A 57,671-nucleotide genomic window follows, 5' to 3' on the forward strand; every position below is an offset into this window, starting at 1 on the left:
ATGGACGACATCTGGGGGCAGGCATGCGCGGAACTCGAAAAGAGCATCGGCGCCAACAACTTCAACCACTGGATCAAGCCGCTGCGCCTGACTGCCCTTGAGGACGGGGTGGCGCGGTTCGCCAGCCCGACGCGGTTCGTGTCGGACTGGGTCAACCGCCATTTCGCCGGCGACATCATGGGTCAGCTGAACCGCGTCGGGCCGGCCGAAATCGAACGGCTGCGATTCGAGGTCAGCCCCCAGAACGGCGCCGCGCCGCGTCCGCGCAAGCAAGCGCAGCAGGATGCGGATGCCGCGGATGCGCCGTCGGCACGCCCCGCCGCGGCCGCGCAGGCGGCGGGACGGCCGGATCTGTGCGCGCCGCTGGACCCGCGCTATACATTCGCCAATTTCGTCGTCGGCAAGCCGAACGAGCTGGCCCACGCCGCCGCCCGCCGCGTGGCCGAGGGCGGGCCGGTCGGCTTCAACCCGCTGTTCCTGTATGGCGGCGTCGGCCTGGGCAAGACCCATCTGATGCATGCGATCGCGCATGATTACCGGTCGCGCCACCCGCAGGCGCAGGTGCTGTATCTGTCGGCCGAGCAGTTCATGTACCGCTTCGTGCAGGCGCTGCGCGAAAGCACGATCATGGATTTCAAGGGCATGTTCCGCACCGTGCACATGCTGATGGTGGACGACGTCCAGTTCATCGCCGGCAAGGAAAGCACGCAAGAGGAGTTCTTTCACACCTTCAACGCACTGGTCGATCAGGGCAAGCAGATCGTCATTTCAGCCGACCGCGCCCCGGCCGAGATCAAGGGGCTTGAAGAGCGCATCAAGTCGCGCCTGTCCTGCGGCCTGATCGTGGATCTTCACCCCACCACCTACGAGCTGCGCCTGGGCATCCTGCAATCCAAGACCGCCGCCTTCCGCGACAAGCATCCCGAGGTGCGGATCGGCGACGGCGTGCTGGAATTCCTGGCGCACCGCATCAGCACCAATGTCCGCGTGCTGGAAGGCGCGTTGCAGCGCCTGTTCGCCCATGCCAGCCTGCTGCGCCGCGAAATCACGCTGGAGGTGGCGCAGGAATGTCTGGCCGACATCCTGCGCACCAACGACCGCAAGATCAGCATCGACGACATCCAGCGCAAGGTGGCCGAACATTACAACATCCGCCTGGCCGACATGATCGGGCCGAAACGGTCGCGCAACGTTGCCCGGCCGCGCCAGATCGCGATGTATCTGTCGAAACAGCTGACCAGTCGCAGCCTGCCCGATATCGGCCGCCGCTTTGGCGGGCGCGATCACACCACGATCATGCACGGCGTGCGCAAGATCGACGAGCTGGTGACCGAGGATCACGGCCTGGCCGAAGACGTGGCCCTGCTGAAACGTCTTCTGGAAGCCTGACCGCGACCCCGAACGAAATCCTTGTGACCGCCTTGCCGGGCGGTTACAAAACATGTCCGATGGAAACGGCCCCAAGGCCGACAGGGACAGGGAAAAGCGATGAAATTCTCGATCGAGCGCGCCGTTCTGGTCAAAGCCGTCTCGCAGGCCCAATCGGTGGTCGAGCGTCGCAACACCATTCCCATCCTTGCCAACGTGCTGATCGAGGCCGGCGCGGACGATGTCAGCTTTCGCGCCACCGATCTGGACACCGAGGTGGTGGACCGCGCCGCCGCCCAGGTGGAACGGCCCGGCGCCACCACCGTCAGCGCCGTCATGCTGAACGAGATCGCCCGCAAGCTGCCCGACGGGGCGCTGGTCGCCATCACCTCGGACGACGCGGCGGGGCGGCTGAACGTGCAGGCGGGGCGGTCGAATTTCAGCCTCGCGACCCTGCCGCGCGAGGATTTCCCGGTCATGGCCTCGACCGAATACAGCGTGAATTTCAGCGCGCCGGCCAAGGTTCTGCGGCGGCTGTTCGACAAGTCGAAATTCGCCATCTCGACCGAGGAGACGCGCTATTACCTCAACGGCGTCTATCTGCACGTGGCCCAGTCCGAGGAGGGGCCGGCCCTGCGCTGCGTGGCGACCGACGGGCACCGGCTGGCCCGGATCGACGCGCCCCTTCCCGATGGCGCGGCCGAGATGCCGGGCGTGATCGTGCCGCGCAAGACCGTGGCCGAGTTGCGCAAGCTGCTGGATGACGACGACGCCGATATCGCCGTGTCGGTCAGCGACACCAAGGTGCGCTTTGCCACGCCCACGATCACCCTGACCTCGAAGGTGATCGACGGCACCTTCCCCGATTACAGCCGGGTGATCCCGGCCAACAATTCCCGCAAGCTCGAGGTGGACGCGGCGGATTTCGCCCGCGCCGTGGACCGCGTGGCGACCGTCAGCAGCGAACGGTCGCGCGCGGTCAAGCTGGCGCTGGACGCCGACAAGCTGGTCCTGTCCGTAAACGCCCCCGACGCCGGCGCGGCCGAGGAAGAGCTGATCGTGGCCTATGCCGACGATCCGCTGGAGATCGGGTTCAACGCGAAATACCTGCAGGAAATCGCCAGTCAGGTCGATCGCGACAACGCGGTGTTCCTGTTCAACGGCTCGGGCGATGCGGCGCTGATCCGCGAGGGCAGCGATCACAGCGCCGTCTATGTCGTCATGCCGATGCGCGTGTGACGCTGACGCGGCTTTCGCTGGCGCAGTTCCGGTCCTGGCCGCGGCTGGACCTGGACCTGGACCGGCAACCCGTGGCGATCTTCGGCGCGAACGGATCGGGCAAGACCAACATCCTCGAGGCGGTGTCGATGCTGGCGCCGGGGCGCGGGCTGCGCGGCGCGCCGCCGGCCGAACAGGCGCGTCAGGGCAAGGATGCAGGCTGGCGCATCCGGGCGCAGATCGGCGACCGCGCGGTGGAAACCTCAGCCGCGCCCGGCGCGCGCCGCAGCGTTGCCGTCGATGACAAGCCGGCCGTGCAGACCGCCCTGGGCCGGCTGATCCGCATCGTCTGGCTGGTGCCGGCGATGGATCGGCTGTGGACCGATCCGCCCGAAACCCGGCGCCGGTTTCTGGACCGCGTGACATTAAGCCTTGTGCCCGATCACGCCGATGTCGCGCTGACCTATGACAAGGCCATGCGCGAACGAAACCGCCTGCTGCGCGACCAGATCGGCGATGCCGGATGGTATCGCGCGCTGGAATCGCAGATGGCCGAGGCGGGGGCGGCGCTGACGCGCAATCGGCATGAGGCGCTGGACCGGATCATGGCCGCGCAGGACGAGGCCGCGACCGGCTTTCCGGCCGCGCGGCTGGTCCTGCTGCCGGGCGAGGGGCAGGCCGACGATCCCGACGCGGCCAGCATCGCCGACCGGCTGGCCGCGATGCGGCCCCGCGATCTGGCCGCCGGTCGCAGCCTGACCGGCCCCCACCGCGCCGATCTGGGCGCAAGCTGGGGGCCGCAGGACATGCAGGCCGCCCTGTCCTCGACCGGCGAACAGAAGGCGCTGTTGCTGTCGCTGATCCTGGCCAATGCGCGCGCGCTGTCGGACCAGCCGGTCGTGTTGCTGCTGGACGAGGTGGCAGCGCATCTGGACGCCGACCGGCGCGCGCAGCTTTACGACCAGATATGCCTGCTGCCCGCCCAGACGATGCTGACCGGCACCGGATCTGACCTGTTCGACGCGTTCAAGGACCGCGTCCGGCTGCTGGAGATCACGAAGCATGACGGCGCTTCGCGCCTGCGCGATGGTGCGCCATGACCCTGACGCCCGAATCGGTGTGGCTTTACGCCGGGGCCATGGTCGCGATCTGGCTGACGCCGGGTCCGGTCTGGGTGGCGATCATCGCGCGGGCGCTGGCCTCGGGGTTTCGCGGCGTCTGGCCCCTGGGGCTGGGCGTGGCCATCGGCGACGCGATCTGGCCGCTGATCGCCATGTTCGGCCTGTCGGTCGTGCTGGGCCAGCATGCGGCGCTGATGATCGCGCTGCGCTGGATCGCGGCAGCGGTCTTTGTGGGCATGGGGCTGATGCTGCTGCGGCAGGCGAAACACCCCGTCGAACGCGACAGCAGGCTGACGCGGCGGGGACGATGGGCCGGGTTTTCGGCCGGCCTTCTGGCCATCGCCGGCAACCCCAAGGCGGCGCTGTTCTATGTGGGCGTGCTGCCCGGCTTCTTCGACATCGCCCGCATCCGCACCCCCGACGTGCTGGTCATCGTCGCCATGTCGGCCACGATCCCGTTCCTGCTGAACCTGGGCATGGGCGCGGCGGTGGCCGCCGCCCGCACCCGCATCGCCACGCCCACCGGGCTGCGCCGGATGAACCTTGTCTCGGGCGGGCTGCTGATCGCGGTCGGCTGCGTCCTGGCCGCCGAGCGGATCGTGAACGGCTAAAGCAGCCATTCGATGGGCAGCACGTTCAGCACATAGACGGCGATCCGGTCGCGCAGCCCCAGACCGGGCTCGTGCGCGATCAGGTGCGTCTGCCCGTCCGGCCCTTCGGAGCGCCAGATCATCGCCCCGTCCTGCGTCAGCACCGGCTGAAAGCTGCGCGGGATGAGCCGGTCGGTCATCGACCGGGCGCCGGTGGCGGCCAGACGGTCGCTGTCGATCAGAAACCCCATCTCGCAGTTCAGCAGGGCCGAGCGCGGATCGAAGTTGAACGAGCCGATGAAGATCCGCGAATCGTCCACCGAAAACGTCTTGGCATGCAGCGACCCGCCCGACAGGCCCGACGATCCCAGCTCGGCCCGGCCCTGCGGCACGTCCGGCAACGGTTTCAGCTCGAACAGCTTGACCCCGGCCTCAAGCATTTCTCGGCGATACTTGACGTAACCGGCATGAACCATCGGGACATCCGTCGCCTGCCACGAATTCGTCAGGATACGCACCTCGGCCCCGCTTTGCGCCAGCTCGGCAAAGAACCGGGCACCGGTCCGCCCCGGCACGAAATAGGCCGAAATCAGGTCCAGATTGCGGTCCACCTTGCGCAGGATCTGGCCCAGACGCGCGATCATCAGCCCGCTGCGTTCGACGCGCCCGACGCCCTTGGCCGGATCGTCGGCAATCACCTGCACGTCGGTCCATTCAAGCACGGCCTGTCCCTGGCGCAGGCGTTCCGCCGCGGTGCCCTCAAGCTCGGACGCGGCGGGCAGGTTCGCCATCGCCCGGTCCAGCGCGCCGATATCGCCTTGCCCGGCAACGACCTGTTCCAGCGCCAGAACCGGCTGGCTGTTCCAGTATTCGTCGAACACCTCGACCGTGTCGGCGACCACCTTGCCGACGCCCAGAACGTCCAGATCCAGATAGCCCGGCACATCGCCCACGGCGAAATATTCATCGCCGATATTGCGCCCGCCCACGATCGCGGCCGCGCCGTCCACGATGAACGCCTTGTTGTGCATCCGGCGGTTCATGCGCAGCGGATACAGCACATAGCCCAGCCATTTCGGCCGGCGCACGGTCGAGGGGTTGAACAGCCGCACGTTGAAGGTCGGCATGGCATTCAGCGCCGCCAGCACCGGGTCCATCGCGTCGATGCCGTTATCGTCCAGCAGCAGGCGCACCCGCACCCCGCGCTGCGCCGCGCGCCGCAGCGCATCCAGCAGCAGCATTCCCGACACATCGTCGTGCCAGATGTAATACATCGCGTCGATGCTGCGTTCGGCGGCGTCGGCCAGACGCAACCGGCTGCGCAGCGCGGCGCGCCCGTCGGACAGCTTCATGACGCCGCTTTCGCCGGGATGCTGGCCCCGCGCCTCTTCCGCGCGCTGTCCCAGTTGCGTCGTCGCATCCGCCGACAGCGCCTGTTCGGGCACCCTGTCGGCCGTGTCGGGCACCGAAAACAGCAGCCGGCCGGCCAGCCACGCCAGGATCAGGACCAGCAGACCCGCCACAAGCCATTTCAGCCATGTCATCGCACGCTCCTGCCACCGGGTATCCGCAATCTTTCACGCCGGGCGGGGGTTACGCAAGAAAACCGGCAATCACGACCCGTCGCCCGGAAAAATCGTGTCTTTGCCGTGACTTTGCCGCCGCGACGGCATATATCGACACAGGAACGACAGGAACGATTTCACATGACCGACGCAGCCCCGCATCCCGCCGAATACGGCGCCGATTCCATCAAGGTTCTCAAGGGACTGGAGGCGGTGCGCAAACGGCCTGGCATGTATATCGGCGACACCGACGACGGCAGCGGCCTGCACCACATGGTCTATGAGGTGGTCGATAACGGCATCGACGAGGCGCTGGCCGGTCATGCCGACTATGTGAAGGTCAAGATCCACGCCGACAGCAGCGTGTCGGTGCGCGACAATGGCCGCGGAATCCCCGTGGACATGCACAGATCCGAAGGCGTCAGCGCGGCCGAGGTCATCATGACCCAACTGCATGCCGGGGGGAAGTTCGACCAGAACAGCTACAAGGTCTCGGGCGGGTTGCACGGGGTCGGCGTGTCGGTCGTGAACGCGCTGTCGGACTGGCTGGAACTGCGCATCTGGCGCAATGGCAAGGAACATTTCGTCCGGTTCGAACACGGCGACACGGTCGAGCCGCTGCGCGTCGTGGGCGATGCGGGCGGCGAAACCGGGACCGAGGTGCGCTTTCTTGCCTCGTCCAGGGAAACCAGCCCCAACGGCACGTTCAGCAATCTGGACTATCACTTCAAGACGCTGGAAAACCGGCTGCGCGAGCTGGCCTTCCTGAACAGCGGCGTCCGCATCATCCTTGAGGATGCGCGCCACGCCGAGGTGCAGACGACCGAACTGTTCTACGAAGGCGGGGTGCGCGAGTTCGTCAAGTACCTCGACCGCTCGAAAACCCCGGTCATGGCCGAGCCGATCTTCATCACCGGCGAAAAGAACGGCATCGGGGTCGAGGTGGCGATGTGGTGGAACGACAGCTATCACGAATCGGTTCTGCCCTTCACCAACAACATCCCGCAGCGCGACGGCGGCACCCACATGGCCGGGTTTCGCGGCGCGCTGACGCGGGTGATCCAGAAATACGCCCAGGACAGCGGCATCGCCAAGCGCGAGAAGGTCGATTTCACCGGCGACGACGCGCGCGAAGGGCTGACCTGCGTGCTGTCGGTTAAGGTGCCCGATCCGAAATTCTCAAGCCAGACCAAGGACAAGCTGGTCAGCTCCGAGGTGCGTCCGGCGGTCGAGGGGCTGGTGGGCGAGAAACTGTCCGAATGGTTCGAGGAAAACCCGCCCGAAGCCCGCCAGATCGTCGGCAAGATCGTCGAGGCGGCGCTGGCGCGCGAGGCGGCGCGCAAGGCGCGCGAACTGACCCGGCGCAAGACGGCGATGGATGTGGCGTCCCTGCCCGGCAAGCTGGCCGACTGTCAGGAAAAGGACCCGGCGCTGTCGGAACTGTTCATCGTCGAGGGTGACAGCGCCGGCGGATCGGCCAAGCAGGGCCGGTCGCGCAAGAATCAGGCGGTGCTGCCCTTGCGCGGCAAGATCCTGAACGTGGAACGGGCGCGGTTCGACCGGATGCTGGGCAGCGACCAGATCGGCACGCTGATCACCGCGCTTGGCACCGGGATCGGCCGCGACGAGTTCGACCTGAACAAGCTGCGCTATCACAAGATCATCATCATGACCGACGCCGACGTGGACGGCGCCCATATCCGCACGCTGCTGCTGACATTCTTCTTCCGCCAGATGCCGGAACTGATCGAGGGCGGGCATCTGTATATCGCGCAGCCGCCGCTGTACAAGGTCGGGCGCGGCCGGTCCGAGGTCTATCTGAAGAACGAGGCCGCGCTGGAGGATTACCTGGTCCAGCAGGGGATCGAGGGGGCGGCGCTGCGCCTTGGATCGGGCGAGGATATCAGCGGCAACGACCTGGCCCGCGTGGTGGAGGAAGGGCGGGTCGTGCGCCGCATCCTGCGCGCCTATCCGACGCATTATCCGCCCCATATCATCGAACAGGCCGCGATTGCGGGCGCGCTGGTGCCGGGACGGATCGACGCCGACGCGCAGGGCGTGGCCGACGACATCGCCGCCCGGCTGGACATGATCGCGGCGGAATACGAACGCGGCTGGATCGGCCGGCCGACGCAGGATGGCGGCATCAGCCTGTCGCGGACCCTGCGCGGGGTCGAGGAGGTGCGCGTTCTGGACGGCCAGATGCTGCGCAGCGCCGAAAGCCGGCGGCTGGCCGAGATGACGCAGGCGTTGCAGGATATCTATGCCCGACCCGCGCGGCTGATCCGCAAGGATCGCGACCAGCCGATCCACGGCCCGCTGAGCCTGCTGACCGCCATCTTCATGGAGGGCGAAAAGGGTCTGTCGCTGCAACGCTACAAGGGTCTGGGCGAGATGAATCCCGACCAGCTGTGGGAAACCACGCTGGACCCGGCCGCGCGCACGCTGATGCAGGTGCGGATCGAGGACGTGTCCGAAGCCGAGGATCTGTTCACCAAGCTGATGGGCGACGTGGTCGAACCGCGCCGCGAATTCATCCAACAGAACGCGCTCAGCGTCGCCAATCTGGACATCTGACCGCGCAGGCGCGCCGGCCCTAGCGCGGCGGCGGAATCGCGCGGGACCAACCCGTCGCGCCCGCCTGTCGGCCCAGCCCGTCCAGGCCGGTCACCCGCCAGCGCGTGACCGGACGCGGCAACAGCATTGCCGACAGCGTGGTCTGGGCTTCGACGACTGTGCCGTCGCCGCCCGCCGGCACATATTCCAGCAGATAGCGCTGCGGCGGCGGGCCCTGCACCCCACGGCGCCAGTGCAGCGAGATGCGCCCGGACGCAAAGACCGTGTGCCGGTGGGGAACGGGCGCGGAGGTTGGCCCGGCGTCGATCGGCAATTCGGCCAGTTCCGCCTGCCGGGCCTCGGCGCCGCCCACATCCATCGCCACGCTGTACCACGCCTGCGCCCGTGGCAGATCGCGCGCGACGCCCTGCCCCAGTTCGAACAGCTGGCCCAGGAAATAGGCGGCGCGCGCGTTGCCCTGCAGCGCGGCCAGTTCGTAATCCACGACCGCGTCCCCGATCTGCGCCTGCTCGGCCGCCAGCGCGCGCGACAGCAACTGCGCCGGATCGGGTTCTGGCGTGACGGAGACAGGCGGCGGCAGCGACGGCGCGGCAGGCTGTGGCGCGGGTTGGGGCGCGGGTTCGGGCGCGGGCGCAGTGTCGGCGCTCGTGTCCAACGCGGCCTCGACCGCCGTGGCGGCCACCGTTGGCGCGAGGGCTTCCCCGTCAGCCGGCAGGGGGCGCGGCCACAGAACATAGCTGCCGATGGCTGCGGCGGACAGCCCCGCGATCAGCAGCAGCACCGTCGGCCCGCCGCGGCGGTCCGGGTTGCGCGACAGGATCGCCGTCGCCGGATCGGCACGCAGCGTTCCGTCCGCCGCGACTGCAGCGGCAGCGGCAGCGAGTCGCGGCGGCGGGTCCTTGGCGGGCGTTTTGTCCGGGTTCTTCCTGTCCCAGCTTGGCCGCGTGACCGGCAGGCCGATCTCGGCGGTGCCCGGGTCCAGCACGCTGGCCCGCAGCAACTCGACATCGACGCAATCGCGCCCGTCCCGCGCCGCCTCGTAAAGGGCGCGTTCGGCGAAATGGTCCACAAAGCGCGGCGCGCCCTCCGACAGGTCGAACAGCATCCGCAAGGCATCGCGGTCGAAGGGCAGCTCCGCATCGCCGGAATAGCCCGCTGCGGACAGCCGCTGCCGCAGATAGGCCGGGATCTCGTCCGGGGTCAGCGGGTGCAGGCGGATGTTGTGCGGATCCGGTTCGCCATCAATCTGCGCCGACGCCAGCATGGCGGGCAGGCTGTCGTCCCCGACCAGAACCAGGCCGGCACCGGGACGCGCGGACGCGATGCAGGCGACCCGCTCGCACAGCGTTGCCGTCATGGCCTGCGCGTCGTCGACGATCAGAAGCCGATCTTGCGGCCCATCCGACGCCATCGCGTCCAATGCCTGCGCCAGATCGCCGGGCCGATTGGCGGTGTGACAGACCGGGCCCTTCCGCGTCGCTGCTGCATGGCGTTCCGCGAATGACTGGATCAGCGCCGTCTTGCCGGTGCCGGGCGCGGCGGTCAGCAGGATCAGCGGCAATCCCCACGCCACCGCCCGGTCAAGCTGGGCCAGCGCCGCGCGGCATCCGGCGGACAGATACAGATCGCCCGTGGCCGCCGGCGCACGGAATGCGCGGCTCAGCTGCGGCGGAATGGCGGTTTTCGTTTCGCAAGCCTCGGGCTGTACCACGGCGAACCCTTTACGCATTGCACTGAACAAACCGGCCCCGACACCATCTTCGCACTCATCGTCCCGCGCCGAACGCCCGGGTCACAGCGGATATCCGAACCGGCGCGCGGTCTGCCAGAAACGGCTGTTCAGCTCGGCCAGCCGGACAAGCGTGTCGTCGATCTCGGCGATGGCATCGGTGTCGATGGGGTTCATCTGGCCCACGCGGATGCCGCTTTTGCGGTCGGCGATGCGCATCAGGATCGTGCTGGTGCTGCCGTTTTCGGGGTCGAACGCATAGATGCAGTGGTTATAGCGGTTGCGCAGCCCGGACAGGCGCGACATCTCTCGGCCCAGGGCCAGGACGGCGTCGCGTTCCTCGGGCTTGACGCGTGGCATCTTTGCCAGACGCTCGACCAGGTCCAGCCGGGCGCGCGCGGTGTTCAGCGTCAGAAAGATGATGACGGCCGTTTCCTTGTCGCACCCGGCCAGACCCGCGATGAAGTGGATCAGCAGGCTTTCGGTATTGGTCCAGCTGTAGTTCAGCTTTCCGATCTTCAGCAGGAAGTCGTTGAACTCGTCCGACCTAGCGCTGTCTTGGATCTGCATGGGCCAATACCCTGTCGGCCAGGTTCGACAGATACCAGTTGGCGGCACCTGTGCGGTTCGGGACACCCAGCTTGATGAAGATGTTGTGGCTGTGCAGCTTGACCGTGTGGATGGACAACCCAAGCGTGTCGGCGATGGTCTTGTTCTGCGCGCCCTCGGCGATCATCGGCAGGATCTCAAGCTCGCGGGGGGTCAGCCGCTCGCCGCCGCGCGAATCGGGTTCGGGCGTCTCGGCCACCGGATCGGCCTGCGGCTGGACCGCTCGCCCCGATCCCCGCGAAGCCGATTCGACGGGCACATAGTGATAGCCGGACAGCAGCAGTCGCAGGATCGAAAACCAGATATCGACCTGCGCATCCATTCGCAGCGCGCTGACCGGCGCGTGGCGCGGAACGGCGTTCAGCCGGTCGATCACGCTGGCCCCGCTGCAGGCCACGGCAGTCTGCGTGTCGGGCAGGCGGCGCTGAAAAATCTCGATCATGTTTTCCAGATTTTCAACGTCTTCATGGATAATGACGACACGCGGCGCCGTTTCATGCGCAAGCACGATATTCGCATCGGTCACACGCTCGAAATGAATATCGCCAAAATCGTGTTTCAACAGTTTCAATAATCTGTCCGAGAATTGAAACGAGGACCCGACGAATACCACAACCGGCAAATCAGCGCCGTCGGCCGGCCCTGCGCCGTTATACATCACAGTCATTTCAGTAACCCCCCAAGAAAACCAAAGGCAATTGAATTGCCCTAACCGTTTATATGCGCCAAAGCGCTACTCCCCCCTAGCGGATACAGGCTAGCCTTCCTGCGCCGGCATTTCCAGTTTTTTCGTGACCACAGGCTGAATTAACAGGTGCAACCCGCGCGCCATAACTTGCGGCCATATCAGGATTTATTGCAGATTCCGCAATCCATTCTGCCTATGCGTGTGACCCTGACCGAAGGGACTAATACCCATGGCGCGCGACCTGATCCTATGGGCGTGACGCATTGTCCGGATATGCGGATTTCTTTCCGGATGCGACTGTAAGGTTGCGGAAACCGGGTTTCGCGGCCTGCCAGACAAATAGGGCTTATTCGCGAACCTGGCGTAACGACATATCGGAAACGGAACGGAAAGGAGGTGCCGGACCAGCATTCCTCGAACCGCATCGCGGCTGGACAGCCCGGTGCTTTCATCAAGCGACGACCACATGCAGACGGCTTTCATCCCGCTTTTGACATGACTGGCGGAGGGCGGTCTGCCTCAATCGAAGTGAGGAAGACATGACGACCAGAAACAACAATTTTCTCTTCGACATCGAAGAGGTTGGCGGCACATCCGACACGGATGCCGACACCGCAAGCATCCTGCAGGTAGATCCCGGCGACGATGACGGCGACATGGACAACGGGTCCGGCAGCTCGGATTCGGACGCCGAGGCGATCTCCGGCAGCGACAGCACCAGCAGCAGCGATTCGGACAGCAGCAGCGGCAGCGATGCCACCAGCGGCAGCGACAGCACCAGCGATTCGGGCAGCGACAGCAGCAGCACCAGCAATTCGTCCGGCAACAGCAACAGCAACAGCAACGGCCATTCGTCCAGCAGCAGCAATGCCGACAGCGATGTGGACGTCGATGTCGATGTCGACGTCGATGTGGCGGTCGGCCTTGATGCCATGCCGACGGATGACGATTTCGCCGATTTCGACCTGACCGACAGCACCATCGAGGATCTGCTGATCGCGGACGGCAATGTCAATTACAACCCGGGCCACGACATCACCACGGGCGACATGCTGACCGGCGCGCGCTTTGGCGCGGGCAACGACGCGGGCTTCGTCAATGCCCAGTCGATCGGGCTGGAAGACAACGACTATCTGGAAAATCCGTCGGTTTCCAACAATGCCGACTTCGCCCAGGACGCGCATGCCGAAGGCGGCGAGGCGAATGCCGCCGAAGGGATCGCGGTTGACACCAATGGCGGCATCGGCGGCAGCGGCGCTGAAAGTGCCGGCGGCGATGCGACCGGCGGACATGCGGCTGGCGGCGACGCCCATGCCGACACCACGGGCGGCGATTCGGGCGACACCGACACGACCGGCGGGATCAGCGGGAATGCCGGCGGTGCCGGTGCCACCGGTCACAACGTGGACGCGGGCGATGTCGATTCCAGCGCAACCGGGGACGGAGGCGACAGCGGCGACAACGATGCCGACAACGATTCCGATTCCAGCGCCGACACCGATTCGGACGTGCATGGCGAAGGCGGGGCCGGCGGCAGCGTCGCGTCCAGCAATTCGGGCGATCTGTCGGGCGAGGCCGCGGCCGAATCCTATGACGAGGGCGGCGACAGCGGCGATGCCGATGGCCGGTCCTCGGTCGAGGGCGACAACCAGGCCCGCGCGCGCACCGACAATGACGGCGGCGACAACGGCGACACCGACTCGTCGTCGGCCACCGACACCGCTGCGCAGTCCGGCTCCAGCGTGACCGCCGCAGGCGGCAGCGGCGGCGATATCGACGGCGACGTCGATGCCACCAGCGACGCCGATAGCGACGGTGACGCGGACGGAACCGGCGGCGACAGCGGCGACGTTGACGGCAATGTCGCGGTCGAAGGCAGCGCCCAGACCGACAGCGACGCCGACGGCAATGGCGGCGATGGCGGCGATGCCGACAGCGACGGCGACACCTCGGCCAGCGCCGAGACCGACGGCTATGCCGAAGGCAGCGGCGGCGATTCGGGCGAGGTGAACGCGGACGGAAACGGCGAAAGCGCCAATTCCAACGCCTCGGACGCCTATGGCGAAGGCGGCGATTCGGGCGATGCCGATGCCTCGGCCGATGTGTCGGGCGATGCGCAGAACGACGTCGATAACGATGCCAGCGCCAGCAGCGACAGCGATGCCGATGGCACCGGCGGCGACAGCGGCGATGTCGATGTGGCGGCCGATGGCTATGGCGAGGCGAATGCCGACTCGCAGGCCGATGGCACGGGCGGCAGCGGCCACATCGGATCGGGCACCCATGCCAGCGGTGACGGCAACGGTCTTGGCGCTGCCCTGGCGGGCGGTCACGGATCGGGCAGCACCGATGACGATGCCTCCTCGACCGGCGGCGATGCCGGTGGCTGGGCCGACGCGGATTCGAGTGCGAATGCCGGCGGCCTGGGCAGCGGCACGGCCACGGCCGACGGCGATGCCGATGGCAGCGGCGGCAGCGGCGGCGCAGGCTCCAGCACGGCCGGTCCGGGCACGGCCAACGGCACCGGAACCGGCACTGCGAACGGCACCGGAACCGGATCGGGCAGCGGCACGGCCTCGTCGGCCAATACCGGCGGCAACGGCGCTGCGGGGTCGGGCGCGACCGGGCCGAATACCGGCACGGGCAGCGGCACCGGCAGCGGAACGGGCATGTCGGGTGCGGCGGCCGAGGGCACGGCATCGACCGATGACGACGCCAACGGCACCGCGAACGGCACCGGCTCTGCCAATGGCAGCGGCACGGGCTCGGCGAACGGCGCTTCGGGCGGGACGGGGGCGGGTTCGGCCGATAACGGCACGAACACCAACACCGGCACCGGCACCGGCACCGGCATGGGCACGTCCGGCATGGCCGGCGACGGCAGCGGCAGGACCGATGACGACGCCGATGGCACGGCCACCGGAACCAACAGCGCGGAATCCGGCGCTGGCGGCGAAGGCGGCGCACGGACCGATGACGATGCCAGCGCGGACGGCACCGGACGCAATGACGGCGATTCGGGCGATGGCGGGGCGGGCAGCGGCCGCGCCGACAACGACGCCGACAGCGCCGCCAATGCCCGCACCGACTCGGATTCCGGGGCAGGTGCGGCCGGAACCGCCAGCAGCGACGATGACGCGGCAGCCGATGGCACCTCGTCCTCGACGGCCACGGGCGGCGCCGGCGGCGCGGCGGACGGCACTGCCAGCGGCATGGCCAGCAGCGCCGACACCGCGACAAGCAGCGCCGACAGCGGCAATGGCGGCGATGCCGGATCGGACACCGATTCGACCGTGAACGGCACCAACAGCGGCTATGCGGACGGTGAGGGTGGCTATGGCGGCCTGTCCGACCTGGCTGCCGAGGCGCTGGCCCAGTCCACGTCCGATGTCGACAGCACGCAAAGTTCGGGTGCGGCCGGCGCGGGCGATGCCAACAGCGAAGCGACCAGCAACGGCGCGGCGACCGGCATGACCTCGGCCACGGGCGGTCTGTCCGGCGATGTCGAAACGACGGCCATGGGCGGCGCCGGCGGCGCGGCCATGGGCGGCGAGACGATCGGCGGTGCCGGATCGAATGGCGGCGTCTGGGGCGGTGACGGCGGCTCGGCTGCCAACGGTGCCGGCGGCGCCGGCGGCGACGCGGGAAGCTGGGGTTCGGGCAATGGCGACGATGGCTTCGTCACCGGCGAATCCTATGCCTCGGCGGCAGCCGCGGTCGACCAGGCGGCGTTCAACATGAACGTGGTCATGGGCGCCAACGTGCTGGGCAACACCGTGGACATGAATGTCGTCGGCGGCTCGTTCAGCTCGACCTATGTCGGCGAAGACGAAGGCTGACAGCACTGAACCACGGGCGGGGCCGGATCATCCGGCCTCGTCCATTTTTCGTCCGCACGCCCCTGCACGGGGTTGCGGCACGCAACAGGCAAGGACGGTAGGACCATGACGCTGGACCCGGCCACGCAGGCGATAAGCCGTTTTGCAGGGCTGCTGGATTTGATCGTCGATGGCGACCGCCTGCGGCAGGACCTGCTGGAATTCCAAAGAGCGCGCGATCCCGACACCGGGGATGAGGGCATCCCCGGCATCAGCGTCAAGCTGCTGATCGGCCACAGCATCCCCGATTACGACCCCGGCCTTGCCTATCGCGTCACGCCGATTCCGGCGAAGGATGTGGGCGGATTGGTCGATTACGCCTATTCCGCCCCGCACCTGCCGCTGTCCTTCGGTGCGACCGTTGTTGAGGGCGTTCCCGAAACGCCGGTCGCCGCGGTGCCGATGCCGACCGTCTCGGCCCCGCCTGCGGGCGCGACCTTCTTTGCGGTCGGGCCGGGCAGCGTCGTCGCGGTGACGCTGCAATTCATCGGGCTGAACGACGACGATTTCCTGTCCAACGGGCTGGGCGGCGACTTTGTCGATCCGGCCGAGTTGCACGCGGCGCTGGACCTGACCCATACCGCAGCCGATGCGCTTTCCGGGTTCGACGTGCCCGACATGCCCGCGATGTCGGGCTGGATGTCGTTCACCGATGCCGTGCTGACGCAGTTCGATGCCGCATCCACGCTGGCCGATGCCGCCCCGCCTTCCATCCAGATCCATGTCCTTCGCGCCGAGGCCGCATCGGGCAGCATCGTCAACGGCGTGGCAATGGACGAGGTGCCGGTCTGGACCGACCTGCTGCCCGCCTATCTTCGCCCCGACGACGACGCGGAAACCGAGGGTCCGGACGCCTCCGGCGACGAAACCGGCGGCACGGTGATCCGCACCACATCCGGCATGGACGGCGAGGCCGAGACGAGCCATCCGGCCGCGCATGATTTTTCCCGCGACTTTCCGGGGCGCGACGACGATCCCTCGCCCGATGCCGGCCACCATGTCGTCACCGGCGCCAACACCGCGATCAACCAGGTCGGCGTCGCCTCGCAATGGATCGACGCCTCGGTGATCGTAGTGCGCGGCGACGTGGCCAAGGTCCACGCCATCAGTCAGGTCAACGTGCTGGTCGAACATGACAGCATCGACGGCCAGCCCGTCACGCAGGAATCGACCGGCGTCAACATCGCCCAGATCCTGCGCAGCCCGTCGCCCGCCGACAGCAGCGGGGCCGGCGGCGATGCGTCCCTGCCCGAGGACTGGAACCTGTTCCGGATCGAGGCGACGCTGTATCAGGTGAACTGGGTCAAGCAGGTCAACTACATCACCGATTTCGACCGGGCCGAGGTGACGTTCTCGGCGCAGACGACCATGCTTGTCATGGGCGAGAACGAGGCCGTCAATTCGACCGTCCTGAACGAGCTTGGCTATCGTTTCGACGTGATCTTCGTGGCCGGCGACATGATCGACGCCACCATCGTCTCGCAAAAGAACGTCCTGCATGACAGCGACAGCGTCGCCACCCTTGGCGGGAACACGGCGGGAACTGATGTCTCGCTGGCCGACAATCTGCTGTTCAACCAGGCGACGATCCAGACCCACGGCATCGACAGCTTTGCCCAGATGACCGACGGTTTCGCCCGCGCCGCCGACGATCTGGCGGCGGGCCGGGATACGCTGGCAAGCAACCTGTCGCATGACCCGCTGATGGCCGGCAAGGACGAGGTCCTGGCGTTGCAGATCGACGGCGATCTGATCCGCATCAACGTGTTCGAACAGGAAAACATCGTCGGCGACGCCGATCAGATGCTGGCCGACATGGCCAGCCTGCAGGCGGATTTCCAGGCGGAGGCGGCGCTGATCGCCGGCTCGAACGCGCTGGTGAACACCGCCACGGTCACCGAATACGGCATCGATTCCACCATCATGGCGGGCGGCAATGTCTATGACGACGCGCTGATCCATCAGGCGGAATGGTTCGACAACGACGCCCCGGCGGACGGCGTGCGGATGGCCGAACTGACCAACGATGCCGTCGCGGCCTTCCTGAACGACGAGATGGCCAGAATGGACGACGCCATGGAGGCGATCGCGCCGACGGCCGATTACGACAGCGGCGCCAGCGTCGATGTGATGCAAGGCGTGCTTGCCTGAGTTTTTTTTGTGTGACGCGAGGAGTGACGAGTTGAAAGATCTGGGAACCGAGACCCGCGGCGATCCGACGATCGAGGCCGATCCGCCGCATCCGAAACTGCGCATCGACCGCGACATCAAGCCCGGCCGCCCCATCGACCGGACCCCGTCGCAGCCGCTTGGCAAGACCATCGACGGCGATCTGGCGCCGATCAAGCCGCGCCCGCCGGGCGACGGCGGCGGCAATGGCGGCGGCGGCAAGGGCAACGGGCCGCATTTCCATCGCCGGCTTGGCCCCGAGAATTTCGACGAAAGCCTGCGCAAGGGCATTTCGGTCGTCCGCACCAACCTGTCCTTCGTGATGCTGATGACGCTGGCGACGAATATCCTGATCCTCGCCATCCCGATCTATCTGTTCCAGATTTCGGACCGCGTCTTTACCAGCCGCTCGACCGATACGCTGATCATGCTGACGGTGGTGATCTGCGGCGCGGTCGTCCTGCAGGCGGTCTTCGACGCGATCCGCCGCTTCATGCTGATGCGCACGGCGGTCGAGGTCGCGGCCCAGCTTGGGGCGCCGATCCTCAGCGCGGCGGCTCATGCCTCGCTGCACAGTTCGGGACGCGAATACCAGACGCTTGGCGATCTGCAACAGGTGCGCGGGTTCATGACCTCGGGCACGCTGATCTCGTTTCTGGATGTGCCCTTCGCGCCGCTGTTCATCCTGGCGATCTATCTGGTCCATCCGCATCTGGGTGCCATCGTCGTCGTCTCGGCGCTGCTGCTGCTGGTCATCGCGATCATCAACCAGAAGCTGACGGCAAAGCCGTTCGCGCAGGCGAACATCGCCCAAAGCCGGGCGAACCTGCATCTGGATTCGATGTCGCGCAACAGCCAGGTGATCAACGCGCTGGCGATGATCCCCGAGGCGGTGTCGATCTGGGGCCGCGATACCGCCAGGTCGCTGACCGAACAGGTGCGCGCGCAGGACCGCAACATCATGTCGGCCGCCGTGTCGCGCGCCGTGCGTCTTCTGACCCAGGTGGGCATGCTGGGCTGGGGCGCCTATCTGGCGTTGCAGGGCCAGATCACCGGCGGCATGGTCATCGCCGCCTCGATCATCGCGGGCCGGGCGCTGGCGCCCATCGAAGGCTCGATCGAGGGGTGGCACGCGTTCCTGCTGACCCGGTCCGCCTATGGCCGGATCGCGGCGCTGCTGCGCGGGTCCAAGCTGCAATACGAACGGCTGCGCCTGCCCCGCCCCGAAGGCCGGCTGGATGTCGAACGGCTGCTGTATATCCCCGGCGGCACCAAGCAGGTCGTGCTGAACAGCATCGGCTTTTCGCTGAACCCCGGCGAAAGCCTGGCGGTGATCGGCAATTCGGGGGCCGGCAAGACCACGCTTGGCAAGATGCTGGTCGGGTCGATCCTGCCCACCTCGGGCAATGTCCGGCTGGACCTGATGGATCTGCGCAACTGGGATCCGCGCCAGTTCGGCGAGAATATCGGCTATCTGCCGCAGGACGTGCAGCTGTTTCCGGGCACCATCAAGCAGAACATCGCCCGCATGCGCGAGGATGCGACCGACGCCCAGATCCACGAGGCGGCGGTGCTGGCCGATGTGCACGAGATGATCGCTCTGCTGCCGCAGGGATACGAGACCTTCGTGGCCGCCGACGGCTCGCCCCTGTCGGGCGGGCAGAAACAGCGGATCGCGCTGGCGCGCGCGTTCTTCGGCAACCCGCGGATGGTGGTGCTGGACGAGCCGAACTCGAACCTGGACGCGGCCGGCGACCGGGCGCTGGCGCGGGCGATCCAGCATGCGCGCCGCAGCCGCATCACCGTCGTCGTGGTGACGCAGAAACCGTCGCTGCTGTCGGTCGTCGACAAGATCATGCTGCTGGCCGATGGCGGCGTCGCGATGTTCGGAGAGCGAGAGCCGGTGCTGCGCAAGCTGGCCGGAAAGAAGGCGCCCGGCGGCGGTCAGGTGCCCGATCAGAAAGGACAACCCGATGCGTGAACTGGTAACAGTCGGCGGGCACGATCAATGGTATGGCAAGGTTCCGCGTTCGATCCGCAAATTCGCCATTTTCGGGATCGGGCTGATGATCCTGTCCTTCGGCGGTTTCGGCGCATGGGCGTTCCGCGCGCCGCTGGCGGCGGCGGTGATCGCGCAGGGGTCCTTTGTGGCGACCGGGCAGAACAAGATCGTCCAGCATCTTGAAGGCGGCATCATCAAGGAGATCCTCGTGGCCGAGGGCGACCTGATCGAAAAGGGCGACATCCTGCTGCGCATGGACGAAACCGCCTCGCTTGCCAACGAACGCGAACTGGAACTGCGCCGCCTGCGGCTTGAGGCGACCGAAGCCCGCCTGATGGCCGAATATAACGAACTGCCCGACCTGACATTCCCGGCCAACATCGAACAGGCCCGCAGCAGCAACGAGGTCGAGGCGATCCTGGCCAGCCAGACCCTGGCCTTCAACATGTCGCGCCGGGCGCTGTCGCAGGACATCACCCTGCTGGTGCGCAATTCCGACGCGCTGGACGTGCGCAAGGTCGGCTATCAGACGCAGCTGAAATCGCATCGCCGCCAGCTGGAACTGCTGCGCGAGGAACACGCGGTCAAGCAGGAGCTGTTCGAGAAACGCCTGACGCGCCGCCCCGAGGTCGTGGCCGTCGAACGCGTTCTGGTCGAGGCCGAAGGCCAGATCGGCCGGCTTGAGGCGGAAATTTCCGAAATCGACCAGATCCAGCAGAAATACGAGGTGCAGGCCGACAAGGTCCGCAGCGATTACCGTCAGGCGGCGCTGGACGAATTGCAGATGGTTCAGGCCGAGCTTGAGGGCGTGCGCGAGCAGTCGCGCAAGGCCCAGAACGTGCTGGCCCGGTCCGAGGTGATCGCCCCGGTATCGGGCACGGTCGTGCGGCTGCATTATCACACCTCGGGCGGCGTTGTCGAAACCGGCAAGCCGATCCTGGAAATCCTGCCCGCCGACGAGCCGCTGATCATCGAGGCGATGATCTCGCGGACCGAGATCGACAGCGTGCGGACCGGGCAGGCCGCAGCGGTCCGCCTGACCGCGCTGAACCAGCGGACGACACCGGTGCTTGAAGGTCAGGTCTATTACATCTCGGCCGATGCGATCACCGAGACGGGCAAGACCGGGATGCAAGAGGTCTATCTGGCCCGCATCTCGCTGGAGCCGCAGCAGATCCAGCGGGTTCCGGGGTTCAGCCCGACCCCCGGCATGCCGGCCGAGGTGATGATCCAGACGCAGGAACGGACATTCGCGCAATATCTGGCGAAACCCATCGTGGACAGCATGTCGCGCGCCTTCCGCGAACAATAGGCCGGCGCGGTGCAGGGTCAGCCCGACGGGGCCAGCCGCGCCGCCGTTTCGGTGATCGCCCGATAGGCGGTGTCGACATCCTCTTCGGTGCAGTCGAACTGCCCGGCCTGAAAACGGATCGCCACCCGCCCCTCGACGCGGGTCTGGGTCAGATAGATGCGGCCATCGTCGTTGATCGCGTTGACCAGCGCAATGGTCTGCGCATCGTCCGCCCCTTCGGCGCGAAAGCTGAACAGCGACAGCACCGGCGGCGTCACGATGCAAAAACCGGGCGTCGCGGCCAGCCGGTCCGCCAGCGCGCGCGACCAGCGCACATGGTTGCGGATCATCCGGCGCAACCCCTCAAGCCCGTGAAACCGCAGCAGGAACCACAGTTTCAGCGCCCGGAACCGCCGCCCCAGCGGCACCGACCATTCGGAATAGTTGACGATGCCGTCATGGCCGTGGGTCTTCAGATATTCCGGCTGGATCGCCAGCGTGCGAACCAGCGCATCCGGGTCGCGCAGCAGATGGGCCGAACAATCGAACTGCGCGCCCAGCCATTTATGCGGATTGAAGACGACCGAATCCGCCTGTTCGACCCCGTCCCACAGCTTGCGGAACTCGGGGCAGATCATCGCCGCCCCGGCCCAGGCCGCATCGACATGGGTGTAAAGACCGTGCCGGCGGGCAACCGCGATCACCGCGCGCAGATCGTCGCTGGCCCCGGTCCCGGTCGCCCCGATACACGCGATCAGCCCGGCGGGCCGGTGCCCCGCCTCAAGATCGGTGCGGATCGCATCCTCCAGCGCATCGGCGCAGATCGAGCCGGTCGGCCCCTGCGCGGGCAGCTTGACCAGATTGTCCTGCCCGATCCCGCTGATCCAGACGGCCCGGTCGATCGAGCTGTGGACCTGATCGGAACAATAGATCCGCACCCGCGCCTGCCCTGCCAGACCGGCGATATTGCCCTGCCAGTCCAGCGCTCGTTCGCGCATGACCAGCACCGCAGCCAGCGTGGCCGAGGATGCGCTGTCCTGAATGACGCCGGAAAAGCCCGGCGGCAGGCCAAGCGCCTCGCGCAGCCATTCCATCATCCGCGTCTCAAGCTCGGTCGCGGCGGGCGAGGTCTGCCACAACATGCATTGCGCGGCCATCGCCGTGACCAGATATTCGGCCACCACCGATACCGGCGCGGCATTGGCGGGGAAATAGGCGAAGAATCGCGGGTGCTGCCAATGCGTCATGCCGGGTTCGATGATGCGTTCGAAATCGGCAAAGATCGCCTGCATCTCGTCGCCCGTTTCGGGCGGATGGGCGGGGATCGCGCGATAGATCTCTCCGGGTCGGGTGCGGGCGCGCACCGGCCTGTCGCGCAGCGTCCGGCGATAGGTCGCGCCCCATTCGGCCGCCTTGCGCGACCATTCCTCGAAATCCTGCGGCTGCATCGGTCCCCCGGCGTGATCTGTCACCGCGCTTCTACCTCAGCGACGCGGCCGCCGCGACATGAAGGTCACGATATTTCATCGAAGGCGCGTTCCAGCGCCTCGCTGACGCCCTGGGTGATCGTCTGCAATTCGGGCCGCACGACGCCCTGCCAGCCGCGTTCATGCGCCGCATCGGTGCCGAAGGCCGAGGCGCTGCGGATGCCCGACAATTCGTCCCATGCGACCGGCATCGCCACCGGCGCGCCCGGCCGCGCCCTGACCGAGAATGGCGCGATGGCCGTCGATCCCCGTTCGTTGCGCAGCCAGTCGATGAAGATGCGATCGGTGCGGCGCGCTTTCGACATCTGCGCGGTTAACCGCTTGGGCTGATGCTGCGCCATCAGGGTCGCCACGCCGCGACAGAACAGCTTGGCCGTGTCCCAGCCAATCGTGCGGCGCAGCGGGATGACCAGATGGATCCCCTTGCCCCCCGTCAGCAGCGGCCAGCAGGCAAGCCCCAGATCGGCCAGCCGGTCGCGCAGATCGGTGGCCGCCGACTTCACCTCGGCGAATTTCAGCCCCTCGTCGGGGTCCAGATCGAAGACCAGCCGGTCGGGCCGCTCCACCCGGTCGCGCCGCGCGCCCCAGATATGGAACTCGACCGTGCCCATCTGCACCGCGCCCACGATCCCCGCCGCATCGGTGACATAGGCATAGGGTTCGGCCTCGCCGTCCTTTTCGGTGATCTCGACCGTCTTCAGCGCGTCGGGAAACCCTTTGCCGGGATGTTTCTGAAAGAACCGCTCGCCCTCCATCCCCTCGGGCAGGCGCAGCAGCGACAGGGGGCGGTCGGCGGCCTCGTCCAGCATCGCCGGCGCGATGCGGTCGTAATAGCGGGCCAGATCGCCCTTGGTCAGGCGCGGGCGCGGAAAGATCACCCGGTCCGTGCTGCTGACCGCGATCCCTGCGATCCTTTCGCCATCGCTCATCGGAACCTCTCTTTCGATGCGCACCTGATCGGCCGGCTTGTCCTCGCGCAGGTCCAGAAACACCGCGTGGCGCAGCCGGCCCTGCGCCGTCAGTTCGGCATAGTCGATTTCGGCCACCAGTTGCGGCGTGACCCACGTGACGCCCCGTGTCTCGGATTTCGGCGCCTCGACCGGCGCGGTCTTGCGCGTCAGGGGCCGCATCCGCGCGGCCAGATCGTCCATCGCACCCTCGTCGAACCCGGTGCCGACCTTGCCGACATAGCGCAGATCCCCGCCCTCGCGCGCCGCCAGCGCCAGCGAGGCAAAGGGCCGGCCCGCGGCGCTGCTGGCCTGCCAGCCGACGATGACGAACTCGGCCCGCCTGCGACACTTGATCTTCAGCCAGTCGGTGCCGCGCCCGCTGCGATAGCGCGCGTCGCGCCGCTTGGCGATCAGCCCTTCGCCCTGCGCCCGACAGACCGTGTCGAATGCATCCTGCGGATCGCCCTCGACGATCGGGGACAGTTGCAACGCCCCCATCGGCGGGACGGGCTTCATCAGTTTTTCCAGCGCCTTGCGCCGTTCGGTCAGCTTGCGGTCCCGCAGGTCGTCGCCGTTCAGCGACAACAGATCGAAGGCCACGAACCCGAACGGCCCGCCCGCCTTGATCGCGTCCTGCAACGCGCTGAACCCCTGAAGACCCGCGCCGGCCACGATCTCGCCGTCGATCAGGGCCGAATCGCAGTCCAGATCGTCGAAGGACGGCAGAAGCGCGGCGAAACGATCGCTCCAATCCAGGCCGCTGCGGGTGAAGACCACCGGCCCGCCCTTGCCCAACGCGATCAGCGCGCGATACCCGTCCAGCTTCAGTTCGTGCCAGTGGCTGTCGGGATCGGCCAGATCGTCGGTCAGCGTGGCCAGTTGCGGGGCGACATGGCCCGGCAGCCTGCCGTCGCGCTGCGGCCTGACGGGCGCATCGTCCTTCTTGATCTGGTCAAAGGTCCGGCCGGTCGCGACGCTGCGCGTGTAGCGGCGCACCGGATCGCGCTGGCCGGCGGCCTCGTCATCGGACTTGATCAGCAGCCAGTTCTGGCGTTTCGCATCGCCCGGCTTGCGGCCCTTCATCAGGATCAGGTTCCAGTCGCCGGTCATCCGCCGCCCGTGCAGGCGGAAATGCAGATGCCCCTTTTTCAGCCCGCGCGCGACCGGGTCCAGCGGCTGCCACCAGCCGATATCCCACAGCATGACCGTGCCCGCGCCGTAATTGCCCGGCGGAATCTGGCCCTCGAAGCCCAGATAGGACAGCGGGTGATCCTCGGTCCGCACCGCCAGCCGCTTTTCGGCGGTGTCGAAGGACGGGCCGCGCGTGATCGCCCAGCTCAGCAGCACGCCATCCCATTCCAGCCGCAGATCCCAGTGCAGGCGCGTGGCGCGATGGTTCTGGATGGAATAGCGCAGTCCAAGCCGCGATGGCGCGCCCGCGGCGGACGGCTCGGGCGTGGCGTCGAAATCCCGTTTCTCCAGATAGGTCTCAAGCTGGGACATGGCTCAGGCCGATTTCGTCTTGCGCCGCGAACCGCCGCCCTTCTTGCCGCCGCCGTCCTTCTTCAGGCTTTCTTTCAGCGCCGACATCAGATCGACAACATTCTCGCCCGAGGGGCGTTCGGCGTCATCGCCCACGCTGGCGCGCGGCGTCTTGCGGTTCTTGCGCTTCTTCTCGATCAGGTCGCGCAGGGCGGCGTCATAGTGATCCTCAAACGACGAGGCATCGAACGGCGCGGTCTTGCGCTGGATCAACTGGGTCGCGACCTCCAGCAGTTCCTTGTCGGCCTTGGCATCCTCGATTCCCGCGAACATCGGCTCGGCCTCGCGGATCTCGTCGTGATAACGCAGGGTTTCCAGCAGCAGCCCGTCGCCGCAGGGGCGGATGGCGCACAGATATTCGCGCCCGCGCATGGTCAACTGGCCCAGCCCCGCCTTCTTTTCCGCCCGCAAGGCATCGCGGACGACGCGATAGGCGTCCTCGGCCAACTCATCAGTGGGAACGACATAATAGGGCTTGTTGAAATACAGCGGCGCGATTTCGGCCTGATCGACGAACTGCACCAGTTCCAGCGTCCTTTTCGTCTCCAGCCGGATCGCCTCAATCTCGTCGGGTTCCAGCAGCAGATATTCGCCGTCGCCGGTCTCGTATCCTTTCAGGATGTCGTCGCTTTTGACCGGCCCGACGCCGGGCACGGTCTTTTCATAGCGCACGGGTTTGCCCGATGGCTGATGGATCTGCCGGAACGAGATTCGCGCCCCGCTTCTGGTGGCCGAATGCAGTTCGACCGGGATGGCAACCAGGGACAGGCGAAGCTGCCCCTTCCAGACCGCGCGCGATGCCATGACATCTCCTCCAAAACCGACCAACGCCGGGTTCGGGGGATTGGTTGCGCCGCGCGCGGCCGGGCCGCGCTGCCTATTTCTGCAATTCGGTCCAGATCGCGGTCATATAGTCGCGCGCGGTCGGCGAACACAGCGGCATCCACTTGCCATTGGCCAGATGTTCCTCGGGGACGACCATCTCGGGGGCGGATTTCATCTCGTCGCTGAAGAATTCCTCGCTGCCGGCGATGCCGTTGGGATATTTCGTGTAATCCGAATTCATCGCGGCGTTTTCGGGCACCATGATGAATCCAGGAACTGATAGGCCTCATCGACATTCTTCGCATCTGCCAGCAGCGCGATGCTGTCCATGAACAGCGGATAGCCTTCCTTGGGATAGCCGAACACCACCGCCGGGTTCTGCAACCGCGCCCGCATGATCGCGCCCGACCAGTATTCGGACGCCTTCACGTCGCCCGACCCCATCTTGTCGGACATGCCGTAATCCATCGACATCCATTTCGGCTTGGCCTCGACCAGCTTGTCGCGGACCTTCTTCAGCATCTCCTTGTCCTCGGTGCAGGGCTCTCCGCCCAGATACATCACCGTCAGATGCAGGATATCCGACATCTCGGGCGCGACATTGACCTTGCCGACCAGCTCCTCGGGCGGGTCGAGGAAGATGGCCGAGGTGTTGGGATCGCCGTCATAGGTGTCGGTGTTCACGCCCATGCCCACCGTCCCCCACAGCCAGGGCAGCGAATGGGTGCGGCCCGGATCCCACGGCACGTCAAGCCATTTCGGATCGACATTGCCGAAATTGGTCAGCCGGTCGTGATCCAGCTCGGCCAGCAGGTTTTTCTGCACGAAGATCGGCACATAATTTGCCGACGGCACCACCAGATCGAATCCGTGCCCGCCGGCGCTGACCTTGGCCAGCGGGGTGTCGTTGCTGTCGTAATCGGTGATCGTCACCTCGATGCCGGTCTGCTCCTCGAATTTCCGGATCAGATCGGGGCTGGTATAGTCGCCGAAATTGTAAAGATTCAGCTGCCCCTCGGCCAGCGCGGGCAGCGCCAGGGCCGAGATGCCGATGGCAAGGATTGCGGTCGTTTTCGTTGTTTTCCCCTGTTGGTCTGTCGGTTGATGATGAAGAACGCGGTCAGCAGCGCGACCGTGACCAGCAAAAGCATGGTCGAGATCGCGTTCACCTCGGGCGAGACGCCGCGCCGCATCTGCGCCAGCATATAGGTCGGCAGCGTGTCCTGGCCCGCGGATTTGACGAATTCGGTGATCACCACGTCATCGAGGCTGATGACAAAGGCCAGCATCGCGCCGGCGATGATGCCGGGCGTCAGCAAGGGCAGGGTGACGTGCCGGAACGCCTGTCGCGGCGTGGCGTAAAGATCGGCGGCCGCAGCCTCAAGCGTGGCGTCCATCCCCTCCAGCCGGGCCGAGATCGGCAAATAGGCGAACGGCACGCAGAACGCCGCATGGGCCGCGATCAGATAGCCCAGCCCCTGATATCCGGTCGCCTGCCGCACACTGGCGAAAAAGATCAGCAGCGCCACCGCCGTCACGATCTCGGGGACCATCAGCGGCTGGTTGATCGCCATATAGACCACCGCCCGGCCCTTCATGCGCCGGTTGCGGACCACGCCGACCGCCGCCAGCGTCGCCAGCACCGTGGCCAGCGTCGAGGCGCAGGCGGCGATCACCACCGACCGCAGCGCGGCGGCCTTGACCGTCTCGTTGGCCCAGGCCCGCCCGTACCAGTCCAGCGAGAATCCGCCCCAGACGGCCACCGATTCCCCGCCATTGAAGCTGTAGGCGACCAGCGTCGCGATGGGCAGATACAGCATCACGAACACCGCCACCGCGACCGTCGCAAACCCCGGCAGCCGGGTCGGATCGAAGCGCCGCTCAGCCATCGTCGCGCCCCGTCCCGCCCAGCACCCGGACATAGATCGCCAGCGCCAGCCCCACCGCGACCAGCAGCAGAACCGCCAGCGCGGCGCCAAGCGGCCAGTTCTGGCCCTGCCCGAACTGCAATTCGATGAAATTGCCGATCATCATGTTCTTGCCCCCGCCCAGCACGCGCGGCGTGACATAGGCGCCCAAGGACGGCACGAACACCAGGATCGACCCCGCCAGGATGCCCGGCCGGATCACCGGCAGCACGACATGGGCCAGCGCCTGCCAGCGATTGGCGAACAGGTCATAGGCAGCCTCAAGCAGGCGAGTGTCGAACCGGTCGATGGCCGCATACATCGGCAGCACCATCATCGGCAGATAGACATAGGCCATGCCGATCAGCACCGCCGTGTCGGTATAAAGCAGGTTCAGCGGGCCGGCGCCGACCCAGCCCAGCACCTGATTCAGCAACCCCTCGCTGCGGATGATCTCGTTGATGGCGATGGTGCGGATCAGCAGGTTGGTCCAGAAGGGAATGGTGATCAGAAACAGCCACAGCGCACGGCGTTCGCGCGGCCGGGTGGCGATGAACCAGGCAGTCGGCAGGCCAAGCAGGAACGTGATGACCGTCGTCAGCACCGACAGCTTCACCGACCGCCAGAAGATCGTCAGATGCGCGTCCGCCCAACTCAGCGTGTCGTCGAAGATGTCGCGGGTCAGAAACACCTGTTCCCAGGCCCGCGTCGTGAACGGGCGCTGCACGCCGGAATAATCGCCGGGCGTCAGGAAGGAATAGACCAGCACGATCAGCAGCGGCCCGATCGACCCGATCAGCAGCAGCATCAGCGCCGGCGCGGCCAGCGTCCACGAGGCGCGGTTGGCCTGTGCCGGTCCCATGCTCATTCCGGCTCCAGGATCCGGATGGCGGCGGGCGGCAGGCGCAGTCCGATCCGCTGGCCGTTGGCCGGCAGATCGGCGCCGGCCGGCTGGCGCAGCGCGATCCGGGTGCCGTCGTCCAGCCGCGCCATGATCTGGACCGCGTTGCCCAGATAGACGGTGTCGGTGATTTCGGCCGACAGCGTGGCGGCGGGATCGACCAGGATATCCTCGGGCCGGATCGCCAGCGTCGCCTTGCCCGGACCGGCCGGCGCGGACAGCGTCACGGCATGATCGCCGATCCGCGCGGCGCCGTCGGCGATGGTGACCGGCAGGAAATTGCTTTCCCCGATGAAGCCCGCGACAAAGCGATTGGCGGGATGGGCATAGATCTCGCGCGGGGTGCCGATCTGCTGGACGCGGCCCGCCGACATGACGGCGATCCGGTCGGACATGGTCAGCGCCTCTTCCTGATCGTGGGTGACGAAGACGAAGGTGATGCCGGTTTCGCGCTGCAACCGCTTCAGTTCGATCTGCATCTCCTTGCGCAGCTTCAGATCCAGCGCCGACAGCGGCTCGTCCAGCAGCAGGACGCGCGGTTCGGGCGCCAGCGCGCGCGCCAGCGCCACGCGCTGCTGCTGACCGCCCGACAGCTGCGCCACCGGGCGATCCGCGAAATCCTGCATCCGCACCAGCGCCAGCATCCGGTCCACCCGCGCGTCAAGCTGCGCGCGCGCGATGCCCTGCATCTTCAGGCCAAACCCCACGTTCCGCGCCACGGTCAGATGCGGAAACAGCGCATAGGACTGAAACACCGTGTTGATCGGACGCCGGTTCGGCGGCAGCGCGGTCACGTCCTGATCGCCCAGAAGAATGCGCCCGTGCGTGGGCGTCTCGAACCCCGCCAGCAGCCGCAGCAACGTGGTCTTGCCGCAGCCCGAGGGGCCAAGCAGGGTGAAGAACGATCCGCCCTCGATGGTCAGGCTGACATCCTGCAACGCATCGACCGCGCCCGGTCCGCGGCCGAACCGCTTGCTGGCCGCGTCGATGAAAACCGGGGTGGCGTCTGTCATGTATGTCCTCCGCGCGCAAAGATTGCGTCGGGCCGGCACGCTTGACAAGACCCGGCGTCGGCCTCCGTCCCTTGACGCTGACAGCCCGTCATGGCCAGTTGAGCCAGCGCGAAGGAGACCGGATTTGACCACGCCAGACTGCACCGCCGCCGACTGGATCGCCGCCGACTGGGACGCGGGCACGCTGCGCCTGTGGGCGATGCGGGGCGATCAGGTGGTGGACAGCCGGGCGTCGGACGACGGAACCGACGGGCTGGCGGGGGATGATTTCGCGGCGGTGCTGACGCGGATGACAGAGGGATGGGCCGATGCGCCGGTGGTCGCCTGCGGCACGGTCGGCGCGGCCGACGGCTTGGCGCGCATCGCCTGCGCCAGCGTCCCGGCCACCGTCGATCCGCGCCCGGTTCAGGTGCCGGGGCGGCGGGTCTGGATCGTCGGCGGGCTGACGCAGGCCGATCCGCCCGACCTGATGCAGGGCGACGAAACCCGTATCGCGGGGCTGCTGGCCGCGCGCCCGCAATTCGACGGCACGCTGTGCCTGCCGGGGGCGCAGACCCGGTGGGCGCGCATCTCGGCCAGCGAGGTGGTGTCGTTTCAGACCTTCCTGACCGGCGAGATGTTCGATCTGCTGTCGCGGCAATCGGTTCTGCGCCATGCGGTGGGCACGCCGGGCGACATCGACGCCTTCGACGCGGCGGTCAGCGACGCGCTCAGCCAGCCGCACCGCGCCTATGGCCGCCTGTTCCAGCTGCACGCCCGCGCGCAACTGGGCGGGCTTCAACCCGAGACTGCTGGTGCCACGCTGTCGGGCACGCTGATCGGGTGGGAACTGGCCGGCGCGCGCCCCTATTGGCTGGGGCAAGAGGTCTGCGTGATCGGCGCGCCCGCGCGGACCGCGCCCTATGCCCGCGCGCTGGCGCAGCAAGGCGTGACCTGCACCGAGGGCGACGGCACCGCAGCGACCTTGGCCGGTCTTGGTCGCGCCTTTCGCGCCATCGCCGACGCGGCCGCAGCGATCTAGAACGCGTTGCGTTCGTGATAGGTGCGCAGGAACGCCAGGATGCGCGGGTCCGAGGGTGCGCGCAGGACGACATCGGGCGAATCCACCGCGACCAGCTCGCCCGCCTCCATGAACCCCACCTGATCGGCGACATGAGCGGCAAAGCCCATCTCGTGCGTGACGACCGCCATCGTCATCCCCTCGGCCGCCAGCGTCTTCATCACGTTCAGCACCTCGCCCACCAGTTCCGGGTCCAGCGCGCTGGTCGGTTCGTCGAACAGCATCAGCCGCGGTTCCATCGCGATGGCGCGGGCGATGGCGACACGCTGTTGCTGGCCGCCCGACAGCCGGGCGGGATGGCTGGACATCTTGTCGGCCAGCCCGACCTTGCGCAGCGCCTCGGCGGCGCGGGCGGCGGCATCGGCCTTGCGCAGGCCGCGCACCCGGATCAGCCCCTCGGCCACGTTTTCCTGCGCGGTCATGTGCGGCCACAGGTTGAACTGCTGGAACACCATGCCGATGGACCGCCGCATCTGGCGCAGCCGGCGCGCCGGCATCTTCCTGCCCGGCGCGTCATAGCCGATCAATTCGCCGTCGATTCGAATCTCGCCCGCATCGTATTCCTCGAGGAAATTGATGCAGCGCAGCAGCGTGGACTTGCCCGATCCCGACGGGCCGATCAGGCATGTCACCTTGCCCGGCGGGATGGTCAGGTCGATCTGTTTCAGCGCCTGAAACTCGCCATAGAACTTGTCGACCCTGCGGATCTCGACCGCGGCTGTCCGGCCCATCTCAGCCCCTTTCGATCAGATGTCTGGTGATGCGCGTCTCAAGCCGCCGCCCCGCGCGCGAGATCGTCTCGACCAGCCCCCAGAAGAACAGCGCCAGCACCAGGTTCGCCTCAAGATACCGGAACGTCTCGGTCGACATGCGCTGGACCTGATACATCAGTTCGGGAACCGTGATGATCGACAGGATCACCGTTTCCTTGGTCAGAATGATCGAGAAATTGACCAGCGCCGGCAGCGCCGAGACCAGCCCGAGCGGCAACAGGATGCGCCGGACGATGACGGTCTCGGTCATGCCGATGGCGCGCGCGGCCTCGATCTGGCCTGCGGGCACGGCGTTGAAGCCCGAGCGGAAGATTTCCGCGAAATAGGGGCTGCCATACACGGTCAGACCCAGAAGCCCGGCGGGCAGCGCATCCAGCCGCAGCCCGATCAGCGGGCCGCCGTAATATAGCACGAACAGCTGCACCAGAAACGGCGTGCCGCGGATCACCTCGATATAGACCTGCAACAGCCAGCGCAGCGGGCGCGGGCCGTAACGCTGGATCAGCGCGACCAGCAGGCCAAGCGCCATGCCCAGTACCGTGCCGGCCAGCCAGCAGAACACGGTGATGCCGAAGCCGCGCAGCAGCATCGGGCCGTATTGCTGCAAAAGCCCCGCATCCATCAGACGGCCATCCGGTGTTCAAGATACCGCCCGACGCCGGCAAGACACAGATTGATCAGCAGATAGATGCAGGCGGCGGCCAGATAGACCTCTAGCGGGCGAAAGGTCGTGGCCGCCTGCGCCTGGCTGGCGCGCGTGACCTCGAGGATGCCGACGACCGACACCAGCGAAGATGCCTTGACCAGCAGGATCAGCTCGTTGACCAGCGCCGGCAGCGACATGACCACCGCCTGCGGCAGCACGATCCGCGTCCAGATGTCGCGCGGCGCCATGCCGATGGCGGCTGCGGCCTCGGCCTGTCCGGGCGGCAGGGCGCCGATGGCGCCGCGCCAGATCTCGGCGATATAGGCGCTGGCGCAGATGCCCACGGTGATGACGGCGGCGGCGATGGCGGGCACGTTGATCCCGATCACCGGCAGCAGATAGAACATCAGCAGAAGCTGGACCAGCAACGGCACGCCGCGCAGAAAGCTGACCCACAGCGCGGCCAGACGCCGCCATGCCGGGCGTCGCGACAGCGCGGCCGCGCAGATCAGCGCCCCGATGACCAGTCCCAGGGCAATGCCCAGCCCCGAGACCAGCAGCGTATAGCGCGCGGCCCAGAGCAGCGGGCCGAAGCTGTCAAGGAATGTCGGGATCGAGAACATCGCCGCCCTGCGTGGCACAAGGCCGGGCGGAACCGCGGTCCCGCCCGGCGGTCCCGGATCAGTCGCTGGTCGCGGTCAGCGGCAGTTCGGTATACCCGCCCAGCCATTTTTCCTGGATCGCCCTGATGCGGCCATCCTCGGTCATGGTGGCGATGGCGTCCTCGATGGCGCGGGCCAGGCTTTCGCTGGCCTCTTCCTTGCGCAGGACCCAGGCAAAGAAGGTCGGCTGGCCGAACTGCGCCGGCTCGAACAGGGCGAAGGTTTCGGGGCGGTTCTTCACCAGATAGGTCAGGTTCGGCAACGAGCCTGCGACCGCATCCAGACGCCCCGCCGCCAGATCGGCATAGGCTTCGTCGGTGGTGCCGTATTCCTTGACGGTCACGCCGCCCAGCTCCTCGCCATAGGACTGAAGCTGGCGGAACTGCGCCGTGCCCTGCTGGACGCCGACGGTCTTGCCGGCGATATCCTGAGGCTTTTGCAACTCGTCATTGCCGGCCGCCTTGACCAGCGAGACGGTGGCATCGGCAATCGGCGGGGTGAAGGTGTAACGCTCCAGCCGTTCGGGCGTGATGGTCACGGGCGCGATCACGATGTCGAACTTGCCGACCTCGAGCCCCGGCAATTCGGCCGTCCAGGGAATGTCCTGATAGACCGGTTCAACGCCCAGTTCCTTGGCCACCTCGTCGAACAGATCCTTGGTCATGCCCTCATAGGTGCCGTTGTTCAGCATGTCGAAGGGCGCGTAATGCATGTCGGTGGCGGTGACGATCTTGCCGTCTGCCTTGATGTCGTCCAGCTGATCGGCGGTCGCGGGCACGGCCAGCCCCATCGCGGCAAGCCCGAAGATGGCCGATCTCAGCGCGGTCCTGAATGTCATGGTCTTCTCCTTGTTGGTCGGTTTCTTGTTGGTGGTCTTGTGGGGCCGGGTCAAAGGATTCCCGGCAGGTCAAGCTGGTATTCCCGCGCGCAGTCCAGCGCAATCTGGTATCCGGCATCTGCGTGGCGCATGACGCCGGTCGCGGGGTCGTTCCACAGCACGCGCGCGATCCGGCGGTCGGCATCCTCGCTGCCGTCGCAGCAGATGACCATGCCGGAATGTTGCGAAAAGCCCATGCCGACGCCGCCGCCGTGATGCAGGCTGACCCAGGTGGCGCCCGAGGCGCAGTTCAGCAGCGCGTTCAGCAGCGGCCAGTCGCTGACCGCGTCGCTGCCGTCGCGCATCGCCTCGGTCTCGCGATTGGGGCTGGCGACGCTGCCCGAATCCAGGTGATCGCGGCCGATGACGACCGGGGCCTTCAGTTCGCCGTTGCGCACCATCTGGTTGAAGGCCAGTCCCAGCCTGTGCCGCACGCCCAGCCCGACCCAACAGATGCGCGCGGGCAGGCCCTGAAAGCTGATCCGTTCGCGCGCCATGTCCAGCCAGTTGTGCAGATGCGGATCGTCGATCAGCTCCTTCACCTTCGCGTCGGTGCGATAGATATCTTCGGGGTCGCCCGACAGCGCGGCCCACCGGAACGGGCCGATGCCGCGGCAGAACAGCGGCCGGATATAGGCGGGCACGAAGCCCGGAAAGGCGAAGGCGTTTTCCAGCCCCTCTTCCTTCGCGACCTGGCGGATATTGTTGCCGTAATCCAGCGTCGGCACGCCGGCGTTCCAGAAATCGACCATCGCGGCGACATGCACCTTCATGCTGGCGCGCGCGGCGGCCTCGACCGCCTTGGGGTCGCTGTCCTGTTTCGCGCGCCATTCCGCCACGGTCCAGCCCTGCGGCAGATAGCCGTGGATCGGGTCATGCGCGCTGGTCTGGTCGGTGACGATATCGGGGCGGACGCCGCCATCCTTCATGCGCCGGACCAGCTCGGGATAGATGTCGGCCGCGTTGCCGATCAGCGCCACGGATTTCGCCTCGCCCGCCTTGGTCCAGCGCGCGATCATCGCCAGCGCCGCATCCAGATCATGCGTCTTTTCATCGACGTACCGGGTGCGCAGCCGGAAATCGGCCCGCGTCTCGTCGCATTCCACCGCCAGACAGCAGGCCCCGGCCATGACCGCGGCCAAGGGTTGCGCCCCGCCCATGCCGCCCAGACCCGCGGTCAGGATCCAGCGGCCGGTCAGATTGCCGTCGAAATGCTGCCGCCCGGCCTCGACAAAGGTTTCATAGGTGCCCTGCACGATGCCCTGGCTGCCGATATAGATCCACGATCCGGCGGTCATCTGGCCATACATGGCCAGCCCCTTGCGATCCAGTTCGTTGAAATGGTCCCAGTTGGCCCAGTGCGGCACCAGATTTGAGTTCGCGATCAGCACGCGCGGCGCGTCCTTGTGGGTGCGGAACACGCCCACGGGCTTGCCCGACTGCACCAGCAGGGTCTGATCGTCGTCCAGCGCGCGCAGGGAGTCGACGATCAGGTCGAAATCGCGCCATGTCCGCGCCGCCCGCCCGATGCCGCCATAGACGACCAGCTCGTGCGGGTTTTCGGCCACATCCGGGTGCAGGTTGTTCATCAGCATCCGCAGCGGCGCCTCGGTCAGCCAGCTTTTCGCGGTCAGTTCGGTGCCGGTCGCGGGAAAGACGTCGCGGATATTGTGTCGGGGATCTGTCATCGTGTCATGCCTTCACATCGGCGGCCAGCGCCGCAAGCCGGGTCAGGATATCGCGCAGCGTGTCGCGCAGCGGTGCTGCCTTGCCGGCATCATAGGCGAAGGGCGGCGATTGGGTCGCAAGATGCGTGGACTGCGCCAGCTCCATCTGGATGGCGTGGACGCCCCGATCGGGCCGGCCATAGTGGCGCGTCGTCCAGCCGCCCTTGAAGCGGCCGTTCAGCACCCATGTCCGGCCGGTCGCCTGCACGATCCGCGCCACGGCGTCCTCAAGGCGCGGATCGCAGGTCGCGCCGTCATTCGTGCCGATGTTGAAATCCGGCAGGACGCCGTCGAACAGGAACGGGATCTGGCTGCGGATCGAGTGGCTGTCATACAGGATCGCCACCCCGTGCCGCGCCCGCACCCGGTCGATCTGCGCCGACAGGGCAGCGTGATAGGGCGCGTGGAACCGGGCCACGCGGTCGGCGATGTCGTCTTGGCTGGGCGGCTCGGACCAGATCGGCTGGCCGTCGAAATCGGTCAGCGGCACCAGCCCGGTGGTGTTCCGGCCCGGATACAGGCTTTCGTCGCCCGGTGCGCGATTGGCGTCGATGACATAGCGGTGAAAGGTCGCCCGCACCGTCGTTACGTCCGCCAGAAGCCCGTCGTAAAGCCGGTGGACATGCCAGTCGGTGTCGGCCAGCACCTGCCCGCGCGCGTTCAGCCGCGCCATGATGCCGGCCGGCAGATCGGTGCCGGTATGCGGCAGGCCCAGGATCACCGGGTCGTCACCCTCGACGGTCTCGACCGGGTTCATGGCCGCACCTCGGCCAGCAGGTCGGACGGCACGGCGGCGACCAGATCGCCGTCGCGGACCAGCCGCGCGACCTGCACGAGATCGGGCGCCAGATACCGGTCCTGATCCAGCGCGGCCACATCCTGCCGCAGCCGGGCGATGACCGCGCGCAGCGGGGCCGAGGTGGTCAGGGGCGCACGAAACTCGACCCCCGCCGCCGCGCAGATCGCCTCGATCCCCACGATCTGCGACAGGTTGGCGTTCATCCGCATCAGCCGCCGCGCGCCGTGGGCGGCCATGCTGACATGATCCTCCTGATTGGCGCTGGTCGGGGTGGAATCGGTGCTGCACGGATTGGCCAGATGCTTGTTCTCGCTCATCAGGGCGGCGCTGGTGACCTCGGCGATCATCAGCCCGCTGTTCAGCCCCGGATCGGGCGTCAGAAACGGCGGCAGGTCGTGGGACAGCGTCGGATCGACCATCAGCGCGATACGGCGCTGCGAAATCGCGCCGATCTCGGCGATGGCCAGGGCGATCTGGTCGGCGGCGAAGGCCACGGGTTCGGCATGGAAATTGCCGCCCGACACGATCTGGTCGGTTTCGGTCAGCACCAGCGGGTTGTCGGTGGCGGCGTTCGCCTCGATCTGCAGGCTGCGGCCGGCCTGCCACAAAAGGTCGATGCACGCGCCCGTCACCTGCGGCTGGCAGCGGATGCAATACGGGTCCTGCACACGGTTGTCGCCGGTCCGGTGGCTTTCGCGGATCGCGCTGCCATCCATCAGCCCGCGGATCGCGCGCGCCGCGACGATCTGGCCGCGATGGCCGCGCAGCTGGTGGATCTCGTCCAGAAACGGCGCGGTCGAGCCCATGATCGCGTCCGTGGACAGCGCCGAGGCGATCAGCGCCGCGCGGGCCGAGGCAAAGGCGTCGAACAGCCCGGCCAGCGCAAAGGCGGTCGACACCTGCGTACCGTTGATCAGGGCCAGCCCCTCTTTCGCGGCCAGCACCACCGGCGACAGGCCCGCCGCCCGCAGCGCCCGGTCGGCCGGCATCCGGTCGCCCTGCCAGTCGGCCTGCCCCTCGCCCAGCATCGCGGCGGCCACATGCGCCAGCGGCGCCAGATCGCCCGACGCGCCGACCGATCCCTGCGCCGGGATCACCGGCAGCACGTTCCGGGCCAGCATCTCCTCCAGCAGGGCAATCACCTGCGGGCGCACGCCGGATGCGCCGCGCCCCAGTGACAGCAGCTTCAGCGCCATGATCAGCCGCACCGTCTGCGGCTCGACCGTCTCGCCCACGCCGCAGCAATGCGACAGGATCAGGTTGCGTTGCAGCGTCGCGGTGTCGCTGGCCGCGATCCTGACCGAGGCCAGCTTGCCGAAGCCGGTATTGACGCCATAGACGGGTTCCGTGCCGTCCGCCGCACGGGCGATGCGCGCGGCCGATGCGGCAATGCCCGCCCGCGCGCTGTCGGCCAGCCGCACGGCCACCCCTTCGCGCCAGATACGTTCCAGCTGGGCCAGCGTGGTTTCGCCGGGGATCAGGACCAGTTCAGACAAACTCGCCTCCGACGATGCGGGCATGCAGCGGGTTGAAGCCGATGCGATAGGACAGTTCGGCCAGATGCGCGATGTCCCAGACCGCCAGATCGGCGCGCTGGCCGACCTCGATCCGGCCGCGGTCGGTCAGGCCAAGCGCCCGCGCCGCGTGGACGGTCACGCCCGCCAGACATTCCGCGGGCGTCATGCGAAACAGGGTCGCGCCCATGTTCATGGCCAGCAGCAACGAGGTCAGCGGCGAGGTGCCGGGATTGCAGTCGGTCGCCAGCGCCATGGGCACGCCCGCATCGCGCAACCCCTGCACCGGCGGCTGTTTCGTCTCGCGCAGCGTATAGAACGCGCCGGGCAGCAGCACAGCCACCGTGCCGGACCGGGCCATTGCGGCAATGCCGTCCGCGCCCAGATATTCCAGATGATCGGCCGAGATCGCGCCGTGCCGCGCCGCCATCGCCGCGCCGCCCAGATCGGACAGCTGTTCCGCATGCAGCTTGACCGGCAGGCCCAGACCGGCGGCGTGGTCGAATACCCGCGCCATCTCATCCGGCGAAAAGGCGATCCCTTCGCAGAACCCGTCCACCGCGTCGATCAGCCCCTGTTCATGGGCGAGATCCATGCCGGCCATGACGATGTCGCGCAGATAGGCTTCGCGGTCGTCGCGATATTCGGGCGGCAGCGCGTGGGCGGCCAGCCATGTCGTGCGCACGGTGACGGCGCGTTCGCCCGCTATCCGGCGCGCGACGCGCAGCATCTTCAGCTCGGTGTCGATATCCAGACCATAACCGGACTTGATTTCCAGCGTCGTCACGCCCTCTGCCAGCAGCGTATCGACGCGGCGCAAGGCGGCGGACAGCAGATCGTTCTCGGACGCGGCGCGGGTGTCGCGCACAGTGGACAGGATGCCGCCGCCGGCGCGGGCGATTTCCTCGTATCCCGCGCCTTCAAGTCGCATCTCGAACTCGCGCGCGCGGTCGCCGCCGAACACGATATGGGTGTGGCAGTCGATCAGCCCCGGCGTGACGACCCGCCCGCCCAGATCGCGGCGCGGCGCCCCGGCAAGGTCCGACGGCACATCGCCGTCGCGACCGATCCACGCGATTCGGCCGTCGCGAAGCGCCAGCGCACCCGGTTCGGAAAAGGCATAAGTCCCTGATTCCGAGTCGTTTCGTGCCATCCTGACATTGCTGAGAAGCTGCATCTGCGCGGCGCTTTCGGTTGCCCTGATCCTGATTCTATGTTTAAACTTATCGGGCTTCCATGTCTAAACCTATTTGACGATCGTGTTCTTCGGCGCAGGGAAAGAGGGATCGAGATGACCGTGCTGTTCGCAGACCGGGCGCTGCTGCCCGAGGGATGGGCGCAAGACGTCCGTGTCGATCTGGGCGCGGATGGCCGGATCGCCGCCGTCCGTCGCGATGCCGCGCCCGATGCCGGACCGGACGGGCAGCGCGTCGAATTGCTGCTGCCGGCGATGGCGAACCTGCATTCGCACGCCTTCCAGCGCGCCATGGCCGGCCTGTCCGAGGCGCGCGGCCCGCATCCGCGCGACACGTTCTGGACCTGGCGGCAGATCATGTTCCGCTTTCTGGACCATCTGACGCCCGACGATGTCGAGGCCATCGCCGCGCTGGTCCAGATGGAGATGCTGGAGGCCGGATACGCCACCAATGTCGAATTCCATTACCTGCATCACGCGCCCGGCGGCAAAGCCTATGACGATCCGGCCGAGATGTCGGCACGCATCGCCGCCGCCGCCGCGCGCACCGGCATCGGGTTGACGCTGCTGCCGGTGCATTATCAGTTCGGCGGCTGCGACGGCCGCCCCCTGGCGCCCGGTCAGGTCCGGTTCGGCACCGACCCCGACGGGTTTGCACGACTGCTGGATCGGGCCGAGGCCGCGCTGCGCGACCTGCCGTCCGACGCCGGAATCGGGGTCGCGCCCCATTCGCTGCGCGCGGTGTCGGCCGACGGGCTGCGGATGTGCGCCGAATTGCGCCCGGATCGCCCGCTGCACATGCATCTGGCCGAACAGATCCCCGAGATCGAGGAGGTGCAGGCCGCCCACGGCGCGCGCCCGGTGGAATGGGTGCTGGAGAATTTCGCCCCCGACCGGCGCTGGACCCTGATCCACCTGACCCACATGACCGACACGGAAACCCGCCGTCTGGCGGCGACGGGCGCGGTGGCCGGGCTGTGCCCGATCACCGAATCCAGCCTGGGCGACGGCATCTTCAACGCCACGGTCTGGCGCGCGGCCGGCGGGCGTCTGGGGTTCGGGTCGGACAGCAATATCCGCATCTCGCTGACCGAGGAATTGCGCACGCTGGAATACAGCCAGCGGCTGCGCGACACCGCCCGCGCGATTCTGGCCACGCCCGACCGATCCACGGGACGGGTGCTTTACGACGCGGGGTTGCAGGGCGGTGCGGCGGCGGCCGGACGCGATACCGGCGCCATCCGCGCCGGATGCCGGGCCGATCTGTGCGCCGTGTCGCTGAACAATCCGGTCATGGCCGGGCGCGACGGCGACCGGATGCTGGACAGCCTGATTTTTGGCGGCGGCGACGGGCTGATCCGCGATGTCTGGTCCGCCGGACGCCATGTCGTCCGGCAGGGACGCCACAGGGACCGCGACCGGATCGTGGCGGATTATCTGGCCTGCATCGCCCGGCTTGGGGACCGGATGTGACCCGCGCCCCCGGCCCGACAAGCCCCAAGGCGCACCGGATCGCGGACGAGGTGCGGCGCCGCATCCTGGACCGCGAATGGCGGCAGGGCGACCGCATCCCGGACGAGGCCGATCTGGCCGTCAGGTTCGGGGCGGCGCGGGCCACGGTGAACAAGGCCCTGCAGATGCTGGCGGGCGAGGGGCTGCTGGACCGCCGCCGCCGCGCCGGAACGCGCGTGGCCATCGACCCGGCACGCAAGGCGATCTTCACCATTCCCATCGTGCGCGAGCAGGTCGAACGCGCCGGGATGAGCTATGGCTATCGCGTCTTCGCGCAGCGGATGGGGGTGCTGCCCGCCGACATCGCGCAGCGCAGCGGGGTCGCCCCGGACACGCGCTTGCTGCATCTGCGGGCGGTGCATTACGGCGACGGAGAACCGTTCCAGTATGACGACCGCTGGATCAACCGCGATGCGCTGCCCGGCATGGACCGGATCGACTTTCGCCAGGTGAACGCCAATGAATGGCTGGTCCGCAACGCCCCCTATAAACGCGCCGACATCGCCATTTCCGCCCGCAACGCCGACCCGCGCGAGGCCCGGATGTTGCAGGTTCCGGTCGGACAGGCGATCCTGATCCTCGACCGCACGACGTGGAACGACGCCGGCCCGATCACCATCCTGCGCGCCGCCTTTCCGCAAGGCCACGTGATGCAGTCGGACGGCTAGGCGGGCGGGCGCAGACCGGCGGCGCGCGGTCCGACGCCGCCTGAATACGGGGGAATTGCCCGCCGGAACAGGCGCTTGTCGAACACGGTTGACGCTGTCGCGGACCGGGCACATGCTGTCGGCCAATCGCGGGCGGAGGCAATTCCGCCGCATCCAACATGGAGAAGGGAAGAACATGACACGCAAATTCACGTCTTTCGCGCTGGCAGGTTGCCTTGGTCTTGGCCTGATGGCGGCCGGCATGGCGTCGGCCCAGACCGCCAAGGTCGCGACCGATCCCAGCTTCGTCCCGTTCGAGATGCTGGACCAGGACAGCGGCGAGATGGTCGGCTTCGACATGGACATCATCAGCGAGGTCGCGGAACGCGCCGGGTTCGAATACGACCTGAACACGATGGATTTCAACGGCATCATCCCGGCCGTGCAGACCGGCAACGTGGACATCGCCATCGCCGGCATCACCATCACCGACGAGCGCGCCAAGATCGTCGATTTCTCGGACCCGTATTACGACAGCGGCCTGAAGATCCTGGTCTCGGCCGACAATGACGAGGTCGAGACGGTCGAGGATCTGGCCGGCCTGAAGATCGGCACCAAGATCGGATCGACCAGCTTCGATTTCCTGACCGAGAATCTGGGCGACAGCGCCGACATCACGCCCTATCCGGGCTCCAGCGACATGTATATGGCGCTGATGGGCGGCAGCGTGGACGCGGTGTTCTATGACGCGCCGAACGTCGCCTATTTCGCCAAGACGCGCGGCGAGGGCCGGGTGAAGGTCGTCGGCCCGCTGTATGAGGGTCAGCAATACGGCATCGCCTTCGTCAAGGGCAGCGATCTGCTGGAACCCTCGAACCAGGCGCTGGCCGAGATGCGCGAAGACGGCACCTATGACGAGATCCATTCCAAGTGGTTCGGCACAGGCAGCGAATGATCGCTGAGGCGATGGGCGCCGTCCGGGCACGGTCGGCGCCCGCCCTGCGCTGATCCTGTCACGGAGCGGATATTTGAACGGCACATTTCAATTCGACTGGCAGGCGGCGTTCAACTCGATCCCCTACCTGCTGAAAGGCATCCCCTATACGCTGCTGATCTCGGGCGCGGGTCTGGCCATCGGGTTCATCATCGGGATCGTCTTCGGTCTGCTGCGCATCAGCCCGATGGCATGGCTGCGCTGGCTTGCGATCATCTATATCGAGGTGTTTCGCGGCACGCCGGTCCTGGTGCAGGTGCTGTTCATCTTCTATGGCCTGCCGCAGCTTCTGGGCGGGCCGATCGACGCGGTGACGGCGGGCATTGCCGCGATCGCGGTCAATTCCGGGGCCTATATCTCGGAAATCGTGCGCGGCGGGGTGCAATCCATCGAACGCGGCCAGCGCGAGGCCGGGCTGTCGCTGGGCCTCAGCCGGCTGGACACGTTCCGCTTCGTGATCTGGCCGCAGGCGTTCCGCCGGATGATCCCGGCGCTGGGCAACCAGGGCATCATCAGCATCAAGGACACATCGCTGTTCGCCGTGATCGGCGTCGGCGAACTGGTGCGTCAGGGCCAGATCTATATCGCCACGACCTTCACCGCGCTTGAGGTCTATCTGATGGTCGCGATGCTGTATCTGGCGATCACGCTGTCATTGTCGGCCGGTCTGCGGCTTCTGGAACGCAAGGGATTGGTGGGACAATGAGCGGAACGGACGACGCGCGGCCCATCGTCAGCATCGAGGGTCTGAACAAGCATTTCGGCAGCCTGCACGTGCTGAAGGACATCGACCTTCAGGTCGCGCCGGGCGAGGTGGTGGTGATCATCGGGGCCAGCGGGTCGGGCAAATCGACGCTGATCCGGTGCGTGAACGGGCTGGAACAGTTCCAGAAGGGCCAGATCGAGGTGGACGGCAACCTGCTGAAGCCCGACGGCAAGGCCGGCGGCGCGCTGCAGAAGATCCGCACCGAGGTCGGCATGGTCTTTCAGCAGTTCAACCTGTTTCCCCATCTCAGCGTGCTGGACAATGTCACGCTGGCGCCGATGCGGGTGCGCAATGCCAGCCGGGCCGAGGCCGAACGCACCGCCGAACGCCTGCTGGAACGGGTCGGCATCGCGGATCAGGCGCGCAAGCATCCCGCGCAGCTGTCGGGCGGCCAGCAGCAGCGCGTCGCACTGGCCCGCGCCCTGGCGATGGAGCCGCGGCTGATGCTGTTCGACGAACCGACCAGCGCGCTGGACCCCGAGATGATCGGCGAGGTTCTGGACGCGATGCGCGAACTGGCGCGCGACGGCATGACGATGATGATCGTCACCCACGAGATGACCTTCGCGCGCGAGGTCGCCGACCGCGTGATCTATATCCACAAGGGCGAGATCACCGAACAGGGGACGCCCGAACAGGTCTTCGACAACCCCCGGAACGAACGCACGCAAAGCTTTCTGGCACGGGTGCTGACCCGCTGACCGCGCGGTTCCGCCATCTGGCCGGGTCAGGACATGATCGCGGCAAGCAGGTCGCTGGCCTTGTGCAGGCCCAGTTTCTGATAGGCGCGCTGCCGATAGGTCAGGACCGTGGCCGGCCCAAGATCCAGCTCGGCGCCGATCTGCCGCGCCGTCGCCCCGGTCAGGGTGCGCGCGCAGACCTGCCGCTCGCGCCGGGTCAGGACGGGATAGGCGTGCGACAGGCGCTGTTCCACCTGCTCCAGCAACGGCGGCGCGGTTTGCGTCAGCCGCGTCAGCCCGGTGATCGCCAGCTGCGCCAGCGCGCCAAGCTGGGCCATGTCAGGCTCGGCGCCTATATCGCGCTGATAGAAGGTGACGATTGTCGCATGATCGGCCTTGCGCCAGCCGAAACAGATCTTCTCGGCAAATCGCGGCCGGTCGAAACACAGCTTGCGATAGGCGGCCAGTTCGATGGCCGAGGCCGGGACGCGGCAGGCAAAGCCGCTGTCGGGCGGTGCCGCCCGCCACGCATCGGCGGCCGGATCGCTGCGGTGAAAGCGCCGTGCATAGGCATCGGCGCGTTCGGCGACCTCGCCAAGTTCGCTGGTCGAGGCCAGCACACGTGGCGCCGCCCGGTCGTCGATCCGATAGGCGAACAGCTCTTCGATACCCGACACCGAACCGGCGATCTGCAACAGCCGATCCGCGAACAGGGTCTGGTCGCGCGATTCCAGCAATTCGGCCGCAAGATCAGGGTCGATCAGCCCGACCATCGCCTTCCCCTCACAGCGGGCCGGCATGTCCATAGACCTAAGGACATACAGCCCCGGTTCGTTTCAGTAGAAATGATTTCAACGCAGACGCGACCGAAACGCAAGGAGAGATACAGATGAGCAAACCCTTTGCTTCCTCGACCGACACCACCGAAAAGACCGACACGCTGGAGATTCTGGACGATGGCGTCTATGCGCTGACCGCCGAGGGCGATCCGAATGTCGGCGCGGTCGAGGGCGAGGATTTCGTCGTCGCCATCGAAAGCCGCGCGACGCCAGCCGCCAGCCGCGAGTGGCTGAAGATCCTGCGCGAGCAGACCGACAAGCCGGTGCGCTATCTGGTGCTGACCCATTACCACGCCGTGCGCGTGCTGGGCGCCAGCGCCTTCGACGCCGGCGACATCATCATGTCCGAGGCCAGCCGCGATCTGGTCGCCGAACGCGGCGAACAGGACTGGAAAAGCGAATTCGGCCGGATGCCGCGCCTTGCCAAGAACGCGGAAGAGGTGCCGGGGCTGACCTGGCCCACCATCACCTTCAAGGACGAATACGACATCGACCTGGGCGGCGATCGCGGCAGGCTGGAACTGCGCTTCCTGGGCCGCGGCCATACCGGCGGCGATATCGTTGTCTGGCACGACAAGACCCGGACGCTGTATGCCGGCGATCTGGTCGAATCCAAGGCCGCGCTTTACACCGGCGACGCCTATCATTTCGACTGGGCGGGGAAGACGCTGGACAACGTCAAGGCCTATCGCGCCGAATATCTGGTCGGCGGGCGCGGGCCGGTCTCGCGCGGTGTGGACGAAACCGACGCCGCGGTCGAGCAGACCCGCAAGTTCCTGCACGGCATGATCGAGAATGTCGGCCGCGTCCACAAGGAAGGCGGCGATCTGAAAGCCGCGTTCGAGGCGACGCGCGACGCGCTGGCGCCCGAATTCGGCGATTGGCCGATCTTCGAACACTGCCTGCCCTTCGACGTGCAGCGGCTGTGGGACGAATATGACGGGATCGAGCATCCGCGCATCTGGACGGCCGAACGCGACCGCGAGGTCTGGGCCAAGCTGCAAGGCTGAACGAACCGGGGAAGGAGGATGAAATGGCGAATGTCGCGGGAATTCCCGTCTACAAGGAAATCGGTGCGACGGCCCGTCCGGCGGCATCGGGCGACCGCACGCAGGTCGCCATCGTCGGCGCCGGACCGGTCGGCCTTGCCATGGCGCTGGACCTGGGCCGGCGCGGCCATCAGGTCACGGTGCTGAACCGGCTGGATTTCGTGGCGCATTGTTCCAAGGCGATCTGCTTTTCCAAACGCTCGCTGGATATTCTGGATCGTCTGGGCGTCTGCGACCGGGCGATGGACAAGGGCGTCGTGTGGAATGTCGGCAAGGTCTTCTGGGGGAAGGGCGATCAGCCGATCTACCGGTTCGACATGCTGCCGGTGAAGGAGCAGAAGCGGCCCGGCTTCATCAATATCCAGCAATACTATATCGAGGAGTACCTGCTGGACGCGGTGGACGCGCTGCCCAACGTGCAGATCCGCTGGGCCCACATGGTCGAGGACGTGAGCCCGCGCCGGGACGGCGTGGATCTGACCATCTCGGCCGAGGGATCGCGGTACGATCTGCACGCCGACTGGCTGATCGCCTGCGACGGGTCGCGCTCGACCGTGCGCGACAGGATGGGCCTCGATTTCGAGGGCCGCGTCTTCGAGGACAATTTCCTGATCGCCGATATCCGGATGAAGCGCGAGATGCCGTCGGAACGCTGGTTCTGGTTCGATCCGCCCTTCAATCCCGGTCGCTCGGCGCTGCTGCACAAGCAGCCCGACGATGTCTGGCGGCTGGATTTCCAGCTTGGCTGGAACATCGACCGCGACGCCGCCATCCGCCCCGAGAATGTCGAGCCCTATGTCCGCGCCATGCTGGGCGAGGGGGTCGAGTTCGAGCGCGAATGGTATTCGGTCTACACGTTCCAGTGCCGGCGCATGGCGCGTTTCGTGCACGGGCGGGTGATCTTTGCCGGCGATTCGGCGCATCTGGTGTCGCCCTTCGGCGCGCGCGGCTGCAATGGCGGGTTCGCCGATATCGACAATCTGGGCTGGAAGCTGGATCTGGTCCTGCGGGGCGAGGCCGACGAGGACCTGATCGAGACCTATAACACCGAAGCCATCGCGACGGCGGACGAGAACATCCTGAACTCGACCCGCTCGACCGATTTCCTGACCCCCAAGACGGCGGCCAGCCAGGCGCTGCGCGATGCGGTGCTGGAACTGGCGCAGGATCACGAATTCGCCCGTCCCTTCGTCAATTCGGGCCGCCTGTCCACCGCCGTCAGCTATGCCGACAGCCCGCTGTCCACGCCCGACCGCGACACCTGGGACGAGGGCGTTCCGCCCGGCGCACCGGTTGTGGACGCCCCGCATGAGGGCGGATGGCTGCTGGACCGGTTGGGCGACGATTTCGCCCTGCTGGTCACCGACTGGGACGGCACGCCGCCGCCAGGCGTGCGCGTGATCCGGGTCGAGGGTCTGGCCGCGCGCAGGCTGGGCCTGACCTCGGGTGCCGCCGTGCTGGTGCGGCCGGACCAGTATGTCGCCGCCCGCTGGAAATCCTGCAAGCCGGGCGACATCGCCGATGCGCTTGCCCGCGCGACGAAGGGGAAACCATGTCTGCACTGAATCTTGCGCCGAACCTGACCGATCACGACGATCTTTATCAGTCGCTGATCGACATGCATGAGGGTCTGTCCGAACAGGAAAGCCTGAAACTGTGGTCGCGCCTGACCCTGATTCTGATGAACCATATCGGCGACCGCGCGGTGATCGAACAGGCGATCGAGGCCGCCCGGCCGCGCTGATCCTCTGGCACGAAACGGGGTGACGCGGCGGCAACGAAATTGTTGCGTCTGTAACGAAACCTGATAGAGATTGTTGACGCGGGGCGCGAACATCAGTTTCATCGGGGACGCCGCAAGCATCGTGTCAGAGGAGAGATCATGGCTGGAACCGAACAACAGACGCGCAGCAGGGTCGAGGCCGCGAACAGCGCAGACAGCGATTTCCCGATCCAGAACCTGCCCTTCGGCGTGTTTTCGGTCGCCGACGGGGCGCCGCGCTGCGGTGTGGCCATCGGCGACATGATCGTGGATCTGGCCGAATGCGAGGCCCAGGGCCTGCTGGAGGCGCAGGGCACATTCTCGGCCCCGCATCTGAACGATTTCATCGCCCTTGGCCGCCCGGCATGGGACCGGACGCGCGCGCGGCTGACCGAGTTGCTGGCCGAGGGCGCGTCCGAGGATGTGCCGCTGGTGCCGATGGCCGATGCCACCATGCATCTGCCGATCCGCGTGACCGAATACACCGATTTCTATGCCTCGAAAAATCACGCCTTCAATGTCGGCGTGCTGTTCCGCGGCCCCGAAAACGCGCTGCCGCCGCAATGGACGCATATGCCCATCGGCTATAACGGCCGCGCGTCGTCGGTCGTGGTGTCGGGAACCGATATCCGCCGCCCGATGGGGCAGGTGAAGGGCGAGAACGGTCCCGAATGGACCGCCTGCCGGCGTCTGGATCTGGAACTGGAACTGGGCGCCGTCGTCGGTGCCGACAGCCAGATGGGCCAGCGCGTCAGCGTGGACGAGGCCGAAAAGATGATCTTCGGCTATCTGCTGCTGAACGACTGGTCGGCGCGCGATATTCAGGCGTGGGAATACCAGCCGCTTGGGCCGTTCCAGTCCAAGGCGTTCGCCACCACCATCAGCCCGTGGATCGTCACGCAGGCCGCCCTTGAACCCTTCCGCAGCGAGGGGGCGCCGCGCGACAACGAATTGCTGCCCTATCTGCGCGAGGAACGTCCCGGGTTCTACGACATGACGATGGGCTGGACGATGAACGGCCAGCGCATGGGTCAGACCAACTACAACGTGATGTATTATTCCAGCGCCCAGCAACTGGCCCATCACACCGAAAGCGGCTGCCCGATGCGGGTGGGCGATCTGTTGGGGTCGGGCACGATCTCGGGGCCCGAACCCGGTCAGACGGGCGCGCTGCTGGAGATGACGCAAAGCGGCAAGTCTCCGGTCGAGGTGAACGGGCAGCAGCGCCAGTTCATCGAGGACGGGGACGAGGTCGCGCTGTACGGTTTTGCGCAGGGCGACGGATACCGGATCGGCTTCGGCCCCTGCGTCGGCAAGATCCTTCCGGCGCAGGAGTGACGATGGCCGCGGTCGTTCTGCACGATTACTGGCGCTCTTCCGCCTCATACCGGGTGCGGATCGCGCTGGCGCTGAAGGGCATCGACCATGACCGCGTGACCGTCGATCTGGTCGGCGGCGGGCAGCGCAGCCCCGATCATCTTGCGCGCAATCCGCAAGGGCTGGTCCCGGTGCTGGAAATCGACGGCCTGGTGCTGACGCAATCGCTGGCCATCCTTGAATATCTGGACGAAACGCGCCCGGAACCGCCGCTGCTGCCCGCCGATCCGGCCGCGCGCACCCATGTCCGCGCCATCGCGTTGGCGGTGGCGTGCGACATACATCCGGTCTCGAACCTGGGCGTTCTGGCGCGGGTCGAGGCGCTGGGCGGCCCCGAGGCGCGGGCGGCGTGGAACCGCGACAACATCGCGCGCGGCTTGGCCGCGATCGACACGATGCTGGATCATCCCGGCTTCACCGGCAGGTTCTGTCACGGCGATACGCCGACACTGGCCGACTGCACCCTTGTTCCGCAGCTTTACAACGCGACGCGCTGGCAGGTGCCGTTCGACCATCTGCACCGCATCACAGCCGTCGCGAACAGCTGCGACGATGTCGCCGCGTTCAGGGCGGCGCATCCGGATCACACGAACCCTTCGCGGGAGGCGAAGGTCACAACGGGAGAGACTTGATGAAATCGCTGAAACTTGCCCTCGCCGGCCTGCTGCTGAGCGCCACGCCCCTGATGGCGCAGGAACTGATCATGTCGTCGTGGCTGCCGCCCAAGCATCCGATCGTCGTCAACGCCTTCGAACCCTGGGCCGAAGAGGTCGAGGCCGCGACCGACGGGCGCGTGACCGTGCGCATCATGGGCAAGCCGCTTGGCAGCCCGCCGGCGCATTTCGACATGGCCCGCGACGGCATCGCCGACATCACCTATGGGCTGCATTCCTTTACCGAGGACGACCGCTTCAGCCGCGCCGCGCTGGGCCAGTTCAGCTTTCTGGGCGACGACGCGATCGAGAATTCGAAAGCCTACTGGTCGATCTATGGCGGCGATCTGGACGCGGCCGAAGAACATGCCGGCACCCATCTTCTGGGCCTGTTCATGCACGGCCCCGGATTGCTGCACAACAATGTCCGCAAGATCGAAACGCCCGCCGACATGCAGGGGCTGAAGATCCGGGTGCCGGGCGGCTATGTCGCCGATCTGCTCTCGGCCCTGGGTGCCACGCCGCTGTTCATGTCCTCGCCCGAGGTCTACGAGAAACTGTCGCGCGGCGTGATCGACGGCGTGGCCTTTACCTATGAGGCGATGACTGCGTTCAACCTGGTCGATCACATCAAGTATTCGATGGCGGTGCCGGGCGGCATCTATAACACGACCTGGTTCTTCGTCATCAACGAGGATCGGTGGAACTCGCTGTCCGAGGAAGACCGCGCGGCCATCGACGCCATTTCGGGCGAGGCGTTCGCCGAACGCGTGGGTCAGGCGTGGAACGATGCCGACGACACGGCCAAGGAGGAGATTGGCGACAAGGTCGATTTCTATCAGGCCAGCCCCGAGGTCGTGTCGGCCCTGCACTCCGAGGCCACGCGGCTGGAACAGGCATGGTCCGACAGCCTGGGCGACGGTTACGACGGCACCGCCGCGCTGGCCAAATTTCGCGACGTGACCGGAGTGTCGGTGGAATGACTCGGACGGGTGATCGGCCCGAAGATCTGGCCCCGGACATGATTCCGGGCCGGACGCCCCACCGGCACGCGGTCTGGTATCGGGTGCTGGCGGGCGCGGCGGCCTTGCTGATCGTGCTGCTGGTCGCCGTCACCTGCGTCGATGTGGTCGGCCGGTATCTGTTCAACCGACCCTTCGGCGGCGCCTATGAGCTGACCCAGATCCTGCTGGCCGCGCTGGTCTTTGCGGCGCTGCCGCTGACCAGCGCCGATGGCGGCCATGTCGAGGTCGATCTGGCGCTGCATCTGCTGCCCGTCGGGGCGCAGCGCGCACTGGGCCGGATGGCGGCATTCGTGTCGGCGGCGGTTCTGGCCTATTTCGCCTATCGTCTGGTGCTGATCGGGATCGATCAGTTTCACGAAGGCACGCGCAGCGCCTCGCTGGACATTCCGATGGCCCCGCTGGCCTTCCTTGCCGCCGCAAGCTGCGTCGCGTCGGCCATCGCTATGATCCTGCGTCCGGAGACAGCATGACCATTTCCCTGATCGCCTTGGCCATCCTGCTGGTGATGGTGTTTGCACGTATCCCCATCGCCTTCGCCATGGCCATCGTGGGCGGCGTGGGATTCGCGCTGCTGCGCGGCTGGAGTCCGGCGGGCGCCATGGTCGGCAACGCGGTTTTCGAGACTGGCCTGAATTATTCTCTGTCGGTGGTGCCGCTGTTCATCTTCATGGGCAACGTGCTGGCCGGATCGGGCATCGCGCAGGGGCTGTTTTCGGCCGCCGACCGGGTCTTCGGCCGGATGCGCGGCGGGCTGGCGATGGCGACCGTGCTGTCCTGCGGCGGCTTCTCGGCCGTGTGCGGATCGTCGCTGGCCACCGCCGCGACCATGTCCAAGGTCACGATGCCGTCGATGCGGCGCTTCGGCTATTCCGACAGTCTTGCCACCGGGGCCATCGCGGCGGGCGGGACGCTGGGCATCCTGATCCCGCCCTCGGTCGTGCTGATCATCTTCGGCCTGCTGACCGAGGCCGATATCGGCAAGCTGTTTCTGGCCGGCATCATCCCCGGCATCGTCGGCATCATCGGCTATCTTCTGGCGGTGATGGTCGCCGTGCGCATGAACCCGGCGCTGGCCCCGCAAGTGTCCGAGGTCCGGCCGATGAACACGCGCGACGCGGTCAGCGTGGCGGCGGTGCTGGGGCTGTTCGTCTTCATCATGGCCGGCATCTATGGCGGCTTCTTCACCCCCATCGAGGCCGCCGGCATGGGCGCCGCCGCCGCGCTGCTGATCGCCTTCGCGACCGGCGGCATGACCCGCGCCGCGCTGTGGACCGCGTTTCTGGACAGCGCCACCGCATCGGCGATGATCTTCGCCATCATCATCGGCGCCGAAATCTTCAGCAATTTCGTGTCCTTTGCCGGCCTGCCCGACGCGCTGAGTTCACAGGTTGAGGATATGGGCCTGTCGCCCTGGGTGGTGCTGCTGCTGATCGTGGTGATCTACATGGTGCTGGGCTGCTTTCTGGAAAGCCTGTCGATGATCCTGCTGACGGTGCCGGTCTTCTATCCGCTGGTGTCGGATCTGGATTTCGGGCTGGCGGTGTTGCAGGACCCCGACGCGGTGCTGATCTGGTTCGCCATCATCGTCGTCGTCGTGACCGAGATCAGCCTGATCACCCCGCCCATCGGAATGAACGTGTTCGTGCTGCGGTCGGTGTTGCCCGACGTGTCCCTGGGCACGATCTTTCGCGGCGTCTATGTGTTCTGGGTCGCCGATCTGATCCGGCTGGCGCTGATCATCGCCGTGCCGATCCTGTCGCTGTATCTGGCGACGTGACCCCGCGCCTGTCCGCCGCTGCGCCGGAAGAAACGAGCAGGTGATGCCGATGGAAAGCTTCTTTCCCTATCGTCTGGCGGTCGTGGCCGAGGCGTTCTCGCGCCAGCTTGTCGCGGTCTACGGCCGCCAGCACGGCTTCAGCCGAGAGGAATGGCGGCTGCTGTTCCTGCTGGAAGATGCCGGCGCGCTGGATTCGCTGCAACTGGCGCGGCGCACCTCGCTGGACAAGGTGCAGGTCAGCCGGGCGGCCGCACGGCTGGAACGCAAGGGATTGATCACTCGCGACGTGCTGGAAGCGGACCGGCGGCTGCGCAACTATCGGATCACCAATGACGGGCGCGCGGCGTTTTCCCGCGCCTTCGGGGCAGTCGAGGCGCGGGCGCGGCGGATTCTGGATGCGATGCCCCCGGACGATCTGGCTGCGCTGAAACAGGGGATCGCCGCGCTGGATCGTGCCATCGTCGGCGCGACGGGCAAGGACGAGGCCACCGGCTTTCCCCGCCTGCCCGACCCGGACGCGCCGCGATAGGCGCGGCGCGCGCCTTCAGGCCCGGTAACGCCGCAGCTTGAAGGCAAACATCACGGTCAGGATGCCAAAGACCAGGCTGCCCAGGCTGATCAGCCAAATGATCGACAAAATCCCGCTGACCGGCTGAAAGATCAGCGCCAGACCGAACAGCAGCAGCAGAACCCCGCTGAGGCCAAGCAGCCATTCATCCGTGATCTCGTGCCGCAGACGGATCGCGCCGACGATCTGCGCGATCCCGGCCACGATGGCCCAGAACGCGATCACGACCAGCAGCGCGATGGCCGCAACGCCGGGCGAGGTGAAGGCGATGATCCCCGCCACGATGCCCAGCACGCCCAGCAACGCCAGCCACCAGCGATTGCCGCGCGTCCCCTGCTGTCCCGCGAACGCCGCCCACAGCGCCATGATCCCGTCCGCGACGGCATAGGCGCCCCACAACAGCGTCAGCACCAGCACCGTCAGCGCCGGCCACATGAAGGCCAGAATGCCGAAAACGATCGCCAGGATTCCCCGCATCAGGAACAGCCACCAATGTTCCGCCAACGTCCGGACCAGTCCGGATTCCAGCCCCGGCGCCTGTGCCGTCATGCGATTGTCGCTCATCCCGCGCTCCTGTGAAAAACGGCGCGCGAAGGTCTTCGCACGCAGGGTTTGGCAAAAATGACGACCGCGATCAGTCCTTGCGCTGCCGGGCGGTCGCGGCGTCCACCTTCAGATAGACGCGGTTGTCTTCCACCCGGTCCACATGGCTGAGGTCGATGTAATGGTGCTGGTCGTCCGAGGCATCCGATTTGGTCAGCTTGATGCGGTCGCCCTCGATCCCGTCGACGGTGCCGACATGCTGCCCGTCGCTGCCGGACACTTCCATATGTTCCTTGATCTGGTCTGCCGTGGCCATGGGCCTGTCTCCTGTGCATGGGTGCGCGGGATAACGTGCCTGCCCGAGTTCGGTTCCCAGGCCCCCGCCCGCGCGTCATGCCGGCCGCGACTGCCTCAGCTTGCGGAATTGCGGTCCAGCGACATCAGCGCCTTCTTGATCTGTCTCAGGAATTCGGAGCTGTCGTTGCCCGTCATGCCCTCTTCGGTGGCGCGGATATAGGCCCGCTTGTCGTCGCGCCATTGTTCCAGCATCTCGATCTTTCTGTCATCGCTGAGACTGTCGTCCTTCAACAGATCGTCGGGCGTTTCGTATTTTCCCAGATATGCCAAGATCGTCCTCCTGTAATGATGTCCCGGAAAGCCGGACCGGGCGATGGCCGGATCGCGTCTGTCCTGCCATCGCGCGACGCCCGGATCGCCCTGCGGATCAGATAGTGGCATCGCGTCCGCGGTTTGACAACATGGCCGGACCGACGCCAATTCCGGAGGGTCAGGAATGTTGCTCAGCATACACGAACAGGAACGGCTGATGGTCTATACCGCCGGCAAGCTTGCGCTGGAACGCAAGCAGCGCGGGCTGAAGCTGAACCTGCCCGAGGCGACGGCGCTGCTGACATCCTATCTTCTGGAAGGCGAGCGCGACGGCCGGACGGTGACCGATCTGATGGAAACCGGCCGCAACGTCCTTGGCCGCGAGGACGTGATGGAGGGGGTGCCCGAGATGCTGGCGCAGGTCCAGGTCGAGGCGACGTTTCCCGACGGCACCAAGCTGGTCACCGTGACGGAGCCGATCAGATGACCCGAAAGCCCAACCCGTTCGAACAGGATCTGAAGCCGCCCGCCGATACCGGCAGGGCACAACACCCCTCGGACCATCCCGGCCGCGACTATGACATGACCAGCGCCGAGGCCGAGGGGCGCACAAGATCCTCGGGCGCGAACGCGCCCAGTGAGCCGCGCCGTCCCGGCACGGGCGAGCGTCAGGCGCCGCGCCGGCAATCCGACAGCAGGCTGGAGGAGTCCGAGCCGCTGATCCCCGGAGAGATCCTGCACGGCGACGGCGATGTCGTCATCAACGAGGGCGCGCAGATCACCACGCTGCGGGTCGCCAACACCTCGGACCGGCCGATCCAGATCGGCTCGCATTATCACTTTGCCGAGGTGAACGCGGCGCTGGATTTCGACCGCGACGCGGCCTGGGGCAAGCGCCTGTCGGTGCTGTCGGGCGGCGCGATGCGGTTCGAACCGGGCGCCGTGGAAGAGGTCGATCTGATCCCGATCAGGGGTCGCAGAATCGTCGCCGGCCTGCGCGGGCTGTGCAAGGGAGGGCTGGACGATGCTTAGGGTTTCGCGTTCCGAATACGTGGCCTCCTACGGGCCGACGACGGGCGACCGCATCCGGCTAGCCGATACCTGCCTGACCATCGAGGTCGAAGAGGATCGCTGCCGCGGCGGCGACGAGGCGGTGTTCGGCGGCGGCAAGTCGATCCGCGAATCGATGGGCCAGTCGACCGCGACGCGGGCGCAGGGCACGCCCGATCTGGTCATCACCGGCGCCGTGATCCTGGATCACTGGGGCGTCATCAAGGCCGATATCGGCATCCGCGACGGCCGCATCACCGCATTGGGCAAGGCCGGCAATCCCGACACGATGGACGGCATCCATCCCGATCTGGTGATCGGCCCCTCGACCGAGGTGATGGCCGGCAACGGACTGATCGCGACGGCGGGCGCCATCGACACGCATGTGCATTTCGTCGGCCCGCAGATGCTGCAACTGGCGCTGGCGTCGGGCGTCACCACCGTCACCGGCGGCGGCACCGGCCCCACCGAAGGGTCCAAGGCGACGCTGGCCACCCCCGGCGCCTGGTGGATGCAGCGGATGCTGGAAGGGTTCAATCCGTGGCCGGTCAACGTGCTGTTTCTGGGGCGCGGCAACACCATGTCGAAAGAGGCGATGTGGGAACAGCTGCGCGGCGGCGTCGGCGGCTTCAAGGTGCACGAGGATTGGGGCGCGACCCCGGCGGTGATCGACGCCTGCCTGTCGGTGGCCGAGGAATCGGGCGTGCAGGTGGCGATCCATTCGGACACGCTGAACGAGGCGGGCTTTGTCGAAGATCTGTTGCGGACGGTCGCCGGCCGCACCTTCCACGCCTTCCATACCGAGGGTGCGGGCGGCGGGCACGCGCCCGACATCATCAGCATCGCGGGGCAGCGCAACGTGCTGCCCGCCTCGACCAACCCGACGCGGCCCTTCACGCGCAACACAGTGGCCGAACATCTGGACATGGTGATGGTCGCGCATCACCTGAACCCGCAGGTGCCCAACGATCTGGCCTTCGCCGAAAGCCGGGTCCGCGCCACCACCATCGCGGCCGAGGATATCCTGCAGGACATGGGCGCAATCTCGATCATGTCGTCGGATGCGCAGGCGATGGGACGCATGGGCGAGACCGTGATGCGGACCTGGCAGACCGCCCACCAGATGAAGAAGCTGCGCGGCTCGGCACCCGGCGACGACCGCGCCGACAACATGCGCGCGCGCCGCTATGTGGCCAAATACACGATCTGCCCGGCCGTCGCGCACGGGCTGGAACGCGAGATCGGGTCCATCGAAGTGGGCAAGAAGGCCGATATCGTCATGTGGCAGCCGGCCCTGTTCGGGGTGCGCCCGCATACCGTCTTCACCGGCGGCATGGTGGCGACGGCGGCGCTTGGCGATCCCAACGCCTCGATCCCCACGCCGCAGCCGGTGATGCCGCGGACCGGCTTCAACGTCCACAGCCCCGCCGCCGGCGCGACCAGCGTGGCGTTTGTCGCGCAGGCGGCGCTGGATGACGGGCTGGCCGAGCGGATCGACACCAATCGCCGCTTCGTCGCGATCCAGAACACGCGCGGCCGGACAAAGGAAGACATGCCCGAAAACACCGCCCTGCCCCGGATCGAGGTCGATCCCGACACCTATGCCGTCCGCATCGACGGCGAGCTGGCCGATCACGAACCCGCGGACGAACTGCCGATGGCGCAGCGATATTTCCTGTTCTGAATGGCGGATATGGGGGGTCAGGCCGCGCTGATGCTGCTGGCGGACGGGCGGCTGCCGGCGGGCGGCTATGCCCATTCCGGCGGGCTGGAGCCGGCGGTGGCGTCGGGCCGCGTGGCGGATGTGGCCGGGCTGGAACATTTCCTGATCGGGCGCGCCGAGACGGCAGGTTTCATCGCGGCCGTCTTCGCGGCGGTGTCCTGCGCGGCGGCTTTGCGTGACGCGCTGGCCGATCTGGCGCTGCTTGAGGCGGAACTGGACGCGCGCATCCCCTCGGCCGAGCTGCGCAAGATCTCGCGCGATCTGGGGCGGCAGTTGCGGCGCGCGATGGACAGCATCCACCCGCATCCGCATTTCGCGGCCCTGGGCCGGGCGCCGCATCAGCCGGTGGTGATGGGCGTCGCCGCCGCCGCACTTGGGCTTGGCCCGCGCGGCGCGGCGCTGGCCATCCTGCACGAGACGACCGCAGGGGCGGCCGCCGCCGCCGCCGCCGCCAAGATCATGCGGGTCGATCCGTTCCATGTCCACGCCGCTTTGGCCCGCGCGACCGGGCGGCTGGATCGGCTGGCCATTGCGGCGGCCGGCCATGTCGATACCCCGCCTGCCGATCTGCCCGCGCCCGGCGCGCCCCTGGCCGACATCGCGGCCGAACATCACCGGAACAGCAATGTACGACTCTTTGCGTCCTAGACCGCCGCTGCGCGGATCGGGCGCGATGACCGCGCGCGCCGTTCTGGCCAGCGAGACCGATTCGCATCGCCGCCGCAGCCGCATCGCAACCCTGCGTTCCGACGGGCCGCTGGTGCTGCGCCCGTGCCATCCAAAGGGGCCGGAGCCGCTGGTCCATCGCGATGCCCATGTGGCGCGGGTGGCGCTGGCGGCGGGGACGGCGGGTCCGCTTGGCGGCGACGATTACCGGCTGGATATCCATGTGGGCGCGGGCAGCACGCTGGTGCTGACCGAGATTTCGGCGATGCTGGTCCTGCCCGGCGCAAGCGGGGGGCTGTCGCGCATGACGGTCCGCGCCACGGTCGGGCCCGGCGCGACCTTCGTCTGGTGGCCCGAACCGATCATCGCCGCCGCGCGCTGCGATCACCGCCACGATGTGCGCATCGCGCTGGACGGCACCGCGCGCATGATCCTGCGCGAAGAGGTGTTGCTGGGCCGGCACGGCGAACGCCCCGGCGATTTCACCGGCCGCCTGCGCATCACCCGCGACGGTGTGCCGCTGTACGATCAGCAGTCGCGGGTCGGCCCTTCCGCCTGCGGATGGGACAGCGCCGCGGTTCTGGGCGATGCGGGTGCGTTCGGGTCGGTGATCGCGGTCGATCCCGGCTGGGGGGACGATCCGCCCCGCGCCGACCCGTTTCACCGCGACGCCGCGCTGACCCCGCTGCCCGGCCCTGCCGTCGCCATCGGCGCGGTCGCGCCCGACAGCCTGCAACTGCGCCGGCTT

Annotated in this window: 51 protein-coding genes and 1 pseudogene (1 of these 52 running past the window's edge); 29 read left to right on the top strand and 23 right to left on the bottom strand. The window is 67.0% G+C overall.

Going from position 1 to position 57,671, the window contains the following annotated elements:
- From dnaA to JHW45_RS00020, 4 genes are all read left to right on the top strand, one after another.
- Entirely contained in the window at positions 1-1,389 is a 1,389-nt protein-coding gene (gene dnaA / locus JHW45_RS00005) for a chromosomal replication initiator protein DnaA (RefSeq protein WP_473087553.1), read from the top strand.
- Positions 1,390-1,488: 99 nt separating this feature from the next.
- Complete coding sequence (gene dnaN, locus JHW45_RS00010) at positions 1,489-2,607, top strand: DNA polymerase III subunit beta (protein ID WP_272858938.1); 1,119 nt, start codon at positions 1,489-1,491, stop codon at positions 2,605-2,607.
- Positions 2,604-3,686 (top strand): DNA replication/repair protein RecF, encoded by a 1,083-nt coding sequence (recF, locus tag JHW45_RS00015; protein ID WP_272858939.1) that lies wholly within the window; start codon positions 2,604-2,606, stop codon positions 3,684-3,686. Before dnaN ends, recF begins: the two co-directional genes overlap by 4 nt.
- Positions 3,683-4,318: a LysE family translocator gene (locus JHW45_RS00020; RefSeq protein ID WP_272858940.1), complete on the top strand. Its 636-nt coding sequence runs from the start codon at positions 3,683-3,685 to the stop codon at positions 4,316-4,318. The genes recF and JHW45_RS00020 overlap by 4 nt, the downstream gene beginning before the upstream one ends.
- Here the strand turns inward: JHW45_RS00020 and JHW45_RS00025 are convergent.
- Complete coding sequence (locus JHW45_RS00025; RefSeq protein ID WP_272858941.1) at positions 4,315-5,841, bottom strand: phospholipase D-like domain-containing protein; 1,527 nt, start codon at positions 5,839-5,841, stop codon at positions 4,315-4,317. The two genes, JHW45_RS00020 and JHW45_RS00025, sit on opposite strands and share 4 nt — an antisense overlap.
- Before the next feature lie 162 nt (positions 5,842-6,003).
- On the opposite strand from JHW45_RS00025, the gene gyrB reads away from it, so the two are divergent.
- On the top strand, positions 6,004-8,439 hold the full coding sequence (gene gyrB / locus JHW45_RS00030; protein ID WP_272858942.1) for a DNA topoisomerase (ATP-hydrolyzing) subunit B: 2,436 nt from the start codon (positions 6,004-6,006) through the stop codon (positions 8,437-8,439).
- A 19-nt stretch (positions 8,440-8,458) separates the two neighbouring features.
- On the opposite strand, the gene JHW45_RS00035 is transcribed toward gyrB, so the two are convergent.
- The 3 genes from JHW45_RS00035 to JHW45_RS00045 form a co-directional block, all read right to left on the bottom strand.
- A complete protein-coding gene (locus tag JHW45_RS00035) occupies positions 8,459-10,150 on the bottom strand; it encodes a hypothetical protein (protein ID WP_272858943.1) in 1,692 nt (563 codons plus the stop codon).
- An 81-nt stretch (positions 10,151-10,231) separates the two neighbouring features.
- On the bottom strand, positions 10,232-10,738 hold the full coding sequence (locus JHW45_RS00040; RefSeq protein WP_272858944.1) for a hypothetical protein: 507 nt from the start codon (positions 10,736-10,738) through the stop codon (positions 10,232-10,234).
- Entirely contained in the window at positions 10,716-11,435 is a 720-nt protein-coding gene (locus JHW45_RS00045) for a helix-turn-helix transcriptional regulator (protein WP_272858945.1), read from the bottom strand. The genes JHW45_RS00040 and JHW45_RS00045 overlap by 23 nt, the downstream gene beginning before the upstream one ends.
- 569 nt (positions 11,436-12,004) lie before the next feature.
- Between JHW45_RS00045 and JHW45_RS00050 the strand changes: the two genes are divergently transcribed.
- From JHW45_RS00050 to JHW45_RS00065, 4 genes are all read left to right on the top strand, one after another.
- Complete coding sequence (locus JHW45_RS00050) at positions 12,005-15,304, top strand: beta strand repeat-containing protein (RefSeq protein ID WP_272858946.1); 3,300 nt, start codon at positions 12,005-12,007, stop codon at positions 15,302-15,304.
- A 105-nt stretch (positions 15,305-15,409) separates the two neighbouring features.
- Positions 15,410-17,494, top strand: coding sequence for a hypothetical protein (locus JHW45_RS00055; protein ID WP_272858947.1), 2,085 nt, complete (start codon positions 15,410-15,412; stop codon positions 17,492-17,494).
- A 31-nt stretch (positions 17,495-17,525) separates the two neighbouring features.
- Positions 17,526-19,493, top strand: a complete 1,968-nt coding sequence (locus tag JHW45_RS00060; RefSeq protein ID WP_272858948.1) for a type I secretion system permease/ATPase — start codon at positions 17,526-17,528, stop codon at positions 19,491-19,493.
- Complete coding sequence (locus JHW45_RS00065; protein WP_272858949.1) at positions 19,486-20,826, top strand: HlyD family type I secretion periplasmic adaptor subunit; 1,341 nt, start codon at positions 19,486-19,488, stop codon at positions 20,824-20,826. Before JHW45_RS00060 ends, JHW45_RS00065 begins: the two co-directional genes overlap by 8 nt.
- Before the next feature lie 17 nt (positions 20,827-20,843).
- On the opposite strand, the gene JHW45_RS00070 is transcribed toward JHW45_RS00065, so the two are convergent.
- The 7 genes and pseudogenes from JHW45_RS00070 to JHW45_RS00100 form a co-directional block, all read right to left on the bottom strand.
- Positions 20,844-22,253, bottom strand: coding sequence for a pyridoxal phosphate-dependent decarboxylase family protein (locus JHW45_RS00070; RefSeq protein WP_272858950.1), 1,410 nt, complete (start codon positions 22,251-22,253; stop codon positions 20,844-20,846).
- A gap of 65 nt (positions 22,254-22,318) precedes the next feature.
- Entirely contained in the window at positions 22,319-24,745 is a 2,427-nt protein-coding gene (gene ligD / locus JHW45_RS00075; RefSeq protein WP_272858951.1) for a DNA ligase D, read from the bottom strand.
- Between the two features lie 3 nt (positions 24,746-24,748).
- Positions 24,749-25,588: a non-homologous end joining protein Ku gene (gene ku, locus JHW45_RS00080; RefSeq protein ID WP_272858952.1), complete on the bottom strand. Its 840-nt coding sequence runs from the start codon at positions 25,586-25,588 to the stop codon at positions 24,749-24,751.
- Positions 25,589-25,661: 73 nt separating this feature from the next.
- A pseudogene (locus JHW45_RS00085) lies at positions 25,662-26,671 on the bottom strand (extracellular solute-binding protein).
- Positions 26,614-27,498, bottom strand: a complete 885-nt coding sequence (locus JHW45_RS00090; protein ID WP_272858953.1) for an ABC transporter permease — start codon at positions 27,496-27,498, stop codon at positions 26,614-26,616. Before JHW45_RS00090 ends, JHW45_RS00085 begins: the two are co-directional and overlap by 58 nt.
- Complete coding sequence (locus JHW45_RS00095; protein ID WP_272860654.1) at positions 27,491-28,378, bottom strand: ABC transporter permease; 888 nt, start codon at positions 28,376-28,378, stop codon at positions 27,491-27,493. The genes JHW45_RS00090 and JHW45_RS00095 overlap by 8 nt, the downstream gene beginning before the upstream one ends.
- Positions 28,379-28,380: 2 nt before the next feature.
- Positions 28,381-29,430 carry an ABC transporter ATP-binding protein gene (locus JHW45_RS00100; RefSeq protein ID WP_272858954.1) on the bottom strand — a complete coding sequence of 350 codons (1,050 nt, stop codon included), beginning with the start codon at positions 29,428-29,430 and terminating at the stop codon, positions 28,381-28,383.
- A gap of 124 nt (positions 29,431-29,554) precedes the next feature.
- On the opposite strand from JHW45_RS00100, the gene JHW45_RS00105 reads away from it, so the two are divergent.
- Complete coding sequence (locus tag JHW45_RS00105; RefSeq protein ID WP_272858955.1) at positions 29,555-30,451, top strand: 2-dehydro-3-deoxygalactonokinase; 897 nt, start codon at positions 29,555-29,557, stop codon at positions 30,449-30,451.
- On the opposite strand, the gene JHW45_RS00110 is transcribed toward JHW45_RS00105, so the two are convergent.
- Genes JHW45_RS00110 through hutI form a run of 8 tightly spaced genes read right to left on the bottom strand, consistent with a single transcriptional unit; the run spans position 30,448 to position 38,665 of the window.
- Positions 30,448-31,221 carry an amino acid ABC transporter ATP-binding protein gene (locus JHW45_RS00110; protein ID WP_272858956.1) on the bottom strand — a complete coding sequence of 258 codons (774 nt, stop codon included), beginning with the start codon at positions 31,219-31,221 and terminating at the stop codon, positions 30,448-30,450. The genes JHW45_RS00105 and JHW45_RS00110 overlap by 4 nt on opposite strands.
- Before the next feature lies 1 nt (position 31,222).
- Positions 31,223-31,885 carry an amino acid ABC transporter permease gene (locus JHW45_RS00115; protein ID WP_272858957.1) on the bottom strand — a complete coding sequence of 221 codons (663 nt, stop codon included), beginning with the start codon at positions 31,883-31,885 and terminating at the stop codon, positions 31,223-31,225.
- On the bottom strand, positions 31,885-32,532 hold the full coding sequence (locus JHW45_RS00120) for an amino acid ABC transporter permease (protein ID WP_272858958.1): 648 nt from the start codon (positions 32,530-32,532) through the stop codon (positions 31,885-31,887). The genes JHW45_RS00115 and JHW45_RS00120 overlap by 1 nt, the downstream gene beginning before the upstream one ends.
- Positions 32,533-32,590: 58 nt before the next feature.
- Positions 32,591-33,409, bottom strand: a complete 819-nt coding sequence (locus JHW45_RS00125) for a transporter substrate-binding domain-containing protein (RefSeq protein WP_272858959.1) — start codon at positions 33,407-33,409, stop codon at positions 32,591-32,593.
- Between the two features lie 50 nt (positions 33,410-33,459).
- Positions 33,460-35,136 (bottom strand): urocanate hydratase, encoded by a 1,677-nt coding sequence (gene hutU, locus JHW45_RS00130; RefSeq protein ID WP_272858960.1) that lies wholly within the window; start codon positions 35,134-35,136, stop codon positions 33,460-33,462.
- 4 nt (positions 35,137-35,140) lie between these two features.
- A complete protein-coding gene (gene hutG / locus JHW45_RS00135) occupies positions 35,141-35,932 on the bottom strand; it encodes an N-formylglutamate deformylase (protein ID WP_272858961.1) in 792 nt (263 codons plus the stop codon).
- Positions 35,929-37,470, bottom strand: coding sequence for a histidine ammonia-lyase (hutH, locus tag JHW45_RS00140; protein ID WP_272858962.1), 1,542 nt, complete (start codon positions 37,468-37,470; stop codon positions 35,929-35,931). Before hutH ends, hutG begins: the two co-directional genes overlap by 4 nt.
- On the bottom strand, positions 37,463-38,665 hold the full coding sequence (gene hutI, locus JHW45_RS00145) for an imidazolonepropionase (protein WP_419181819.1): 1,203 nt from the start codon (positions 38,663-38,665) through the stop codon (positions 37,463-37,465). The genes hutH and hutI overlap by 8 nt, the downstream gene beginning before the upstream one ends.
- A 114-nt stretch (positions 38,666-38,779) precedes the next feature.
- Here hutI and JHW45_RS00150 point away from each other — a divergent pair, with 114 nt between their 5' ends.
- The 5 genes from JHW45_RS00150 (at position 38,780) to JHW45_RS00170 (ending at position 43,303) form a co-directional block, all read left to right on the top strand.
- Positions 38,780-40,156, top strand: coding sequence for a formimidoylglutamate deiminase (locus tag JHW45_RS00150; RefSeq protein WP_272858964.1), 1,377 nt, complete (start codon positions 38,780-38,782; stop codon positions 40,154-40,156).
- Positions 40,153-40,863: a GntR family transcriptional regulator gene (locus JHW45_RS00155; protein WP_272858965.1), complete on the top strand. Its 711-nt coding sequence runs from the start codon at positions 40,153-40,155 to the stop codon at positions 40,861-40,863. The genes JHW45_RS00150 and JHW45_RS00155 overlap by 4 nt, the downstream gene beginning before the upstream one ends.
- A gap of 175 nt (positions 40,864-41,038) precedes the next feature.
- Positions 41,039-41,797: a transporter substrate-binding domain-containing protein gene (locus JHW45_RS00160; RefSeq protein WP_272858966.1), complete on the top strand. Its 759-nt coding sequence runs from the start codon at positions 41,039-41,041 to the stop codon at positions 41,795-41,797.
- Between the two features lie 73 nt (positions 41,798-41,870).
- Positions 41,871-42,542, top strand: a complete 672-nt coding sequence (locus tag JHW45_RS00165; protein ID WP_272858967.1) for an amino acid ABC transporter permease — start codon at positions 41,871-41,873, stop codon at positions 42,540-42,542.
- Positions 42,539-43,303 (top strand): amino acid ABC transporter ATP-binding protein, encoded by a 765-nt coding sequence (locus JHW45_RS00170; protein WP_272858968.1) that lies wholly within the window; start codon positions 42,539-42,541, stop codon positions 43,301-43,303. The genes JHW45_RS00165 and JHW45_RS00170 overlap by 4 nt, the downstream gene beginning before the upstream one ends.
- A 26-nt stretch (positions 43,304-43,329) precedes the next feature.
- Here the strand turns inward: JHW45_RS00170 and JHW45_RS00175 are convergent, their stop codons facing one another.
- Positions 43,330-44,082: a helix-turn-helix transcriptional regulator gene (locus JHW45_RS00175; protein WP_272858969.1), complete on the bottom strand. Its 753-nt coding sequence runs from the start codon at positions 44,080-44,082 to the stop codon at positions 43,330-43,332.
- 89 nt (positions 44,083-44,171) lie between these two features.
- Here JHW45_RS00175 and JHW45_RS00180 point away from each other — a divergent pair, with 89 nt between their 5' ends.
- From JHW45_RS00180 to JHW45_RS00220, 9 genes are all read left to right on the top strand, one after another.
- A complete protein-coding gene (locus tag JHW45_RS00180; protein WP_272858970.1) occupies positions 44,172-45,131 on the top strand; it encodes an MBL fold metallo-hydrolase in 960 nt (319 codons plus the stop codon).
- Positions 45,132-45,154: 23 nt separating this feature from the next.
- A complete protein-coding gene (locus tag JHW45_RS00185) occupies positions 45,155-46,735 on the top strand; it encodes an FAD-dependent oxidoreductase (protein ID WP_272858971.1) in 1,581 nt (526 codons plus the stop codon).
- Positions 46,723-46,914, top strand: a complete 192-nt coding sequence (locus JHW45_RS00190; protein WP_272858972.1) for a DUF2783 domain-containing protein — start codon at positions 46,723-46,725, stop codon at positions 46,912-46,914. Before JHW45_RS00185 ends, JHW45_RS00190 begins: the two co-directional genes overlap by 13 nt.
- Positions 46,915-47,052: 138 nt before the next feature.
- Positions 47,053-48,270 carry a fumarylacetoacetase gene (fahA, locus tag JHW45_RS00195; protein WP_272858973.1) on the top strand — a complete coding sequence of 406 codons (1,218 nt, stop codon included), beginning with the start codon at positions 47,053-47,055 and terminating at the stop codon, positions 48,268-48,270.
- Between the two features lie 2 nt (positions 48,271-48,272).
- Entirely contained in the window at positions 48,273-48,941 is a 669-nt protein-coding gene (maiA, locus tag JHW45_RS00200) for a maleylacetoacetate isomerase (protein ID WP_272858974.1), read from the top strand.
- Positions 48,941-49,945 (top strand): TRAP transporter substrate-binding protein, encoded by a 1,005-nt coding sequence (locus tag JHW45_RS00205; RefSeq protein ID WP_272858975.1) that lies wholly within the window; start codon positions 48,941-48,943, stop codon positions 49,943-49,945. The genes maiA and JHW45_RS00205 overlap by 1 nt, the downstream gene beginning before the upstream one ends.
- On the top strand, positions 49,942-50,457 hold the full coding sequence (locus tag JHW45_RS00210; RefSeq protein ID WP_272858976.1) for a TRAP transporter small permease: 516 nt from the start codon (positions 49,942-49,944) through the stop codon (positions 50,455-50,457). Before JHW45_RS00205 ends, JHW45_RS00210 begins: the two co-directional genes overlap by 4 nt.
- Complete coding sequence (locus JHW45_RS00215) at positions 50,454-51,764, top strand: TRAP transporter large permease (protein WP_272858977.1); 1,311 nt, start codon at positions 50,454-50,456, stop codon at positions 51,762-51,764. The genes JHW45_RS00210 and JHW45_RS00215 overlap by 4 nt, the downstream gene beginning before the upstream one ends.
- A gap of 43 nt (positions 51,765-51,807) precedes the next feature.
- A complete protein-coding gene (locus JHW45_RS00220; protein WP_272858978.1) occupies positions 51,808-52,293 on the top strand; it encodes a MarR family winged helix-turn-helix transcriptional regulator in 486 nt (161 codons plus the stop codon).
- Positions 52,294-52,308: 15 nt separating this feature from the next.
- Here JHW45_RS00220 and JHW45_RS00225 read toward each other — a convergent pair whose 3' ends face one another.
- The 3 genes from JHW45_RS00225 to JHW45_RS00235 form a co-directional block, all read right to left on the bottom strand.
- A complete protein-coding gene (locus tag JHW45_RS00225; protein WP_272858979.1) occupies positions 52,309-52,896 on the bottom strand; it encodes an HdeD family acid-resistance protein in 588 nt (195 codons plus the stop codon).
- 70 nt (positions 52,897-52,966) lie between these two features.
- Entirely contained in the window at positions 52,967-53,191 is a 225-nt protein-coding gene (locus JHW45_RS00230) for a DUF2171 domain-containing protein (protein WP_272858980.1), read from the bottom strand.
- Positions 53,192-53,286: 95 nt separating this feature from the next.
- Positions 53,287-53,502, bottom strand: a complete 216-nt coding sequence (locus tag JHW45_RS00235) for a hypothetical protein (protein WP_272858981.1) — start codon at positions 53,500-53,502, stop codon at positions 53,287-53,289.
- A gap of 166 nt (positions 53,503-53,668) precedes the next feature.
- Here JHW45_RS00235 and JHW45_RS00240 point away from each other — a divergent pair, with 166 nt between their 5' ends.
- The 5 genes from JHW45_RS00240 to JHW45_RS00260 form a co-directional block, all read left to right on the top strand.
- Entirely contained in the window at positions 53,669-53,971 is a 303-nt protein-coding gene (locus JHW45_RS00240; protein WP_272858982.1) for an urease subunit gamma, read from the top strand.
- A 230-nt stretch (positions 53,972-54,201) separates the two neighbouring features.
- Positions 54,202-54,516, top strand: a complete 315-nt coding sequence (locus JHW45_RS00245) for an urease subunit beta (protein WP_272860655.1) — start codon at positions 54,202-54,204, stop codon at positions 54,514-54,516.
- Positions 54,509-56,218 (top strand): urease subunit alpha, encoded by a 1,710-nt coding sequence (locus tag JHW45_RS00250; protein ID WP_272858983.1) that lies wholly within the window; start codon positions 54,509-54,511, stop codon positions 56,216-56,218. Before JHW45_RS00245 ends, JHW45_RS00250 begins: the two co-directional genes overlap by 8 nt.
- Positions 56,219-56,905 carry an urease accessory protein UreF gene (locus JHW45_RS00255; protein WP_272858984.1) on the top strand — a complete coding sequence of 229 codons (687 nt, stop codon included), beginning with the start codon at positions 56,219-56,221 and terminating at the stop codon, positions 56,903-56,905.
- A 25-nt stretch (positions 56,906-56,930) separates the two neighbouring features.
- On the top strand, positions 56,931-57,671 hold the 5' portion of the coding sequence (locus JHW45_RS00260; RefSeq protein WP_272858985.1) for an urease accessory protein UreD. Its footprint extends 45 nt past the window's final position; only the first 741 of its 786 coding nucleotides appear in the window; it begins with the start codon at positions 56,931-56,933; its stop codon lies beyond the right edge, outside the window.

The organism is Paracoccus stylophorae (assembly GCF_028553765.1).
Taxonomy (GTDB): domain Bacteria; phylum Pseudomonadota; class Alphaproteobacteria; order Rhodobacterales; family Rhodobacteraceae; genus Paracoccus; species Paracoccus stylophorae.

What these genes read in the sequence shown, in the direction of transcription:
- dnaA (WP_473087553.1), top strand. Translation starts at nt 1, where the DNA reads ATGGACGACATCTGGGGGCAGGCATGCGCGGAACTCGAAAAGAGCATC.
- dnaN (WP_272858938.1), top strand. Translation starts at nt 1,489, where the DNA reads ATGAAATTCTCGATCGAGCGCGCCGTTCTGGTCAAAGCCGTCTCGCAG.
- JHW45_RS00020 (WP_272858940.1), top strand. Translation starts at nt 3,683, where the DNA reads ATGACCCTGACGCCCGAATCGGTGTGGCTTTACGCCGGGGCCATGGTC.
- JHW45_RS00025 (WP_272858941.1), bottom strand. Translation starts at nt 5,841, where the DNA reads ATGACATGGCTGAAATGGCTTGTGGCGGGTCTGCTGGTCCTGATCCTG.
- gyrB (WP_272858942.1), top strand. Translation starts at nt 6,004, where the DNA reads ATGACCGACGCAGCCCCGCATCCCGCCGAATACGGCGCCGATTCCATC.
- JHW45_RS00040 (WP_272858944.1), bottom strand. Translation starts at nt 10,738, where the DNA reads ATGCAGATCCAAGACAGCGCTAGGTCGGACGAGTTCAACGACTTCCTG.
- JHW45_RS00045 (WP_272858945.1), bottom strand. Translation starts at nt 11,435, where the DNA reads ATGTATAACGGCGCAGGGCCGGCCGACGGCGCTGATTTGCCGGTTGTG.
- JHW45_RS00050 (WP_272858946.1), top strand. Translation starts at nt 12,005, where the DNA reads ATGACGACCAGAAACAACAATTTTCTCTTCGACATCGAAGAGGTTGGC.
- JHW45_RS00055 (WP_272858947.1), top strand. Translation starts at nt 15,410, where the DNA reads ATGACGCTGGACCCGGCCACGCAGGCGATAAGCCGTTTTGCAGGGCTG.
- JHW45_RS00065 (WP_272858949.1), top strand. Translation starts at nt 19,486, where the DNA reads ATGCGTGAACTGGTAACAGTCGGCGGGCACGATCAATGGTATGGCAAG.
- JHW45_RS00070 (WP_272858950.1), bottom strand. Translation starts at nt 22,253, where the DNA reads ATGCAGCCGCAGGATTTCGAGGAATGGTCGCGCAAGGCGGCCGAATGG.
- ligD (WP_272858951.1), bottom strand. Translation starts at nt 24,745, where the DNA reads ATGTCCCAGCTTGAGACCTATCTGGAGAAACGGGATTTCGACGCCACG.
- ku (WP_272858952.1), bottom strand. Translation starts at nt 25,588, where the DNA reads ATGGCATCGCGCGCGGTCTGGAAGGGGCAGCTTCGCCTGTCCCTGGTT.
- JHW45_RS00090 (WP_272858953.1), bottom strand. Translation starts at nt 27,498, where the DNA reads ATGGCTGAGCGGCGCTTCGATCCGACCCGGCTGCCGGGGTTTGCGACG.
- JHW45_RS00095 (WP_272860654.1), bottom strand. Translation starts at nt 28,378, where the DNA reads ATGGGACCGGCACAGGCCAACCGCGCCTCGTGGACGCTGGCCGCGCCG.
- JHW45_RS00100 (WP_272858954.1), bottom strand. Translation starts at nt 29,430, where the DNA reads ATGACAGACGCCACCCCGGTTTTCATCGACGCGGCCAGCAAGCGGTTC.
- JHW45_RS00110 (WP_272858956.1), bottom strand. Translation starts at nt 31,221, where the DNA reads ATGGGCCGGACAGCCGCGGTCGAGATCCGCAGGGTCGACAAGTTCTAT.
- JHW45_RS00115 (WP_272858957.1), bottom strand. Translation starts at nt 31,885, where the DNA reads ATGGATGCGGGGCTTTTGCAGCAATACGGCCCGATGCTGCTGCGCGGC.
- JHW45_RS00120 (WP_272858958.1), bottom strand. Translation starts at nt 32,532, where the DNA reads ATGTTCTCGATCCCGACATTCCTTGACAGCTTCGGCCCGCTGCTCTGG.
- JHW45_RS00125 (WP_272858959.1), bottom strand. Translation starts at nt 33,409, where the DNA reads ATGACATTCAGGACCGCGCTGAGATCGGCCATCTTCGGGCTTGCCGCG.
- hutU (WP_272858960.1), bottom strand. Translation starts at nt 35,136, where the DNA reads ATGACAGATCCCCGACACAATATCCGCGACGTCTTTCCCGCGACCGGC.
- hutG (WP_272858961.1), bottom strand. Translation starts at nt 35,932, where the DNA reads ATGAACCCGGTCGAGACCGTCGAGGGTGACGACCCGGTGATCCTGGGC.
- hutI (WP_419181819.1), bottom strand. Translation starts at nt 38,665, where the DNA reads ATGCAGCTTCTCAGCAATGTCAGGATGGCACGAAACGACTCGGAATCA.
- JHW45_RS00150 (WP_272858964.1), top strand. Translation starts at nt 38,780, where the DNA reads ATGACCGTGCTGTTCGCAGACCGGGCGCTGCTGCCCGAGGGATGGGCG.
- JHW45_RS00160 (WP_272858966.1), top strand. Translation starts at nt 41,039, where the DNA reads ATGACACGCAAATTCACGTCTTTCGCGCTGGCAGGTTGCCTTGGTCTT.
- JHW45_RS00170 (WP_272858968.1), top strand. Translation starts at nt 42,539, where the DNA reads ATGAGCGGAACGGACGACGCGCGGCCCATCGTCAGCATCGAGGGTCTG.
- JHW45_RS00175 (WP_272858969.1), bottom strand. Translation starts at nt 44,082, where the DNA reads ATGCCGGCCCGCTGTGAGGGGAAGGCGATGGTCGGGCTGATCGACCCT.
- JHW45_RS00180 (WP_272858970.1), top strand. Translation starts at nt 44,172, where the DNA reads ATGAGCAAACCCTTTGCTTCCTCGACCGACACCACCGAAAAGACCGAC.
- JHW45_RS00185 (WP_272858971.1), top strand. Translation starts at nt 45,155, where the DNA reads ATGGCGAATGTCGCGGGAATTCCCGTCTACAAGGAAATCGGTGCGACG.
- JHW45_RS00190 (WP_272858972.1), top strand. Translation starts at nt 46,723, where the DNA reads ATGTCTGCACTGAATCTTGCGCCGAACCTGACCGATCACGACGATCTT.
- fahA (WP_272858973.1), top strand. Translation starts at nt 47,053, where the DNA reads ATGGCTGGAACCGAACAACAGACGCGCAGCAGGGTCGAGGCCGCGAAC.
- maiA (WP_272858974.1), top strand. Translation starts at nt 48,273, where the DNA reads ATGGCCGCGGTCGTTCTGCACGATTACTGGCGCTCTTCCGCCTCATAC.
- JHW45_RS00205 (WP_272858975.1), top strand. Translation starts at nt 48,941, where the DNA reads ATGAAATCGCTGAAACTTGCCCTCGCCGGCCTGCTGCTGAGCGCCACG.
- JHW45_RS00210 (WP_272858976.1), top strand. Translation starts at nt 49,942, where the DNA reads ATGACTCGGACGGGTGATCGGCCCGAAGATCTGGCCCCGGACATGATT.
- JHW45_RS00215 (WP_272858977.1), top strand. Translation starts at nt 50,454, where the DNA reads ATGACCATTTCCCTGATCGCCTTGGCCATCCTGCTGGTGATGGTGTTT.
- JHW45_RS00220 (WP_272858978.1), top strand. Translation starts at nt 51,808, where the DNA reads ATGCCGATGGAAAGCTTCTTTCCCTATCGTCTGGCGGTCGTGGCCGAG.
- JHW45_RS00225 (WP_272858979.1), bottom strand. Translation starts at nt 52,896, where the DNA reads ATGAGCGACAATCGCATGACGGCACAGGCGCCGGGGCTGGAATCCGGA.
- JHW45_RS00230 (WP_272858980.1), bottom strand. Translation starts at nt 53,191, where the DNA reads ATGGCCACGGCAGACCAGATCAAGGAACATATGGAAGTGTCCGGCAGC.
- JHW45_RS00240 (WP_272858982.1), top strand. Translation starts at nt 53,669, where the DNA reads ATGTTGCTCAGCATACACGAACAGGAACGGCTGATGGTCTATACCGCC.
- JHW45_RS00250 (WP_272858983.1), top strand. Translation starts at nt 54,509, where the DNA reads ATGCTTAGGGTTTCGCGTTCCGAATACGTGGCCTCCTACGGGCCGACG.
- JHW45_RS00255 (WP_272858984.1), top strand. Translation starts at nt 56,219, where the DNA reads ATGGCGGATATGGGGGGTCAGGCCGCGCTGATGCTGCTGGCGGACGGG.